Below are 54,452 nucleotides of genomic sequence, written 5' to 3' on the forward strand. Positions count from 1 at the left end.
CCTCAGTCCAACAACCCACTCACCCGCAAGTCCGGATGCCGCCCCCGCACCGCGAACGTGATCTCCCGCGTGGTCCCGGTCAGCCGTGCGGCCAGCCCGTCGATGTCCACGCCGCTGAGCTGCTTCTGGAAGCCGTACAGCGTCAGCACCATCGCCACCCGCTCGTCCGGCCCGAAGACCGGCGCCGCCAGGTGCCCGATGCGGTGGGTGCTGCCGCCGAAGTCGTCCATCAGGTACGAGGTGTGCGACAGTTCCGCGAGCAGCGGCGGTACTGCTTCGTGGTCGTCCAGCGACTGCCCGAGGCGCACCCCGAGGACGTCGGGTTCCAGTCCCACCGAGTACCCCCGCCGCCGCACCGCGCGTACCCCGTTGCGGAAGCGCTCCAGCTCCGGCTCCGTCAGCGGGCTGCCTGCGGCGCGGTGCAGCCAGGTGTCCACCTCGTCGGGCAGTGACCAGGCCATGAACACTGTGCCGATCGGCGGGGCGAGGGGTATCCGTTGGCCGACGCGGACGTGCGGGCCGAATGGGACCACCTCCCCTGCCACCGCTAGGAAGACGATCTCCTCCCCCATCGCCGAGGACACCACGCACTGCAAGCCGGTGGCGGCGGCCAGGGACTGCATCGGCGCGCGGGCGAACTCCACGAGTTCCAGGCGGCGGGCGGCGGCGGCCGAGCCCAGGGCGATCAGTGCCGGGCCCAGGGTGTAGGACTTGTCGCGGGGGTTGCGCAGCAGGAAGCCGGAGTCGGCCAGGGCTGTCAGCATCGCGTGGGCGGTGGCCTTGTTGATGTCCAGCCGGCGGCACATCTCCGACAGTGAGAAGGCCGTGTCGGGGTGCGCGGCGAGCAGGTTCAGCACCGCCACCGTGCGGTCCACGGCCGGGGCCGGACGCGCCATGGTCTCCCGTCCTCTTACTCTCTCGTCACGCGCTCGGCGATGGGATCCCCGAACGCCCGCGCCATGATCCGGTGTCCTTCGTCGCCGGGGTGGATGCCGTCGGCGAGGTGTTCGGCGCGCAGCACGCCGGCGCCGCGGACCAGGTACAGGTCGCGGTCACCGCGCTCGCGGCGGCTGAGGACCACGTCCTCGATCGCCTCGCGCAGATCCTCCAGCGTCGCGCCCAGCTTGTTCCGGGTCTGTTCGGCGTCCGGCCGCAACACCGGCGAGCAGACCACGATCGGCACGCCCGGATGCCCCTCGCGCACCACCCGCAGGAACGCGTCCATCCCGGCCATCATCATGGTGGCGCTGTGCGGGATCCGGGTCCAGCAGTTCGTGCCGTGGTTGACGGAGATGACCGCCGGCGGATCCAGCGCCGCGATCTGCTCGGCCGAGACGATCTCACCGCGGGCCGCGCCGGCGTAGCCGAGGTTGACCACGTCCAGCCCGTGCACCCGGCCGGCGATGGCCGGCCAGGACAGCGCGGGTTCGGAGGCGGACCAGCCCTCGGCGATCGAGTCGCCGTAACAGATCCAGCGCTGCTGCTTGGGCGCCGGGAGCAGTTCGCCTTGCGTGGCGCGCAGGGAGACGATCTCCGGCTTCATGCCCTCGGGCAGGTAGACCGTGACCGGCAGTGACTCGTCGGCCCCGGCCAGGTCCAGCACGGCCATCCCGTCGCCGAGCATCGCGTCGGCGTAGGAGATGAACTTCTCGCCCTGGTAGGCGGCGAAGAACGTGCCCGCCCCGTCGCCGCGGTACCCGAGGTCCGCGGTCTTGGTCCGGTAGGCGATCTGCACCGCCCGCGCCGCCCCGGAGAACTCCAGCCGCACCCCGACCGGGACCGTGGCGGTCCCCCAGGTGTCGATCGGCAGCCGGGAGAAGTCGCGCGGGTCGGCGCGTGGATAAACCGCGCCCTGGCCCGGCGGCCAGGCGCAACCGGCCAGATAGGGCTCCACGGACGCGTGCCGGGAGGTGCCCCCGCGCTGGCTCCGGTCGGCGTTGGACATTTCGGTATGCGCGCTGTCACCCACGCCGTTGTGAGCCGTCATCGATGAGTATCAATCCTCTCCGGGCAAGGAGTATCCGAACTTGGCCGAGACTCCGCCGTCAACGACGATCGTTTGCCCAGTGATATACGACGACAAGCCTGTGCACAAGAACAAGATGACTTCCGCGATGTCCGACGGAAACGCAGATCGGCGCAGCGGAGCGTTGCGAGCGCCGCGTTCCTTCTCCGCCTCGCTGAGGTATCCGGCCACCCGCGGCGTCATGACCAGGCCCGGGGCCACGGCGTTCGCCCGCAACCCCTTGGGCCCCAGCTCGACCGCGGCCGTTCGCACCAGTGACATCAGGGCCGCCTTGTAGGCGCCGTACGCGCCGTGTGAGGGCGCGGACTGCATCCCGGAAACAGAGGCGACGACCGTCAGCACCCCGCCGCCGGTGGCGATCATGCGCGGGGCGCCGAAGCGGATCGCGTTGACCGCGTGCTGGAGCACGATGCCGTGGTGCCACTCCCAGCTGTCCTGGTCGCTGTCCAGCAGCCCGGCGTACTTCGCCATACCGATGATGTCCACGATGCCGTCGATGCGGCCCAGCGCGCTCTCCGCGTCCTGATACAGGCGCTCGGCCGAGGCCTGCTCGATCGCGTCGCCGGCCCACGGGACGCCGCCGACCTCCTTGGCGATGTCGTCGGCCAGCCCGGCGTCCAGATCGACGCAGAACACCTTGGCGCCGACCGCGGCCAGCGCGTGCGTGGCCTGCCGTCCGATGCCCTGCCCGGCGCCGAGCACGATGAAGTTCTTGCCGTCCAGGCTGAGCAGGGAGCGGTAGTCGGGGACCGCGCTGTCATCGGTACGGGTCATGGGAATCAGCCCTCTCGCCCGCGGGTCAGGAGGCCGGAGCCGGCTTGATGGTGGCGTCGACGCCTTCCTTGGCCAGCGCCGGCAGCACTTCCTTACCCAGCAGCTCGATGGTCTTCATGACCGACTCGTGCGGCAGGTAGCCGAACTGCACGTAGCAGATCAGCTGGTCCACGCCGAGCTCCGCGTACTTGAGCATCTTGGCGTAGCACTGCTCCGGGTCGCCGACCACGATCATGTCGTGGTCGCTGAACGACTTCGGGTCGAAGTTCCCGTCCGCCTGCTGCATCAGGTACGGGAACACCTTGTCCCGCTCCTGCTGTGACAGGTGCGGCAGCTCCCACTCGGCGGTGAACTCGGCGATGTTCTTGTACCACCACCAGACCGAGTCCCAGATCCCCGACTCCTCGCACTTGGCCATCGACTCCTCGCAGTGCACGAGGGTGTAGGCGGCCACGCGGTTGGTGGTGACCCGGGTGATCGGCTTCGGCGCCGCGGCCGCGGCCCGGTACAGCCGGATGTGCTCGGCCATCTTGTGGATCGGCTGCAGGATCGAGAACGACAGCAGCCCCAGGCCCTTCTCCCCGGCCACGGCCGACGAACCCTCCGACGTGGCGGCCATCCAGCACGGCGGGTGCGGATCCTGCACCGGCTTGGGCGTCACCATCCGGCGCGGGAAGTCGAGGTACTTGCCATGGAACTCGAAGTACTCCTCCTCCCACATCCCGACGACGGCCTGGATCGCCTCCTCCCACTGCGCCCGCGAGGCCTCACGGTCCACCCCGAACGCGGTCTGCTCCATCGGCGTGGACCGCCCGGTCCCCCACTCGACCCGCCCCCCGGACAGGATGTCGGCGGTGGCGACCTTCTCGGCCACCCGCATCGGCGGCGTGAACGCGTGCGGCATCAACGTGACACCGAACCCGAGCCGGATCTGTTCCGTGCACTGCGAAAGCGCCCCGATGATGACCTCGGGCGCCGGCGAGTGCGACCGCCCCTCCCGGAAGTGGTGCTCCACGTGCCAGGTGGTGTGGAACCCGAGCTTGTCGCCGAGCTTGATCTGCTCCACGGCCTCGCGGTACGCCCGCTGCTCGGCCTCCCGCTGGCCGTAGGGGTGCGGCTTGGCCCAGGGCTTGGGCACGTCGATCTCGTACAGCAGGTCGAGCTTCATCCTCACGCCTCCACGTTCGGCTGCGTCCGCCGGCCCACGTTTGCCGGTACAAACGCGCGGTCCGCTGGTCCGAACGGACCGTATGCCGAATCTGATGGGTCGTCAATAGTCATCTGCGCTGCTGGTCAGGGGGATTCTGCGCAGGTCAGAAGGCTGTGAGGAGGGACGTGGCGGCGTTTGGGAAGACGAACGGGGCCGCCGAACCTCAACGCGGCCGGATTCACCCCCCCGGTACGTCGCTCCCGCAGGAATCGACTGCGGCACAAGGACCCGTAGAACGCCACAGTCGCATCAACTCAGACGGCGCCGGCAGGGACTAAATAAACGGGCTGACCCCTGCGGCAAGCCCGCTCTGCGGCAACCGCTCAGGAGCCGTTCCGACCCGGTTTTTCGGCTAGATCGATCGCCACACCGCGTGTGAATATTTGAGCGAAACGGGCGGCCCCCGGTCCGCCTGTAGACAGGCGGCCTGGGACCACGAAGTCATCAGCGGGAGCCGACCACACCGGCTCGACACAGGGGGAGACCCATGGCCAACAGACCACGTCTTCGACGTTCCCAGCTCACGATCGCGCTGGGAGCGACAGCCGCGTCCATCATCTCGGTGGCACTGCCGACCGCGGCCACAGCGACCACAGCGGCGAGCGCGACCGAGCTCGCCAGCTTCGCCCTGGACGGTACGACGCTCACTGCGAGCGCACCGAACCTTCCCGACGTCTCTCCACAGACGTCCGAAGCCGGATCTCCGATGCAGGAAGCGGTATTCGACCGCCGCTACTCCACGTACAAGGTCACGATCACCGCCGTGCCGGTCGGAGCAGCCGACCCTCTCGACTTCCCGGACCTCGGACCGCACAAAGCCGGCGACATCGGCACATGGTCCGCGTCGCTACGCAGGCAACGCGACGCGCAAGGCGGCGCAAGTCACGCCGGACCCGTGGCTTCGCTGTTCGGGCACACAGTGGTCGGCATCGCCAGCACCCCGATGGTCGCGATCGACGGCGTACACCCGGAGCGGGCCGACCTCGTCGAGTGGGTGACCGAGGCCGGGAACCGCGCCTACGTGATCCAGGCGTTCAAGCGGGCCAGTGAGCCGATAGCGGACTTCGCCAGCGGGGTCAGGGTGTCCGGCACCCACCTCGACGCCGCCACCTCCATCGGCCACGTCACCCCGGCCAGCGAGAAGCTTGCGGAGACCAACGCCGCAGCCGCCCGAGCACGCACCCCCGCGACAACGGCCACCTCGTCGTCGTCCGCACTGTCCTCGCTGTCCGAGCCCAGTTGGTGGAACGGCAAGACGTGCGACTCGGGAAACAGCGCCAGCTACCAGCTCGGCAGTTCAAACGTTCGCGGCATCATCGCGTGTGGACCGACGCCGGCCTACCCGGACTACGCCAAGGACGTGCGCGACATGTCCGGCTTCCCAATATCGTGGAACGAATGGGAGTGCACCGAACTGGCCGGACGCTACATGTACGAAGCCGGATATATCAGTAACAGCTACCAGGCATCCGGCGGGCAGATAGTCGAGAACTACCGCGGCAGCAAACTCACCAAGGTCACCAACGGTCAGGCCAACAACGTCTCACCCGCACCCGGCGACGTGATCAGCATGGCCACGAACGGGGCCGACGGACACGTCGCGCTGGTACTGGCCAACAATGTGAACTCCTCCGGCAATGGCAGCATCACGCTGCTCCAGCAGAACTTCTCCGAGAACGGCCTCGGAACCATGAGCGTCAGCGGCGGCATGGTCGCCTCCGAGGAACCAGGCAACACCGGCTACGGCTACGTCAACGGCGTCGCCTGGCTCCACGACCCAGCAGACGGCGTCAAGACTCCGCCGTCCGACTTCAACGTCACCATCGACGCCAACGGCGCGGCCGCCACCGGCCAAAACGTCTCCAGCACCGTCAACCTCACCGCTATGGCCAGTTCGCAGGGCTACATCAACACCCTCAGCTACACCATCACCGGGCCCGGCGGATACTCCACCACCATCAATGGCGGCAGCGGCAGCACCAACTACGCCCAGGGGTGGAACACCGCCGGTCTGGCCAGCGGAAGGTACAGCATCTCGGTCACCGCCAACGAAACCGACGGCAACAACCACACCTACGGACCCGGCACTGTCAACGTCAACAACGCCCCGGCCGCGCCGAGCGTGGGCATCACCAGCCCGGCCCCTGGTGCCTACGTGTCCGGGACCGTGGCATTGGCCGCCAACGCCGCTGACAGCACGACCGGCGCGGGCATCAGCGTCCAGTACCAGGTGGATGGCGCGAATGTGGGTGGGCCGGCCACCGGTGCGCCCTATCCCGTGCCGTTGGACACGACGGCGCTCACCGTCGGCAGCCACACCTTGACGGCGATCGCGACCGCCTCGGTGAACGGTGCCTCGTCTCCGTCTGTCACGTCGGCTCCCGTGACGTTCAATGTCGCCGGGTCCGTCGCCCAGCTCCACAAGGACGGGACGATCTTCATTCACAGTGGCGCGGCCAATACCAACTGGTCGCAGATCGGGACGAACTCGGCGTCGAAGGAGATCGCCACCAGTAACGGCGGCGCCGATCTCTACGAGCTCGACAACACCGGCGCGATCTGGAAATGGACCAACTCCTCCGGGTGGTCCTCGGCGCCCATCGGCAACAACGTCGCAGCCGTCCACATCGCTGCCAGCCAGAATGCGCTCTACGAGCTCGACAACACCGGGGCGATCTGGAAGTGGACGCAGGCTTCTGGGTGGACCTCGGCCCCGATCGGCAACAACGTCGCGGCCAAGGCGATCGCCGCCGGCAATGACAACAGCCTGTACGAGTTGGACAGCACGGGCACGGTCTGGCAGTACAACGAGGCCACCATCGCCGGGAACCACTGGCTCGAGCTGGACAACAACACCGGCACGGTCGGCATGGCCGCCGGAGACGCGCCCAACTCGGTGTGGGAGCTGCACAACGACGGCTCGATCTGGCAGTACACGGGAACGCCGATGACCGGCTGGACGCAGGTCGGCAACAACGTCGCCGCCACCCGCATCGTCGCGGGGCCGCAGGCGGGCGTCGTCTACGAGCTGGACACCACCGGCACCATTTACGAGTACAACAACGGCACCTGGTCCCAGCCGCTCGATACCAATCCCCTGGCGACCAGCATCCAGGTCGGCGATGACGGAACCTTGTACCAGCTGCACAGCAACGGCGAGATCTACCAGTACACGCCGGGCATCAACAACAACTGGACCCTGCTGGACAACAACACCGCTGCCACCGCCATATCCTCCGGCGCCACGCGCTCCGCGCACCTGTAGTAGACCCATCTGAAGCACTCGCCTCGAACCAGGCATAGACCAGAGCGTCCCGCGGCCCCAGAAAATGGGACCGCGGGACGCCGCGTTCCTGTCGACTGCGCAGAAGCGAGTGCCTACGGTCAAGCAGCTACAAGGAACGCCATGACGTCGCTGGCTACCGCGAACGGATCGCCCACCGCCGTCACCGGATAGGCCTTCCCGCTCCGCGCCCAAGCATCATCCATACCGAACCAATCCGCCTGCGCCCACGTCTTCGCCGTCCCGGCGACCACCGGTTCCAGCGCCGCGAAGTGTCGACGCCAGCGTGGCGCGTAGACGTCCGCGACCAGCCCCGACAGCTCCCGGCCGCCGTAGTCGTGCAGGGACGCGGCCGGGGTGCGGCCGCCCCACGTGGTGATCAGGGAGCGGGCGTCGTAGCCGCCGGAGCGCAGCCAGGTGCCCAGTAGGAAGCGTTCGTCGGTCGCGAGCAGGGTGTCCATCAACCCCATCGCGTCCAGCCAGCGCTTGGTGAGGGTCTGGAAGCCAGGGAGATCGTGGCCGGTGTATGCCGCCTTGATCTTCGGCAGCAGGACGCGGGCGTGGTTGGCCAGTGCCTGGCGTGTGAAGTCGACGATGTCGTAGCGGTAGGCGTCGACGGTGTGCAGTGCTGCGTCGGCTTGCAGGAGCATGCCGACGGCTGACTGGAAGCTCGTGCCGTCGTAGCGCATCTGCGGGCCGCCGGCCACGGCCGAGGTCGCCGACAGGTCTGGCCAGGCGCTGAACAGGCTGTCCTGGGCCTGGCTGTAGGTGCCCGGCGGGAGGGAGTACGCGGTCTGTGCGAAGGTCTGCCAGGCCTGGGTGGCGGCCGCGTCGACGGTGCCGTAGCGGCGTGCGGCGTAGTGGGCGAACCAGTCCGACAGGTCCAGGGGGTCGGGGCGCCAGGCGAGTTCGGCGAACAGTTCGAAGGCGGCCGGGTCGTGGCTGGAGGCTTCGGGGAGCCAGGCGATGCCGGACAGGGCGGTTCCGTTGGCGGCCAAGGCTTTGGGGTAGCGGTCGCTCCACGTCGCGGCGTTGGCGCCGAGCAGCGAGCGGCCGCCGAAGTTGGGGATGGTGCCGAAGGCATAGGCCGTGCCGTCCCAGTCGGCCTCGCGGTCGAGGGTGGCGAACCTGTCCGAGCAGCCGTCGACGATCAGGACCTCGCTTCGCGCGCAGACGGCCGGAGCGCAGTTCCGCAGCGCGTCCAGGACGTCCCGGCGCGGGTTGCCGTCCCAGCCCAGCATCACCCACGTGGCGCCGGGCCGGGCGGTCTGCAGGGCGGTCATCACCGCCACCGCGGCGTCCCCCATCGGCACGCCGCCGCTGTTGCCGCCCTCGTGCAGGAGATCCATCTTGTAGGCGGTGCTGTGGCCGTACAGATCGGCCTGGTGCCGATAGAAGGACTCGGCGATCTGGGCGAAGTGCGGATCGCGGGGATCGAGCCAGTCAGGACGCTGATAGCCGTTCCAGACGCCCTGTGCGAGGACCCGCGCCCCGGCATTGCGTTGCGCGAAACCGGGAGGGACCTCGCCGGGGTAGCCGGGCAGCACCGGCGTCAGCCCGAGCTCGCGCAGGCGGTCGACGGCCTGCTGCACCACCGTGACGCCCGCCTGCCGCACCGCGGGATCCTCCGGCGCGTCGAAGCCTTGCAGGTTCCCCAGCAGCCACCACGGTTGATAGGACGCCGCCGGGATCCACGCGTCGAGCTCGTCGGGCCGGTATCCGAAGTCTGCGAAGACCCGTCGATAGACCTCGTCCTGCCCAGCCGGGATCAGTACTTCGGTGAAGCCGTGCAACGCCAGCACGTCCAATGTGCGTTCCCACTCAGCCCAACTCCGATAGGCCCCGGCGTAGCCGTTCTCTGTGTCGTTCAAGGCGAATCGGTGCTTCACCGCCGCGGCCCCGGAGATCGGCGCCCGCGGCGCGGGCAGCACCGCCGGCAGTTGCCCCAGCGAGTCACCTGGCAAGGAGACAGTGACATCCGCTACGTATTTGAGGTACCAGCCGACGCCAGCCAGGAGTGCGGCATTGCTCGTCCCTTCCACCGTGACAGCGGCGAGAACCGAGGTGCGGATGCGGTAGCGGTCGACGTCGTCAGCCGCGCGGACGGCGAGCAGCTCGATCTGACCGGCGCGTCCGGCCAGCAGCCGCTCCAGGACGCCGCGCGCCGGCGCGGTGTCGAAGGGCGGAGCGGGGGCGGGCTTGGAGACCCGGGTCGGTGAGGCGTCCACCCGACCAGTATCCGGAGGGACCGACCGCGCCACCGACCGCGCCACCAACCCGCTGCCGACCCCGATCGCGCCGAGCGCCCCCGCGATCCCATAGCCCATCACCCGACGGCGTCCGATCATGTGCCGGCCCCATGTTTCCCGTGTGCCCCCTCGCCGGGGCGTCCCTGTAACGCGCTGTCATAGAGAGAAGGAGTGAGAGGGCCTGTCGCGTTGCCAGCGAGATGCTTTCGATACCAAAAACCGGGCCCGGCGCGCCGAAGCGTGCCGAGCCCGGTGGGGGCACTGGGACCAGACCGAGGGGACCGGGGCGATGGGACCTCGCCGCCGAGGCCGGTGTCAGCCGATCAGTTGTCGAAGACCAGCGAGGTCACGACGCCCGGATCCTTCTTGTCCCAGATCGGGTACAGCGTGGTCGCGGTGCCCTGGTGCACGGCGCCGGTCTCGTCCAGAACCGTGAACGTGACGTCCTCGCCCCACTCGCTGACCTGCCGGGACAGGATCTTGACGGTGTCCGAGCGGACCGTCCGGTTCAGCGAGAGGGCTCGGCCGAACGCCTCCTGCCCGGGGCGGTCCAGCTCCAGGGAGTTGATGTGGATGACCGTCGTGCCGTCCTTGTCCCGCGTGCTCCACCCCGGCTGGTCCGCAGCCGTCGGACGGTAGCGCAGAGTGTGGACCCAGTCGAAGGCGTACTGCAACAGGTCGCTGTCCTTGGTCAGACCGGAGGCCTGATCAAAAGCGGCCTTCAGGGTCACCTCCGCGCCCGGCTTCGCCAGCGGCGTGGACGCGTAGGACCCGCCCTGGGCGGCGGCCACCGACGGCGAGGGCGGGGCGGTGGGTGTCGAGCCCCAGGAGCCCGGCAGCGAGACGCCCAGGACCACCGCGAGCACCGCGACGCTGAGGACCAGCTGCGGCTTCCAGCGGTCCGGACGGGGCTGGTCGAAGCCGAGGTAGCGGCCGGGCGCCGTGCGGCCCAGAGCGGCCGCGGGCGAGAACCGCTGCTTCGGCACCGAAGGCACGGAAACGGGAGCAGATGCGGAAGCAGAACCGGAGTCGGACTCGGAGTCATCCCCAGAGCCAGAATCCGCAGCCGCCGCAACGACAGTGGCGGCCTCGGCCGATTCCGCCGCCCCCGCCAAAGCCCGCGCCTTGAAAGGCAGATGTTCGCCCAACAGCAGCTGCACCATCGCCCCCGCCGCCACCGCGGCGGCCGGGAACATCACCATCTCGTAGCGCATGTACTGCGAGAAGCCGATGCCCGCGGTGATGACGTAGGTCGCGGCCGCGGCGCCGAAGAAGACCGCCGCGGCGTCGGACTTGAACCGGACCACCATGCCCACCCCGGCGGTGACCAGGATGCCCAGCAGCACCCGGTCGTTGTGCCACATGTAGGTCATGGCTTCCTGGGTCACGAGCTTCAGGTAGTGCACGAACTCCCGGGCGATGCCCGGATAGGTGGTCTCGCCGTGGCTGATGACGCTGGCAGCGCTGGCCGTGGTCACCATCATCGACACCACCTCGATCACCAAGGTGGTGGCCGCGGTGACGATCAGCGCTCCCAGCCAGCGGTTGCGCCAGTTCCGTTCCCGGATCAGCAGCCACAGCCAGCCCGCCCCGGCCATCGCCGGCGCCAGCACCCCGACCTGGCGGGTCAGCGCGATGAAGATCGAGGCCGCGCCCAGCCAGACCAGGTTCGCCTTGCCGATCCGGCGCTCGATCGGCAGGTTGGCCACGATCACCGCGGCCAGCCCCATCGCCAGGGTGTCGGTACCGGCCCAGCTGAACCCGAAGATCGGCTGGGTGAGGGTGAACAGGATCACCACGATCGCCGCGACGCCCGGGCCGTACAGCCGCTGCAGGACCCGCGCGATGACCCAGAAGAACAGGATGTCGCCGAGCACCGGGACCACTAGCGAGCCGCCGGAAAGGCCCCACATCCAGACGAACGGGATGGACAGCACCGGGTACAGCAGCCGGGTCCGGACCATCTGCCAGGTCGGGTCGTTGTTGGCGAAGTACCAGCCGGACAAGTGCCAGCCCGGGGAGATGTTCTGGTTCATCTGGATCGAGTCGGGCCAGGAGTGGCCCATGTCCCGAGCCATCATCGGCAGGTAGTACCGGCTGTCCGGCGGGTGGTTCCACAGCTGCCGGCTGGTGATCTGCATGGCGATCGAGCAGATGAAGACCGGCAGGATCAGCAGCAGTACGCCGACCCGTACGCCGAGGAAGTCGCGCTGCATCAGCTCGGCGACCAATTGTTCGAACGACTTGCGCGGGCTGCGTTGCTCGCGCGGCGCCGTGGTCTCGGCCGCGTTGACAACGGTGTCCGCACTCATCCAGTCCACTCCGCTCTGCTGGCGTGACGGGGTACAGGCCCGCCTCCTGCCCCCGATAAAACGCCCCCGTTAAAACTGATGCGCGGATACCTCGCCTCGGTTCCAAGGCATGGTATCCGCGCAGCGCGCTCCCCGAGGCAGGGCCCCGGAAATCGTAATGTTTAGACTTCGATACGTTCGCCCGAACTCGCCGAGAACAGGTGGGTCTCGCTGGCGCGCGGCTTCACGTAGAGCGTGTCACCCTTCATCGGCACCGCGCGGGCGTCCACGCGGACGATCAGGTCCACGTCGCCGTCGCCGACGTGCGCCGCGCAGTACGCGAACGCGTCCGCGCCGAGCTCCTCCACCAGGTGCACGCTCGCCGCGATCGCCCCGTCCGGGTCGCCGACCAGGTCGAACGACTCCGGCCGCACGCCCACGGTCAGCGTCGCGGCACCGCCCGCACTGGCCACACCGAGCGCGTCGCGGGAGACCGGGATGGTCAGGCCGTCGAACTTCACGCCCTCCTCGACGATCGGCACCTCGATGAGGTTCATCGCCGGGGAGCCGATGAAGCCCGCGACGAACACGTTCGCCGGCTTCTCGTACATCGCGCGCGGGGTGTCGCACTGCTGGAGCAGACCGTCCTTCAGCACCGCCACCCGGTCGCCCATGGTCATGGCCTCGACCTGGTCGTGGGTGACGTAGACGGTGGTGATGCCCAGCCGGCGCTGGAGCGAGGCGATCTGGGTGCGGGTCTGCACACGCAGCTTCGCGTCCAGGTTCGACAGCGGCTCGTCCATGAGGAAGACCTTGGGCTCCCGGACGATCGCCCGGCCCATCGCGACGCGCTGACGCTGGCCACCGGACAGCGCCTTGGGCTTGCGGCCCAGGTACTCGGTGAGCTCCAGCAGCTTCGCCGCTTCCTCGACCCGCTTGGTGATGGTGGCCTTGTCGATCTTCGCGATCTTCAACGCGAAGCCCATGTTCTCGGCCACGGTCATGTGGGGGTACAGCGCGTAGTTCTGGAACACCATCGCGATGTCCCGGTCCTTCGGCGGAAGGTGCGTGACGTCCCGGTCGCCGATGAAGATGCCGCCGGAGGACACTTCCTCCAGACCGGCGAGCATGCGCAGCGACGTGGACTTACCGCAACCAGAAGGGCCGACGAGGACCAGGAACTCGCCGTCGGCGATCTCCAGGTTCAGCTTGTCGACCGCGGGGCGGTCAGCGCCCGGGTAGACGCAGGACGAGTCCTGGTAAACGACACCAGCCATGGTGCACTCCCTTTCAACCGGCAGGAACGTGCCGGACGATCCGAGTTGGAAAGGTGCCCGGGGCGGTTTCGCCCGGGCCGTGGGTGTGAACGGTACCCCGGTCGGGGCGGATTTGTCACCGGCCCCCAGGGGCCGCGACCGTGCGTGATCAGTCGTATCGCGGTCCGCAGCCTCAGATCCGGACCTTCCCCCCAGGAGGCTCCGGAGAAAAACATCCGAAAACTACAACCGTTTACCCCCGTGCGGGAGTCTCAGTAGACGACAGACGACTGCCCGCTCCAGCCTCGCACGATCATACGAAGCGGAGCACGCCGTCTGTACGATGTATCGGTCGCCTGACCATGGGATGCTCGCGCCACGCGTCTGCCACACCAGTGGTCCCTTTTCTCCTGGAGAGTCCCGCATGAGCGTTGAGGTCGAACGCCCGCCTGCCTTGGCGCGAACCACCGTGGACGGCGTACACCAGCAATTACGGGACACCGCCGCCGACCCGGGGGCGCGACCCAACATCGTCCACCGTGTCCTGCTGGTCATCACCGCGTTCTCCATGTTCTCCACGCTGATGGGGGTCTTCGGGCCGACCGTCCGCTGGCCCGGCGTGGGCATCCTGCTCTTCGTCTCGATGTGCGCGCTGGTGGCCGTGGCCGTCATGGGCTTCACCACACAGACGATGCGCTGGTTCGGACGCGCCGAACTGCTACTGGCGGTGCTGGCCGTGGTCGGCATATCGCTGTGGATGCTCTCGATGATCCTCAGTTTCAACGGCTACCGCAGCGACGAGGAGATCTTCGTCCAGTACTCGGCGGATCTGTTGCGACACGGCCACAATCCGTACACCGCGGACCTGACGCCCGCGTACGCACAGTACCCGTCGCCGTTCCCGACCAAGCTCCTGGACGGCAGCATCACGCACCACCTGGACTACCCGGCGCTGCCCACCTTGCTGACCACGGTCCTGACCATGATGGTCGGCACGTTCCACACCGTCGGCCTGCTGTGCACGCTGTTCCTAGTCGCCACCATCGTGGTGATGTACGTGCTGCTGCCGCGCGGTCTGCGCTCGCTGGCCGCGCTCGTGGTCGCTGGGATACCGGTGCTGGCACAGGGTGCGGTCGGCGGTCTGTTGTTCGCTCTAGTGGTGCCGTTCCTGGCCTTCGCCGCCTACCGCTGGAAGCAGACCGGGGCCGGCGGCCGGCTGTCGAAGCTGGACGTGGCCAAGGCCGTCGCGGTCGGCGCCGCAATCTCCACCACACAGGTCGCCTGGTTCCCGATCCCGTTCCTGTTCCTCGGGATCTTCCTGGTCCGGCGTGGCGAACTCGGCCGGCGCGGGGCGGCGATCGTCACCGCGAAGTACATAGCCGTGTCCGCCGCTACCTTCCTGGTCATCAACGTGCCCTTCATCGTCTGGAGTCCGGGAGGCTGGCTGCGCGGCGCGCTGGCCCCGCTCACCCAGCACGCGGTGCCCGAAGGCGAGGGCCTGATCAACCTGGTGCAGTCGATGTCCACCGGCTCGGGCAACCTGAGCCTGTACACCTACGCCGGTGCCCTGGTGATGATCGGCCTGCTGGTCGCGTACTGGCGACACTTCGACCGGCTGGGCTCGGCCTGCTTCGCACTGCCCATGATCGGATTGCTGTTCCCGACGCGCTCGTACTGGACGTACTTCATCGCCTACGCCGCAGCCTGGGTCGTGGGCCTGCTGACCAACGACCTGGCGCCGGTCGGTGAGAAGGCCGAGGAGGACGAACCGGCGGTCACCGAGCGCGCGCTGCTCACCCCGCGCGTCCCATGGCTCAGCCGCTATGCGGCTATCACGGTCGCGGCATTCGTGCCGGCCGTCGCGGTGTTCGGCGTGGCGGTCGCCTCGCCGGCCCCCATGACCCTCAAGGTCGACAGCTACCTGACCTCGGCCCAGCTGAACACCGTGCAGACGGTCACCGTCACCGCGACCAACCACTCAGACCACACGCTCACCCCGCATTTCATGGCGGTTCACGGCAACGGCATGGTGAGTGCCAGCTGGAACGTGGTTTCCGGGCCGAAGGTCATCAAGGCGCACTCCTGGGCCCAGTACGTCGTCACCGCGCCGAGTACGGACGCCATGCCGCTGATCACCGACGCGCTGAAAATCCAGGCGGTCACCGACTCCCCCGCCACTGTCAGCTACTCCGGATCGGTCAACCCGCAGCCCTACACCACGGTCCTGGTCGCCGACTCGCCGGCGCTGCCGCTGCTGCCGCCGGGAAGTTCGATCGTGCTGAACGCGCGCGTGCAATCACAGTTCGGCACCGAGTTGCACCGTACGGGCATCCGGGTGTGCCTGGGCCAGACCAAGTTCACCAACGCCAGCACCGACTACGACACCGCCTCGGTGACCGCCTCGCCGACCGGCGACCAGGCTTCGTGCGGGTTCACAGACAGCCAGGGCGAAGTCCACTTCACGGTGACCAGCCACGGCACCGACAGCCGGCAGCTTTACTTCCAGAGTTATGGGATGCAGGGCAGCCTCGGCCGGTTCGGGTACTCGACGTTCCTCTCGGCGGCATGGCGGTGAGCGGTGACAGCTCGGCCGCCGGCGCGGTGTCGCCGATGGCCCACGCCCAAGCCGGTCCGGCCGGTCAGACCGGCTTGGGCGCCCGAGAGGCGACCGCGGTCCGACGATGAGCACCCCGACAGACGTGCCCACCCGGCCGACGGCCGGCTCGCGACCACCCCGGCGCGAGCCGGCCAGGTTCGACGGGCCTGCAGATGTCAAAGCCCCGCCGGACCCGCGCGCGCCGCTGTGCCCGGCTACTCGACATCGGCTGGACACGCACTTCGACCTGATCGGCTTCTCGCGGATTCCACTCCGCGTCATCACGCAGGACCCGGTAGTGGCCGGCCGCCCGCACACGTTCGCCGGTCCGTATCCTTCGCTCAAGCTCGCGGCGCTGTTCCTGCCCGACCTTCCCGGCGAACGCTCGCCGTCTTCCTGAGAACGAGGCTTCCCGATGGACACGACCTTGCCGACGACGGTCGCCCAGCCACAGCCGGATCCTGTCGACGAGCAGCCCCCGCTCCGCAGACGGGGGATACCGCGCCCGGTGATCCAGGCCCCGCGAGCCGTATGGATCGCCGCGCTGGTGGCCGCGGCGTGGCTCCTGCCGGTGCTGACGCATCTGCTGCACGCCGACATCGTGCTCCTGCCGGTGATCCTGCTGGCCGTCGCCTCCCTGATGACCGCCGGCCACACGCTGCTGGACCGTCTGATGTTCGCCGTCGCGCTGCTGGCCGGGGTGCTGATCGCGGCCGGGCTGCTGTTCTCGGTCTGGCCGTGGGGGCTGAATCCGGTGCCGGTCACGGGCACGTTACTGACCGGAACGGTGGCGGTCGGCGCCGTCCTGGACCGCCGGCCGCGACTGCCGCGCCGGGTGCTGGCCAGTGACCTCCTGGTGTTGGCCGCGCCGGTGCTGTCCTACCGGGTGTTGGACGATCCGTACGCCGGCAAGAACTTCATCCAGGCGATACCGTTCACCTCCTCGCGGGAGGACCCGTTCAACCACTTCTCGCTGTTCGACGCCATCCGGCACGTCGGCGGGTTCACATTCCTGCACGGCGGGGCGGCCGCCAAGTTCACGATCAGCGGAAATCAGTACTCATACCCGTCCGGCTCGCACTTCCTTTACGCCCTGATCGACGTGTTCCGACGCTCCACGACGAGCCCGGACTCCTCCTACAACGCCTTCGGCCGCTATCACCAGTACGAGATCATCGGGATGGCCTTCACCTGCATGGCCATCGTCTGGGCGGCCCGGTGGATCGCGGGACCGGCGATGACCGGCTGGCGCCGGGTGCTGATCTGCGGAACCGTCGGGGGTCTGGCCGTCTACGGCGACCTGACCACGCTGTACTGGCAGGGCTTCGACAGCGAGGTGCTCTCGCTCGGCCTGCTCGCGCTGGCCACCGCCATCCTGGTCCGGCCGCCACGGCGGGTCCGCGAGCAGATGCTGCTCATCGGCTCGCTAGTGGTCTCGCTCAGCTTCACCTACAGCCTGTATCCCGCGTTCTTGGTCATCGGGATCGTGGTGGCGGTCGCGGTGCACCGGCGGCGGGTGCTGCGGCACTGGGTCTTCGCCCTGGTGGTCGCCGTTGTCGCCGTGCCCATCGCTTACATTCCGTACTGGGAGTCGGCACATCACTCGACGGTCAGCGCCGGCCCGCTGTTCCTGCAGGGCGGCTCCTACTGGGGCTTCTCCCGGGCGGCATCGGTCGGCTTCGCACTGCTCGCGATGTCCGGTCTGGCGACCAGGGCCGGCCGACGCTCGCCGGCGTGGTGGGTGCTCACCGGGTTCGTCGGCCTGTCCTGCCTCGTCGCCGTCTACACCGAGTGGTACGGGCGCTCGCACATCGGCCAGCCGGGGTACTACAGCTCCAAGATGGTGGAGGCAGCCTGGGTGATCACTCTGTGCGGCTTCGGGGCGGTCGGGCTGTTCCTGAAGCCCGGGCAGCAGACCAAGCAGCGGCGGCTGGGCTCGCGGCGGCTGACCGAGCTTCCCGCCGCCGCCGCCGCCCTGGTCGCGGCGCTGATCTTCACCCGCGCGGTGCCGCTGGTCCCGGCCGACTGGCAGTGGGGCCAGACCGTGCCCTCGGGCCTGAGCACGTCAGCGGTCTGGTCGAACAGCCTGGTGATCTCCGGTTGGGCGAAGCCGACCACCCAGTACGCCAAGGCCCTGCCGGTCGGCGACGGCGTCCCGACCGTCACCATCTTCTCCGACACCGCCCACGACAACCGACATCTGACCATGTTCCTTGCCATGCTCAACGGTGACCTGGGCGAGATGGACGTCGACTGGTTGGGCGGCCACGGCATCGACAATCTGGCCTCGGTCAAACTCGACTCGAAGGGACAGATGCCGGCCAAGGACAAGTTGTATCTGTCGCGGCTGGAACAGTACCTCGAAATGCTGCCGACCGGGGTGCGGGTGGTGGTGTCCAACCAGGCGGTCGCGAACTATCTGAGCACGTTCGCCGGACAGAATCCGCAGTTGCGCCTGTCGGTGGTCTACCTCCCGCACTTCAACGGCTGAGCCGGCGGCCTCGGGAAGCCGACGCCAGATGGGTCACGGCATGGCCCCAACCGGCCCGGCGACGCACCCCGATGTCATATTGTGGGCCGACTGACTTCATCGCCCACGCCACCGCAACAGGGGAGCCCATGCCCGAAACCGCACCAAGCGACTTCGTCCACGACGTCGTGGTCATCGGCGGGGCCGGGCACGTCGGCCTCCCGCTGGCGATCGCGCTCGCCGACCGCGGCGCCTCGGTGGTCGTGTACGACGTCAGCGCGGAGGCGGTCGAGGCGGTGAACTCCGCACGGCTGCCGTTCGACGAACCAGGGGCGGCCCCGGTCATCGAGGCGGTGGTGGCCGCCGGCCGGCTGACCGCCTCCACCGACCCGGCGGTGGTGGCCGGGTGCGAGCACGTCATCGTGGTCATCGGCACCCCGGTGGACGAGCACCTGAACCCGGACCAGACCGCGATCCCGCGGGCGCTGGAGACCTGCGCGCCGCACTTCCGGGACGGCCAGTTGTTGATACTGCGCTCGACGGTGTACCCGGGGGTCACCGAGCTGGTCGAGCGGATGATCGCGCGCCTGGGCGTGGACGTCGACGTGGCCTTCTGCCCCGAGCGGATCGCCGAGGGCAAGGCCATGACCGAGCTGTTCGAGCTGCCGCAGATCGTCTCCGGCCGCACGGAGCGGGCGCAGCAGCGGGCGGAGGCGCTGTTCCGCCGGCTCACCGAGAAGATCGTGCACCTGAGCCCGGAAGAGGCCGAGCTGGCCAAGCTGTTCACCAACACCTGGCGCTACATCAAGTTCGCCGCGGTGAACCAGTTCTACATGATGGCCAACGACCGCGGCCTGGACTTCGAGCGGATCCGGGCCGGGCTGACGCAGGACTACCCGCGCGCCGACGACATGCCCGGCGCCGGGTTCGCCGCCGGGCCGTGCCTGTTCAAGGACGCCATGCAGCTGGCCGCGTTCCACAACAACAACTTCACCCTCGGCTACGCGGCGATGACCACCAACGAGGGCCTGCCGCTTTACGTGGTGGACCGGCTGGACTCCCAGTACGACCTGAAGAACATGACGGTCGGGATCCTCGGGATGGCGTTCAAGGGCGGCTCGGACGACACCCGTTCCTCGCTGTCCTACAAGCTCAAGCGGATCCTGAAGTTCAAGGCCGCCGAGGTGCTGTGCACCGACCCCCTGGTCACCACCGACCCCTCGCTGGTGAGCCTGGAGGAGGTGCTGGAGAAGGCGGACCTGTTGATCGTCGGCGCGCCGCACGAGCAGTACCGGGGGCTGAGGGCGCCGGTGCCGGTGGCCGATATCTGGAACGTCTTCGGCGACGGGGTCCGGGTATGACGGCACCGGTCGACGCCTCCCGGCCCAAGGTCTCGGTCATCATCCCGGCGTACAACGAGGGCGAGCACGTGCTCCCGGTCCTGGACCGGATCTTCGAGTCGGTCTCGCTGCCGTGCGAGGTGCTGGTCGTGGTGGACACCCCCGAGGACAGCACGGTGCCGGTGATAGAGAAGTACGCCGTCACCGAGCCCCGGCTCAAAGCACTGGTGAACACCTACGGCCGGGGCCCGGCCAACGCCATCCGGTTCGGCATCGACCACGCGGCCAGCCCGGCCGCGGTGGTCACCATGGCCGACGGCTGCGACGACCCGCGGCAGATCGACGAGCTGGCCCGGCTGGTCGAGCGGGGCGTGGCGGTGGCCGCCGCCTCCCGCTACATGGCCGGCGGCCAGCAGGTCGGCGGGCCGCTGTTCAAGGGCCTGATGTCGCAGACCGCCGGGCGCACGCTGGCCTGGTTCGCCCGGGTCGGCACCCGGGACGCGACCAACTCCTTCAAGGCCTACTCCACCGAGTTCGTCCGGGAGGTCGGCATCGACTCCCGCGACGGCTTCGAGATCGGGATCGAGCTGGCCGCCAAGGCCCGCCGGCTGCGCCGCCCGGTCGCCGAGATCCCGACCATCTGGCTGGACCGCACCCAGGGCGACTCCAACTTCCAGCTGCGCAAGTGGCTGCCGAAGTACCTGCGCTGGTACCGCTTCGCCTTCGGCCCGCCGCTGACCCTGGAGCAGCTGCGGGCCAAGACCGAGCCCCTGACCACCGCCCCCGGCGTGCCCGCCGACGCCCGCACACAGGCTCCCACCGGAGCCCGCGCTGAATCCCGAACAGATGACCGGACCGCGCCGACCGCGCTGCGCAGAAACACAGGAAGCGATACCCATGTCTGAGAAAGTCCTCGTCTCCGGCTCCGCCGGCTTCATCGGCGGCTATGTCGTGGAGGAACTACTCTCGCGCGGCTACACGGTGGTCGGCATCGACAACTACTCCAAGTACGGCAAGATCGTGAAGTCGTACGACGACCACCCGGACTACCAGTTCCACGAGGGCGACGTCCGGGACACCGGCCTGATGGTCGACCTGCTCGGCGACTGCGACCACTTCATCGCCGGCGCGGCGCTGATCGGCGGCATCTCCTACTTCCACACCTACGCCTACGACCTGCTGGCCAGCAACGAGCGGATCATCGCCTCGTCCTGCGACGCCGCGATCAAGGCGCACGACGGCGGTGCGGGCCGGCTGAAGAAGGTCACGTACATGTCCTCCTCGATGGTCTTCGAGTCCACCGAGGTGTGGCCGTCGGTGGAGGGATCGGAGCGCCGGGTGCCGCCGCCGCTGTCCTCCTACGGCTTCCAGAAGCTGGCCGTGGAGTACTTCGCGCGCGCGGCCTGGGACCAGTACAAGCTGCCCTACACGATCGTCCGGCCGTTCAACTGCGTGGGCATCGGCGAGTCCCGGGCGCTGGGCGATGAGGAGATCCTGTCCGGCAACGTCAAACTGGCGATGAGCCACGTGGTGCCGGACCTGGTGCAAAAGATCGTCAAGGGCCAGGACCCGCTGCACATCCTGGGCACCGGCGAGCAGGTGCGGCACTACACCTACGGCGGCGACCTGGCGCGCGGCATCGTGACCGCGATGGCGCACCCGGACGCGCTGAACGACGACTTCAACCTGTCCACCCCGGCCGGGCACTCGGTGCGCCAGCTTTCCGAAGCGATCTGGCGCAAGATCAAGGGCCCTGGGGTCCCGCTGACCCTGGTCTCCGACGACCCGTTCGAGTACGACGTGCAGCGCCGGGTGCCCTCGACCGAGAAGGCGAAGCAGGTCCTGGGGTTCGAGGCCGGCACTTCGCTGGAGGACATGCTCGACGAGGTGATCCCGTGGATCGTCACCGCGGTGGAGAACGGGACGATCTGAGGCGTTTCGGACCTTCTGGATACGCAGGTCGTATTAGCGCCGGTCCGTCATTCGACGTACTGGCGCCGACGTTCACGGAATCTTAAGTAGCATGGGCCGTCGTCTCGTGCGGGTCCGCAGGCGACGTCCCCGATCGGCGCGTCCCCACCCATCCCGCGCCGGCAACCGGTTCCATCCCGGCCAGCGTCCCAGTCCAAGAAGGAGGTGCGCGACGATGACCGACTACGACGATGTGTGGATCGTGATCCCGGTCTACAACGAAGGCGCAGTCATCAGCGACGTCGTCGAGCACACGCGCGAGACGTTCCCGAACATCGTGTGCGTCGACGACGGCAGCCGCGACGACTCCGCAGCCCGGATCGCCCAGACCGGCGCGCACCTGGTCCGGCACCCGGTGAACCTCGGGCAGGGCGCGGCGCTCCAGACCGGCATCGCCTACGCGCTGGCCCAGCCCGGCATGCGCCACCTGGTCACCTTCGACGCCGACGGCCAGCACCGGGTGGAGGACGCCGAGACGATGCTCGCGGTGGCCCGCTCCGGCGAGGCCGACGTGGTCCTGGGCTCACGGTTCCTGGAACAGAACGAGCAGATCCCGCTGCTCAAGCGGATCGTGCTGCGGACCGTGGTGACGCTGAGCCCGACCGCGCGCAAGCTCAAGCTGAGCGACGCCCATAATGGGCTGCGGGTACTCAACCGCGAGGCCGCCTCCGGGCTGAGGATCACCATGAACGGCATGGCGCACGCCTCGGAGATCGTTGGTTTCCTAGCCTCCTCTGGGCTCAAGGTCCGTGAGGTCCCGGTGACCATCCTCTACACCGAATACTCGCGGTCCAAGGGCCAGTCCCTGATCAACGGCGTCAACATACTGTTCGACCTGTCGGTCCGGCAGCGGGGAGCGTGAGCCGTCATGGTGATCCAGATCATCCTCATCGCGACCGCGGTCGTGCTGTTCGTTTTCTTCATCCGCAGCTCACACTCGGTACGGACGCAGGCGTTCAAACGCATCGGGTTCGTCATCTTCCTGTTCCTGAGCCTGGACGCGGTGCTGCGGCCCAACGACACCACCTGGCTGGCCCACAAGGTCGGCGTCGGCCGTGGTGCCGACTTGCTGCTGTACATGCTGGTCGCGGCGTTCGCCTTCTTCGCGGTGAACACTTTCCTGCGCTTCCGTAGCCTTGAGCGCCGGTTCACCGATCTGGCCCGGGCCATCGCTCTGCGTGAGGCCCAGCTGCCGCCCGAGGTGGTGACCGCTCCGGCGCCTCAGGTGCCGGCCCAGGCTGCGGCACGCGACCAGGCGTCCGAACCGGAGTCCACGCTGTCTGGAGGATCCGCCCGATGACCTGGCTCGTGACCGGCGGTGCCGGTTACATCGGCGCGCACGTGGTGCGCGCCCTGCTCGCCGACGGCCACGACGTGGTCGTGTTCGACGACCTGTCGACCGGTTTCAAGGAGCGGGTGCCGGACGGCGTGCCGATAGTGCTGGGCACGGTCCTGGACCGGGCCGCGCTGGACCGGGCGCTGCACGACCACGGCGTCACCGGTGTGGTGCACCTGGCCGGCAAGAAGCGGGTCGGCGAGTCCGTCGCCGAACCGCTGCACTACTTCCACGAGAACGTCGAGGGCCTGCGGATACTGCTGGCCGCGATGGGCGAGCACGGCGTGCGGTCCCTGGTGTTCTCCTCCAGCGCCTCCGCCTACGGCATGCCGGACGTCGAGTTCGTCACCGAGGACACACCGTGTGAACCGGTGAGTCCCTACGGCCTGACGAAGCTGATCGGCGAGCAGCTGATCGCCGCGGTGGCCGTCGCGCAACCCCTGGCCTACGTCAACATCCGCTACTTCAACGTGGCGGGCGCGGCGAGCCCGGAGCTGGCCGACCGGGGCGCGGCCAACCTGATCCCGCTCATCTTCGAGCGCCTCGACGCCGGCCTGCCCCCACGCATCTTCGGCGACGACTACCCGACCCCGGACGGCACCGGCGTCCGCGACTACATCCACGTCGCGGACCTCGCCGAGGCCCACTCCGCCGCGGTCCGCCGACTGACCGCCGATCCGCGGACCGCGCTCACCGTCAACGCCGGCCGCGGTGTGGGCGTGTCGGTGCGCGAGATCATCCAGACGGTCGGCGACGTCGTCGGCCGACCGGACCTGACCGGAGCCGTCGAGGCCCGCCGCCCCGGCGACGTGGCCCGCTCCGTGGCCGCCTCCGACCGGATCCACACCGAGCTCGGGTGGACCGCGCACCTGGGTGTGCGGGAGATGGTGGAATCCGCCTGGGCCGGGTGGCGCCGGTGAGCGACGTGATGAAGGAGTCTGAGATGGGGGCGGCAGCAGCCGGGGGTCCGGAGCCGGGTCAGGCTCCTGAACCGGCCGCCGCCCCGAGTCCGGCCAAGAACCGTCCGCAGCGCCTTTATGCGCTGGACCTGTTGCGTTTCATAGCCGCGCTCCTGGTGGTGTCACGGCACTGGCTGGCAGTCGGCTCGGTCTATCTGGGCAACAACATCCGCGGCTTCGCTTGGGGCGTCGCCCAGCCGATCCACATAGAACCGCCCATCCTCGCGAAGATCGGGTCCTACGGCGACCTCGGTGTCCAGCTCTTCTTCCTGATCAGCGGATTCGTGATCTGCATGAGCAGCTGGGGACGCACCGTCGGCCAGTTCGCAGCCTCGCGCGTCTCGCGCTTGTACCCCGCGTACTGGTTCTCGGTCATCGCCTCGATCGCGGTACTGCTCGCCTTCCCCCGTCTCGGCATGCACAACCGGCCCGGACTGTTCCACGACGTCCTGACGAACCTGACCATGACACAGAGCTTCTACAGCACCGGCGACATCGACCCGGTGTACTGGACGCTCGCCGCGGAGCTGCGCTTCTACCTGCTCTTCGCAATCGTCGTCTTCTTCGGTGTCACCTACCGCCGCGTCATCTACTTCTGCTGGCTGTGGGTGTTCGCGGCGATGTTCACGCACATGACCAACAACGGCACCATGGACGCGTTCCTGCAGCCGCAATACGCGCCGTACTTCATCGCGGGCATCGCCTTCTTCCTGATGTGGCGGTTCGGTCCGACGATGCTGCTGTGGGCCCTGGTCGTGGTCTCGTTCCTGGTCGGCCAGTCGCAGGTGGCACCCGACCCTGCGGCGTACCCGGAGATCGGCTGGCACTATCCGCGCTGGCCGATGTTCCTGGCCCTGGTCGCCTTCTACACGCTGATGGCCTTGGTCGCGCTGCACAAACTCGACTGGATGCGGTGGAAGCCGCTGGCCACCCTCGGGGCCCTGACCTACCCGCTGTACCTGCTGCACCAGGACATCGGCTTCACGCTGATCTCTTACCTGCACGAACATCTGTCGTTCTGGCCGACACTCATCCTGGCCTTCGCGCTCGTCCTCGCGCTGTGCTACCTGGTCCAGCGGTTCATCGAGAAGCCCGGCCAGCGCTGGCTGAGCAAGGGCGTCAAGAAATCCCTGGAAGCCATGCGGCGCGCGGACGCCGAAGGCCCGCCGGCCGGACCGGGGACCGGCGGCCGTCGCAGGCTACTGATCCCGCATCAGGCGCCGACCTCCGCCCCGGCCCCGGAATCGACCCGATGAGCAGTCGGCCGCCCTACCTGACCACCGCCTGTGACCAATTCGTCACCAAGAGCGGCACGGCCTTGATCCTGTCACAGCTTGCCCAGACCAACACACTCGCCCGGGGATCCACCGGGTAATCTCTACTGTCGCGCTCGGCTCGTCACGGCCCATCGCGCGACGCGTCCAAGGCACCAGTCAGCTTCGTTTCAGCGCACGCCACAAAGAGGTTCCCGTGTCAACAGCGAGCCAGGAGAAGGGCGGCCCGGCCGAGGTCCTCACCTCGTCCGCCGCCAGTCCCCGTCGAATAGCGGCGTACCCTTTCCGGCGCCTGTTGGAACCAGTGTCGGTCGCGTTCGGCGCGGCCGTGCTGCTGTTCGCCCGGTTGATGTTCCCGGTGCCGGTCGGCGTGGCGGACAACTACGACGGCAGCCGCCTGCTGTGCCATCTGCACCTGTACACCACGGGCAACTCCGGCCAGATGCGCGCCTGGGTCAACTTCCAGTATGTGATCAAGTCGCCTTCGACTTGGAACTGCTCGAAGACGCCGTACGGAATCACGAACATCGATCTGCCGCAGCCGGCGTACAACTCCAGCCAGCTGATCCTGATGAACATCGCCCACTACGTGACCAAGGCACTGGGGCTGCGGAACAGTCTCGGGCCCACCGCGTTGGACCTGCGCGTACTCGGTGCCGTGGGCTGCGTGTTCATCGGCATCGCGATCGGCCTGCTGTTCGCCGTGATGCGCACCTCGCGCCTGTCCCGCTACCTGGTGTGCGGGGCGCTGCTGGTGATCGTCGCCGACGCCAGCTTCATCGACTTCGCCGCGTCCCCGCTCAGCGAGATCTCGGCCGTCATCGGCGTGCTCTACCTGTTGCCGGCCACCCTGCTGCTGTTCCGCCCGGGCCGCTCTCGATGGGCCGGGCTGGTCCTGACAGCCTTCGGCTTGATGTTCCTGGTCACCTCCAAGGCCCAGGACGCCCCGATGGTGGTGCTGGCGCTGGCGCTACTCGCCTTCCCGGTCACCGTGGGCCCGCTGAAGGGCCGGATCGGCAGCCGGGTGATCCCGGCTGCGCTCGCGGTGGTCCTGGCGCTGTCCGGCAGCGTGCTGACCCCCACGCAAGACACGCACTTCACCTTGCAGACCAAGGCCGACTTCCTGTTCAACGAGCTGCTGTACGTCAGCCCGAACCCGAGTGCCGACATGAAGTCCCTCGGCGTGCCCTTCTACTACAGCTCCCAAGTCGGCAAGCCCGCTTGGTGCGCGCCGTTCATGCCGAGCGTGATGGACACCGGCCAGTACGACCCAAACACCAAGGGCGACAAGTTCGTCGCCCGCGACCACGCGAACGACCCGGCTCTGCAGACCGCCTTGGGCACGGGCAACACCTGGAAGTTCATGCTGACGCACCCGGACCGCATGGTCCGCGTCGCCAACGACGTCGCGAACTCGTTCTTCTACGTGCGCCCGACGTACACCGGTCTGTGCGGTGGCGAGCACTCGGCCCAGGCCAACCCGCTGGGCAACTATGCCAACTACCCCAAGGGCGGCAATACCGTCGACAAGCGGTTCACCCCGGTGACCAGCATCCTGGGGCTGTTCCGCGGCCTGGGCCTGATCCCGTTGCTGCTGCTGTGGATCATCCCGATCTGGGTCGCGATCCGCCGCCTGGCCCGACGGCGGGACCGGGCCACCGGTGAGCGCAAGGCCTTCGCGTGGATAACCCTGATGCTGTCGGCCATCGCCTTGATGCAGTTCGGCGCGGCGGCCTACTTCGACGGGATCGACACCTCGAAGCACCTGAACCTCTCGATCTTCGCCTCAGTGCTGGCCGTGGTGACTGCTGTGGCCACCGCCCGCCTGCGCCCCGAAGCGGCCGGCGTGGGCACAGTCGGGACCGTCCCCGACCAGACCAGAAGGAGCGAAACCGACGTGGAGTCCGCCGCCAAGGCCCTGAGCGTCCTGGTGATCATCCCGACGTACAACGAGTCGGAGAACCTGGAGAAGATCGTCTCCCGCGTCCACGCCGCGAATCCGGACGTGCACGTGCTCGTCGCCGACGACAACTCCCCGGACGGCACCGGCAAGCTCGCCGACAAGCTGGCCGACAAGGACGAGCGGGTCAAGGTCATGCACCGGGCCGGCAAGGAGGGCCTGGGCAAGGCCTACCTTGCCGGCTTCGCCTGGGGCATCGAGCACGACTACGACGTCATCTGCGAGATGGACGCCGACGGCTCGCACCGGCCCGAGGACTTCCCGGCGCTGCTGAAGGCGCTGGTGGAACAGGATGCCGACCTGGTGCTGGGCTCGCGCTACGTCCCCGGCGGCAAGACCGTCGGCTGGCCCAAGCGGCGCGAGGTCCTGTCCAAGGGCGGAAACTCCTGGGTCCGGCTGGTCACCGGCATGCGGCTGGCCGACGCCACCGGCGGCTACCGGCTGTTCCGCCGCGAGACGCTGGAGAAGATAGACCTCGCCTCCGTCGCCAGCGCCGGTTACACCTTCCAGGTCGACCTGGCCTGGCGCACGGTGCGGTCCGGGCTGAAGGTGGTCGAGGTGCCGATCACCTTCGTCGAGCGCGAACTCGGGGCGTCGAAGATGAGCGGCAATATAGTGGCCGAGGCGTTGTGGCGGACCACGGTCTGGGGCACGAAGTATCGGCTCCGCCGCTTGGTCGGCAAAAAGTAGTCCCGCCCCGCGAGGCTTGTTCGACGGCGCGGGGCGGTTGCCACCTCCCCCGCGCCCGGGCCGCCGGGTCCGAACCAGACCGCTATCGAAGGAACACGCCGTGACCACTATCGCCGCGGAACCCGAGGCGGGTCCGCGCAGCGTGAGCCGGATCCGAGTGCCGAACGACCTCTGGTCCCGGGCCCTGCGCACCGCACGCTGGCCGCTGTACGAGGCGGCGGTCGCCCTGGCGGCGGCCGCGTGGATGCTGATCTCCACCAAGACCATCAAGGTCTTCGCCCCGCTGGACCGGGTCAGCCAGGTCAGCGGACTGGCCGCGCTCCAGTTCCGGTTCCTGCTCCCGGCCCTGGCCTGCGTCGTGTTCCTGTTGCTGGCCCGGCGCTCGGAGAAGTACCGGGTGCTGGCCTCGCGCACCGCCTTCGCCGCCCTGCCCGGGTTCACCTCCGGCTTCCTGGCGGCCGGCGTGACGCTCGCGCTGCGCGGGGCGAACCTGCCGCTGAACGGCACCGCGGGCGACGCCGGCGACATGGAGCGCTGGGCGATCATGCTCCAGCACGGCGAGATGACGCACCCCGGCTACCCGCCGCTGTACCCGCGCATCGTCTGGTTCGTCGCGAAGCTCAACCATGACAACGTGTTCGTCGGCCTGAAGTACACCGAGGTCCTCACCACCGCGATCCTCGGCCCGGCGGTGTACCTGGCGTGGCGCTTCGTCGTCTCCCGGCCGTGGGCGTGCGTGCTGGCCCTGGTGTACGTGCCGACGTTGGCCGAGCCGTACAAGGCCTACGAGCCGCTGGTGCTGGCCATCATCATCCCGATCGTCATCGCCTTCATGCGCTACCTCCAGACCAGCCCGAGCAAGGGCCTGATCCACCTGGCGATCGCCGGGCTGGCGTGGGGTCTGCTGGTCGGCGAGATCTTCATCCTGTTCTCCGGCCCCTTCTACTGGGCCGCCTTCGGCGTCGCCCTGGGCGCCGCGGTGCTGTTCCCCTGGCGCACCGGATGGCGTCACGGCGCCACCCTGCTGGGCACGACGGTGGTCGGATTCCTGATCCCCTCCTACCACCTCATCGACGGCCTGCTGCACGAGGCGCCGGACCCGTACTTCTTCTTCGGGACCAGCCAGGACCCCGCCTACACCTTCGTCTACCTGACCGACATGCCCGGCAACGCCATCCGGAACGGCACCTGGCCGCCGACCGGCGAGCTCGGCGGCGTCGGGGTCTTCGGTGTGCTGATCCTGATCCTGACCGGGGTCGCGATCTGGCTCGGCATGCGCCGCACTCCGGTGCTGCTCACCGCCGGCCTGCTGACCGGCGGCTGGGTGATGCGCTTCTACCTGGCCTCGCACGAGTACCGCGACCAGCTGGTCCGGTACTGGCCGCGGACCACGACCTTCTCGCTGTACTGCTTCCTGATCCTCGCGGTGTTCGCCGTGAAGCTGATCGGCGAGCGGGTGCAGGAATTCGTGGCCCAGCACCAGAAGCTGACGGCGACCGTGCGGGCGCAGACGGCGCTGGCGCAGACCACGCTGGCGGCGACGCCCGCCGACCCCGAGGCGCTGGAGGAGTCGGAGGCCGACGAGACCACGCCGAGCCCGGAGAACGCCGCCGAGCGCCCGGCAGCGGGCCGCCGCACCGTCCGCCGGCCCGTGCCGTTCCAGACCGGCATGGTCGGCCTGGCCTTCGCCCTCACGCTGTTCACCGGCATGTCCGCCTCGGCCGCGACCGACAAGATCATGCCAAAGAACGACGGTTCCGAGGGCCAGCTGGCCTGGCACGCGCACCACGACTCCCCCGCGAACCTGGTGCAGGGGGTCACGAAGGTCAACGGCAAGTAGCCGCACGCGACGGGCGCGAAGCCGAGGCCCGGTTAGCAGCGACGGAGGTCGCTGCTAACCGGGCCTTTGCGTGTCGCCTTTGCGTGTCGCCTTGGCGCCCGCCATCGCGCACCAGCCCCGGCGAAGCCCAACCACCGCGCCACCGGTCGCAGAAAAGCCGCAGCGCGCTACCGCACCCCGTGCCGCAGCATCGCCTTGGCCGCCCCGCCGTCCCGCGCCAGTGCCGCGCCGGGCAGCTGGCTCAGGGCGTTCAGGCGGGACAGCAGTCGGCGGCGGGCGGCGCGCTCGGCGGTCTTCCAGCCCAGGGCGGCCAGTTCGATCTGGATGTCCTCGAAGTACTTCCGCTCCTGCTCGAAGCGGCGGCCGCTGCGGGCGAAGGCGCTGGAGTGGCTGGTGCCGTGCCGGCGGTAGCGGAAGGCGACTTCGGTGCCGACCGCTATCTCGCCGCCGGCCATCAGGACGTCCACTATGAACGCCAGGTCGTGGGCGGCGTCGATGTCCGCGCGGTAGTGCACCTTCTGGAGATGCTCGCGGCGGTAGCAGGACGCCGGGGTGTAGAGCCAGTTACTGCGCAACAGGCTCGCCGCGCCTGTGTCGCCCTTGAGGACCACCTCGTCGTGGCCGGGGCGGGTCAGGCGCTTGATCTTGTCCGGGAGCGGGAAGTGCGGCTGGCCGTCCTCGTCGATCACCTCGACCGCGGGCTGGACCATCGCCGCGTTCGGATGCCGGCGGATGAGGTCGGCCACGGCCCGGCCGTAGTTCGGGTTCACCAGGTCGTCGGCGCCGGGCATCGCGAACCAGTCACCCCGCGCGAGCTCGATGCAACGGTAGGTGTTCGCGTTGTTACCGAGGTTCTGCTCGTTGCGCAGGTACCGGATGCGGTCGTCGCCCAGGGCCAGGACGGTGCTCTCGACGGCCGGGCCGTCCGGGAAGGCGTCCTCGACGATCGTCAGCCGCCAGTCGGTGTCTTCCAGTGCCCTGACGCTGGCGATCGTCTGGTGCAGGTATTCCGGGCTTCCGTAATAGGGGACCAGGAATTCGATCACCGCAGCGTCACGACCGGCCATGGCCCCCAACCTTCTCGACATCCTGTCCCCGACGAACCCGCCCGCCGCACACCGGCGATGACGGTCGATACAGGCGAGCCAACATGCTACCCAACCGGCGGGAAGGCCGTGCCGCCCTCACGATTCCCGCGGATCTGGCAGTATCGACGGGTCCCCCTCGCGATCCGCACCACCTGACGCCCCCGGTGATTCCCCGATGACACTGTCCGCGATACGCCGCTTCGCCAAGACGCCCTCGGCGATGATGACGGCTTCGGTGCTCCTGGTCGCGATCGGCGGCTACCTGTTCCTGATCCTGGCCGGCGACATCAAGGACAAGCCCGCGGCGGCCGCGATGGCCTCCATGTACGTGCTGGTCAACCTGATCGGCCAGGGCGTCTTCGCCGGGCTGGAGCTGGAGACCAGCCGTTCGCTGAGCCGCGCGGTCGCGGTCGGCGACGACATCGTCCCGGTGATGCGGCGGGCGGTCCGGCACACCGCCGCGCTGTTCGCCATCTGCTGCCTGTTCGTGGTGGCGGCCTCGCCGATCCTGGTGGCCGGGCCGCTGCACAAGGAGTGGGTGCTGATCCCCCCGGTGTTGATCGGGACGTTCAGCTACTCCCTGTCATACCTTGTACGCGGTCTGCTAGGCGGACAGCAGTTGTTCGCCGGCTATTCGGCGACGCTGGTGGCCGAGGGGATGTCACGCATCGTGCCGTTCCTGGCGATCGCAGTGCTCGGCATCGGGTCGGCCGTCGTCTACTGCGCGGTGTACTCGTGCGGGCTGTTCTTCTCCGCCGGGATCGGCTGGTACTTCTGGCTGCGGCCGCGGTTGGCAGCACAGCGCGCCGAAGCCAGGACGCCAGAACCCGCCGCCGCGGGCTCGCCGAGCACGCCAGGCACCCCCGAGCCGACCGTCGACGCCCACGGATCGGGGCTCCGGTCGTGGCTGTCCACCGGATTGCTGTTCCTGGTCAGCGCGGCGCTGCTGACCCAGCTGGTCGCGAACCTGCCGGCGCTCGGCGCGAGCTCGCGGCTCGGCGCCCACCCGGCCACCGCGACCGCCTTCGTCCAGGCCGCCACCCTGTCCCGGATCCCGCTGCTGTTGGTCGGGCCGGTGACGGCACTGCTGCTGCCGCGGCTGACGGCGGCCGGCGCGATCGGAGACATGCGCGCGGTGCGGACCACGGTGCGGACCGGCTCGATCGGCATGCTGGGCCTGGGCGCGCTGGCCGGGGCCGGGCTCGGGGTGATGGGCCCGTGGGTGCTCAAGAGCTTCTTCAACGCGACCGGGATCTCCGCGCTCTCGCTGGTGCTGATGGCGATCGGGACCGCGGGCCTGATGGCCGTCGGCGTCCTTCAGCCGACGCTGATCGGGCTGGGCCGGCAGCGGCACGTGCCGATCGCCTGGGCGGTCGGCGCGATCGCGATGGGCGTGGCCGTGGTGTGGCCGGGCGACCCGGTCTCGGCGGCCGTCACGGCGTCCTTGGTCGGCCCGGCCGGTGTGGTGCTGGCGATGGCGTTAGGCCTGCGGGGGCTGCGGGCCGCGGACGCTCGGTTCACACCGACCGACGGCGCCCCGTCCGACCCCGTTCTGCCGGCCGCCGAGCCGCAGGCCGCGAGCAATGTGTGACTCGTCTCACCCGATGGTGTGACGCGGCCGACGGGGCGGTATCGCGCCGAGTGGGTCGATCCGTACGATGAACGGCCCTAAACTGACGGGATGCCATCCGCCCCGTCCCGTGCCGTCCTGCGCCTGAAGCCGCGCTCGACCGGGACGAAGGCGTTCCTGTTGGCGTTCGTCGGCTTCTTCCTGCTGGGCTCGGCCTGGTCTATGGCGATGCCGTACGACGGTTCCGCGGATGAGTTCCGTCACGTCGTGCGGGCCTACGGAGTTCTGGACGGACAGATCGCCGCCCGGGCCAACGCCACCATCACGGTGCCCAAGAGCCTGGTGCCGAACGGGATCGCGGACCAGGACCCGCTATCGTGCATGCGCTGGAAGCTCAACGAGACCGCCGCCTGCGTGTCCGCCCCGGCGCCCGGCGACGAGCACAGCATGGTGGTCACCACCAGCGGCGCGGCCAACTACAACCCGATCTATTACGCGGTCACCGGCTGGCCGATCAAATTCTTCCCGAACTACTCCGGGGTGATCGCCGCCCGGCTGCTGACCTGTCTGCTGACCAGCGCGCTGCTCGGCGGCGCGGTGGCGGTCGCGGTCCGGCTGGCGCGCGGCCGCGGACCGCTGGTGCTCGGCGGGGTGCTGCTGGCCATGACCCCGGTCGCGGTGAACCTGACCGGTGCGGTGAACCCGGCCGGGCCGGAGATCGCGGCCGCGGTCGCGGTGTGGACCTCGCTGATCGCGGTCCTGCTGGCCCGCGACGACTCCAAGTGGACGCTCGCGCTGTTCGGCGTTTCCGCCGGCACCCTGGCGGTGCTGCGGGAGCTGGGCATCGGCTGGCTGCTGGCGGCGTTGGTGGTGATCGCGTTCGGGGCGAGCAGGGACCGGCTGCGTGAGCTGGCCCGAAGGCGCTCGGTGCTGCTCTGGGCAACCGTGGTGGTGATCGCGGCGGTGGTCGGCGCGGCCTGGATAATGCTGTCCACGCAGGGTGGTATCCCGGCCTCCGGGCAGCAGACCAACGCGATCCCGCAGGGTGTGAAGCTGGTCATAAAGGAGCTGACGCACCGGGTTCCGATGTACACCAACGGCCTGGTCGGGCTGACGTCGTTCGGCGACGTTGCCATCCCGCTGCCGCTGACCCTGGCCTGGTTCGCCGCGGTCGGGGCGCTGCTGATCACGGCCGCGCGCCGGGGCGGCGGGCGGGCGCTGCTGCAACTGGCCGCGATCGTGGCCGGCGGGTACCTGTTCCTGGTCGCCGCCGACTTGCAGGCCGCGGCCGGCGGCTGGTGGTTCTCGCAGGGCCGCTACGCGCTCCCGCTGCTGGTCGGCGCGCCGATCCTGGCCGGGTTCGTGATCGGCGAGCGGGGCCTGGTGTCGGTCGGCCGGCAGGCCCGGGTGATGCGCTGGGCGGCGTGGATCCTGATCCCGACCCAGGGCGTGGCACTGTGGATCACGATGATCCGGTTCCAGCACGCCTTCGACAGCCTGCACCCGAACCTGGTCTTCCTGTTCGGCCGGACCTCGTCGGTGAACCCGTTCTCCGGCAAGTGGACGCCCCCCGGTTCCGGGGTTCCAGCGGTGCTGCTCGGGATCGCCGGAATCGTGGTGTTGCTCACCCTCGTACTGCGGGCGGCACGCTCCAGGCCGATATCGGACATCGAAACGGTCACAATCCGTGAACGGTACATAAGGATTTCCTAAGCTCCGACGTCCGTTCGCTGAACGGATGGCTAGCATGGATGGACGCCCAAGGCCAGCGGGGGAGCGGCCGGTTTCGTTGCGGGGCGGAACACGGACGAAGGAGTACGACGGATGCGGCATTGGTTGGTTGCGGGCCTGGCGCCCGGCACCTGGACCCCGCGTCGCGTTTGGCTCACCGCGTTCCTGGCGTTCTTCATCCTCTCCGCGGCGTGGGCCCTGGCCTCCCCCCTGACCTCGGTGCCGGACGAGCCCTGGCACATGGTCAAGGCCGCGGCCACGGTCCGGGGCCAACTGCACGGCACCCCGATCACGGTCATCACCCACAACGGCACCGTCACCAACCACGTGCCGATGACCGGCTACCGCCTGCCGACCGCGTATTCGTTCCTGACCAACCTGCACGAGTGCTACTTCAACAACGCCCACGTGCCCGCCTCCTGCGCCCGCAGCCTGTCCGCGCTGCCCGGCACCGCCCTGGCCGGCAGCACCGCCGGGTCCAACAACCCGGTCTACTACCTGGCCGTCGGCTGGCCGAGCCTGCTCTCGCACGGCCCGCTGGGTATGTACGGCATGCGCATGGTCTCCGCCGCGCTGAGCGCCGCGATGCTGGCCAGCGCCATGGTCACGGCCTTCCAGTGGAGCCGCAAGCGCCGCTACCCGATGGCCGCCGTCCTGGCCGCCGCCACCCCGATGGTGCTGTTCCTCAACGGCTCGGTGAACCCGAACTCCCTGGAGGCCACCTCCGCCATCCTGCTGTGGACCGCCGTCCTGAGCCTGCTGACGGACCCGCAGCCGGAACTGGTCCCGCGGCTGCTCGCCCGGGCCGGCATCGCGACCATGGCGCTGCTGTGCGTGCGCCAGCTCGGCCCGGCCTGGGCCGTGGTCATCGTCGTCTGCGCGGCCCTGGCCGCCCAGAGCGGCGCCCTGCGCGACGTGATCCGCCGCCCCGCGGTCTGGCTCTGGACCGGCGCGGTCGGCGTGGTGGCGCTCGGCTCCATCGCCTGGACCGCCAAGTTCAACGTCCTGGGCACCGGCGGCGCCACCACCCACCCGAGCCTGACGTTCGCGGTCGCGGCCAAGCACACCTTCGGCCAGAGCGTCGTCTACCTCCGGCAGATGGTGGGCTACTTCGGCTGGCTGGACGTGCAGCCCCCGTTCCACCTGGCCGAGCTCTGGTTCGTGCCGGTACTGGCGCTGATGGCGGCGGCGGCGCTGGTCGGCAAGCGGCGCGACGTGGCGGCCCTGGCCCTGCTCGCCTTCTCGGTGATCGCCATCCCGGTCCTGGCCCAGGGCAGGCAGGCCGCCAGCCTCGGGTACATCTGGCAGGGGCGGTACCTGCTCGCGGTCGCCGCGGGGCTGCCGCTGCTGGCGGCGGCGATACTGGCCAAGCGCGAGGCGCGGGGCGATCGGCTCAAGCGCGCGGTGCCGCGGCTGCCGGTGGCGGTGACGGGCGTGACGCTGGTGCTCGGGTTGCTGATGTTCTACACGACGCTGCGGCGGTACGCGGCCGGGTCGAGTGGGTCGCTGGTGTTGTGGGGCACGGCCTGGACACCGCCGGGGACGATTGTCGGGGTGGTGGTGCTGTACTTGGTGGGAGCGGGGCTGGCCGCTTTGGTGGTGCTGAAGAGTTGGGCGCCTTATCCGGGGGCGGGCGTCGGTGGAGGCGATGGGGTCGCCGAGGGCGCGCCGACTGCGGGCGATGCGGCTGCTAGCGCGACGGTGGCGATGGTGGCGGCGCAGGCGTTGCACGATCGCGCGGCTGTTGTGGGTGAAGGTGCCAACGGATCGGCTGGACCGGCTTCGGTCGTCGGCGAGGAGACCAGCGACGAGGACCGTGGGGCGGCGGCGGTTGCTTCCGGGACGCCGTTGTAACAGCCCTAAAGCACAGCTCCCGGCGGCAAATACCGCCGATCCACCCTCCCCCGAGCCCCATCCCGAAATCCCCGCGCCATCGCCAGCGCCCGCGCCCCGCGCGGTGCCTCGATCGCGGTCCGCAGCGCGAACCACCAGACCAGGTACGCCGCCGTGTTCCGGGTCCATACCGGGGCGTCCTTGCGGTGCTCGCGCATCAGGACCGTGCCGTTCCGGGCGATCCAGTACAGGCGCCACGTCGGGTGCCGCGAGGACGACACCGACGCCACGCCCGGCAGCTTGTGCTGGTTGCGCTGACCGAGGCTGTGGGCCAGCTTCTGGCGCTTGTCGCGCACGATGCGGTAGCCCGCGGCGCGGACGCGGAGGCAGAAGTCGTTGTCGACGTGGTCGACGAAGAACTCGGTGCGGAAGGGGCCGACCTTGGTGAGGACTTCGCGGCGGACCAGCATTCCGGAGGTGATGACCGTGTCCCGGTCGGCGATGTCTGGGCCGTTCTCCGTGCCCGGCTCGTAGTAGCGCCCCTGCTGTTCGTCCCAAGCCGCTGGGGCCGCGATGCCGACCGTGGCGTCGGTTGTCAGGTGCTGAGCCAGGGCGAGCACCATGTCTTCGCCGAGGACTGAGTCTTGGTCCAGGAACAGGAACAGATCCGGCTGCGCACTGTCCGTATCGCCAGTGCCGACCTGGCCACCGTTGTCGCTAGTACCGGCCTGGCCATCGTTCCCGGCCAGCAGCGTGTCCACGCCGCTGTTGAGCGCTCCCGCCAGTCCCCGGTTGCCCCCGTCGCGCAGCACCGTCACCCCGTCGCGGTCGCGCAGCGTGTCGGTGAGGAACGGGCCGTCGCCGGGGGTGTTGTCAACGACCACCACCCGTTCGCAGCTCTTCAGCGCCGCCTCCACGACCGCCGTCAGGCGTTCGTCGGGGTGGAAGGCGGTGGCGACCGCGGCGATCGTCGGCATCGTTTCATCGTAGTGGACCGGCGGCAGCGGCCTGTGTGCCTGGGGTAGCCTCAGACGGTCGAGATCCAGGTGTACCCAAGGTGAGGAAACGGGGGCGGCAGCCTTGGCGACAGGCGTCGCGCAGGATACCCGCGCAGCTGTCCCTTTCGAGGGCGGCGACGGCGACGTCCGGACCGCGCACAGCCCCGGAGGGTGGCTGCCATATCTGGGTGCGGCGCTGCTGCTGGGTGTCTTCATCCCGCTCGCCTACGCGGCCCTGAGCGGCAATCTGGGTATCCCGCACAACGACACCTGGGCCTTCGGCCGCTCGGCGCAGGACTTCGTCCACACCGGCCAGGTGCGTATGTACAACTGGAACATGATGGGCCTGGCCGGCCTGGTGGTGCTGGCCTGGCCGGTCGGGGCGTCGCTGGCGGCGCAGTCGGTGTTCATCGCCGGGATCGCGGTGGTCGGCCTGCTGGCGTGCTACGACGCGCTGATCGGCGTCCTGGGCCCGGACGGCCGGCGCCGGGCCGCGCTGGGCACGCTGGCCGTGGCGCTGTGGCCGGGCTTCGCGCTGCTGTCGACGTCGTTCATGACCGACATCCCGGCCTTCGCGGCGATCGCCGGGACGCTGGCGCTGGGCCGGCGGGCGCTGGACCGCGCCTCGCTGCCCTGGCTGGCCGGGGCCTGCGCGGTCGGCCTGTGGGGCGCGACGGTGCGCGAGCAGGTCATCGCGGCGCCCGGAGCGGTGCTCATCGTCGCGCTGTTCCGGGCCCGGTACCGGGCCGATCGCGGGCCGGTGTTCCGGATCCCGGTGGTCCTCGGTGTGGGCGTGCTGGTGCTGGCCGTGCTGGGCACGTTCGAGCTGTGGCGCCGCAAGGTGCCGGGCGGCAGCGCGCCGGACTTCACCGTCCGCCACGTGACGGCCGAACTGGTGTCGACCGAGATGATCCAGGGCCTGCTGATCGTCGCCCTCACCGTGAGCCCCGTGGTGTTCGCCGTGGTGCGGCCGCGAGGGTGGTCATGGCGCGGCTGGAGCGCGGCCGGCGTGACACTCGTCGCCTCGGCGCTGGTGGGCTGGGACAAAGGCGCGTTCCTCGGGAACTACGTGACCCACGTCGGCGCCTACCCGTCGGCCAGCTCCCCCGGACGGCCGATACTGCTCGGCAGCGGGTGGTGGATGGTCCTGGCGTGGGTGGCCTACGTCGCGGCGGCGCTGCTGGTCGGCTCGGTCGTGGAGCGCGTGCGGACAGACGGCTGGACGCTGGGCATCCGGCCCGAGATGACGCTGTTCGCCGCGGCCACAGTCCTCGGCACGCTGATGGAGGTCGGCCAGGGACGCGACATCTATGACCGGTACCTGATCCCGATGGCGATCCCCGCGCTGGCGCTCCTGATGTCGGGGCGCGGCACCGATGGGGTCTCCGGCCCCGCATCGGTCGCGGGCCCGGCGTCGACGTCGGCGCTCGGGTCGCTGTGGGCGCCGAAGCGGATCGTGCCGGTCGTGCTGGCCGCCGGGATGGTGACGGTCACCAGCGCGACGCTGATGGCCAATGCCTTCAGCTACGACAAGGCGGTGTGGAACACCGCGACGCGCATCGTCGCGAGCGGCGCGGCGGATGCCCGGCACGTCGATGCCGGGCTGGTCTGGGACGGCTACCACTCCCCCACCGCGATGACCGACCACCCGGACCGCTCGGTGGGGCTCGATGTGTTCGGGGGCCTGCGGTATCTGCCGAACCACTTCGTCTGCTACATGGTCACGCCTTCGTCGCACCCCGGGCTGGGCTGGGAGCTGGTTTCGGAGGAGCAGTACAAGACGTATGGCGTGGTGGGGGATTCGCGGCTCTATGTGTGGCGGGTGACCGAGACTCAGACGTGTTCGTCGTAGGCTGCTAAGCCCGCCGTCCCTGCTCGGTGTCGACCGTCAGCTCCGCGCCCTCAGGCAGATAACGCAAGCTGTACTTCTGCGTCACCCCGTCGCGCACCCCACGCAGTACCGCTCCGGCATGCGCGCGCCGGTCGTCCTCGAACAGCACCGCGTGCACCGCGGCACGTCCTAGGTACAGCACCGCGGTCACCGCCCACGCCGGCGAGAACCGGCCTTGCTCCCGCACCGTGATCAGCCCGTTCCGGAGCTGCCAGTAGTCCCGCCAGGCAGCCTTGTGCGTGACCGGAATACGCATCCCGAAGAAGCTGTGGGTGCGGCGCTCCCCGATCGAGTGCGGCAGCCTCAGCCGCTTGTCCTGGATGATGCGCGCGCCGGTCCGGCGGACACGCAGCGAGTACTCCAAGTCCGCGTAGTCGACGAAGAACCCCTCGCGGAACTCGCCGACGCGCGCCAGCAGGTCGCGGCGGATCAGCATCCCGGAGGTGATGGAGATGGCCCGGTCGGCGACGTCCTCGTGGCGGCCGGAGAAGGTCTCGTAGAAGCGCTCGTGGACCGGGTCCCAGGGCGCCGGTGTCGCGATGCCGATACTGCGGTCCTCGAAGTGCTCGGCCAGGCGCGGCACCACATCGGGTGCCAAGACAGAGTCCTGATCCAGGAAGATGACCGCTTCGATTCCCGCCGACAGCCGCGAGACGCCGAGGTTCAGCGCGTGCGCCAGGCCCCGGTTCACACCGGAGCGCAGGACGGTGATCGCGTCCGTGTCCTCGATCTTGTCCGCCATGGAGGCCGCGCCCTCAGGCGTGTTGTCCACGACCACTATCTCGGCGCACGATTCGTGGACGGAGTCGACCACGGCCAGCAGTCGTTCGTCGGGATGGTAGGCGGTCACGACCGCGGCGATTCTCACTGGTGTCCCCTCAGACTGCCGGTGCCTGCCGTCGGCACCGGTCACCGCTTCGACTCGCTCGGCGTCCGCCCCGGCCGCCCCGGCCGCGGCGCGGGCAGGAAGGCGTGGCGCGCCAGGTTCTTCATGCCGGGCACCGAGCGGGCCTTGAGCGCGGACGGGAACAGCGTCACCGCGTGCAGGCGGGACGCCGTGTAACGCCGCGCCGCCTTGGCCGCCTTGGGCCAGCCGAGCGCGTCCATCTGCGCGGCGGCGCCGACGAAGTAGCGGCGGGCCTCGGCGAAGCGCTTGCCGGCCATGGCCTCGGCCGAGCTGACGCTGCCCTCGTGGCGCCGGTAGTGGAAGGCCAGCTCGTCGGACAGGGCCATGGTCTCGCCGGCCTCGATCAGGTCGATGACGATCGCCAGGTCCTGGATGATGTCCAGGTCCGGCCGGAACGCCGCCTTCTTGATGGCCGCGGAGCGCCAGCACAGCGACGGGAAGTAGAACCAGCAGCCGCGCAGCAGGCTGGCGGCCAGTTCCTCGCCGCCCATCAGCACCGTGCCGCTGAAGCGCGGCAGATAGATGCGGGCCTTGGCCTGGTCGGCGATGGTGTTCACGACCTGGCCGGCGCCGTCGATGACCTGCACGCCGGGCTGGATGATGCCGACGCCGGGGTGTTCCCCGGCGATGCGGCGGATCTCGGCGACATAGTTGGGCAGCATGACGTCGTCGGTGCCCATCATCACCATGTAGTCGGCCTCGACCAGGTCCAGGCACTTGTTGAAGTTGCCGGTGACGCCGAGGTTGCGCTCGTTGCGCTGGTAGCGGACGCGCGGGTCGGCCAGAGCCGCGAACCACGCCGGGACGCCGGGTTCCCGGCCGTCGTCGACGACGGTCAGGCGCCAGTCGGGATCGGACTGCGCCAGGACGCTGCGCACCGCGGTCTGCATCAGGGCCACGTCGCCGTAGTACGGCAGCATGATGTCGATGGTGGTCATGGGTATCTGTGACGGCCTCGTCGTCCGGGGTTCGGTGGGTGGCAGCGGGTCGGTCATCGGCGGTTGACGGCCAGCAGCAGCGTGATCAGCGCCCGGCCGAGGTAGACCGCCGCCTTGACCGGCGAGTTGCTGGGCACGCCGCCGGCCCGCGGGCGCATCGCCACCGGGACCTGGCCGACCGGGTGTCCGAGCCGGATCACCCGGACCAGGGTCTCCACGGTGTCGCCCAGGTACTCGACCGGATACCACTGCGCGAACAGCCGGATGATCTCGCGGTCGCAGGCCCGGAAGCCCGAGGTGGTGTCGTCCAGCTTGGTCTTGGCCATCCGGGACATCACCCCGGACAGCAGGGTCATGGCCCAGCGGCGCGGGCCGCGCACCTGGTACTCGCCCTCGCCGGCGAAGCGGGCGCCGAGGACCAGGCGGGCGTCGGCCAGGCCGTCGATGAGCTTGGGGACGTAGCGGGGGTCGTGCTGGCCGTCGGCGTCGAGCTGGATCGCCACGTCGTAGTCGTTCTCGTCGGCGTAGCGGTAGCCCAGGCGCATGGCGCCGCCGACGCCGAGGTTGTAGGGCAGCGAGACGACGCGGGCGCCGCAGGCCAGGGCCACGCGCTCGGTGGCGTCGGTGGAGCCGTCGTTGACCACCAGGACGTCGTAGGCCGGGAGCTCGCCGCGGACCTCGGAGATGACGTCCGCTATCGAGTCAGCCTCGTTCCAGGCCGGGATGATGATCAGGACGCGCTTGTCAGCGTTCACCGACGACCGCCTTCCCGTCCCGCTGGGTCACGATCCCGACGGTGTGACCGTTGGCGGTGCCGTTCGCCGCGCCGTTCTCCTGCGCCGCGCGGACCTGCTCGACCTCGGCCTCCAACGCGCTGTGCCGCTCGTTCACCTCGCGCAGCTCGGCCCGGATCAGCGCGACCTCCTCGGCCAGCGACCGGGTCTCGTCCTCCAGCCGGGAGGCCTCCCAGCTCAGGTGGATGCACACGATCAGCAGGAAGACCACCGCCAGGAACAGCACCAGGCTGGCGCCGCTGGCCACGCCCAGCCAGCTGGAAACGTTGTCCAGGCTCCAGGGGATGAACCCCAGCGGCAGCGTGACGAGCCCGACGACCAGCCACAGCACCGCGTACTTCTCCCGCAGCTGACGGCGGCGCAACAGCTCGAAGATCAGTGCCAGCAGCAGGAGCGCCACGACACCGGTCATTATGGCCAGTTTCATGCGGATCCACTCCCGGAGTGATGGCGCGTCCCGGAGTGCTGGCGCGCAAAGCCGCGCCCCGGCGCGTCGGTAGTCGGCTGATCCCGATGGGTGAACCCGGGCAGTCTATCTGGTTCCATTCCGGGATCGCGGCGCTCTGGACCATCCCGCCAGGGCATAGCGCTCATCGGCGCACTCCTTCCGCGACCGGCGCGGCCGTGGCGCCGGCCTCCGCGACGGCCTCCGCGACGACCGGCGCCACGGCCTCGACCGGCGTCTCGACCGGCGCCTCGACCGGGGCCGGACCTCCGCCGGAGGAGTCGGCGGCGGGCTTGATCACGCTCGGCACCGACCGCGTCACCAACATCACATCGCCGGCCGCGATCACCGTCACGACGAGCGGCCCGAGGATCCCGGCCCACGCCGCGGCCGTGAGCGGAGCCAGCGGCAGCACGAAGACCACGGCCATCGCGGCCAGCCCGGCCAGCCACGAGGCGAAGACCACCCGGTGCCGGTTCAGCGCGACCTGCGCGGATTGCAGGACGAAGGCGGTCATGAGGAACGCGGTGCTCAGGGCGAGGGCTGCGAGGAAGATTTCCGACAACCGGTAGCTGGAACCGAAATACGTCCGCAGCAGCCACGGACCGACCGCGGCCACGACGATCACCCCGAGGGCGCCGGCGCCGAGGCAGGCCGCCACCAGGAACCCGACCTTGCGGCGCACCTCGCGGAAGTCGTGGCGGACCGCGGCGGCGGCGAGGAGCGGCAGCAGTGGGGCCTGAAGTGGGAACAGGCACAGCAACGCCAGCCGGGACATGCCCATCGAGGAGCCGAGCGACTTGGCCACCTCGGGCCGCACCTGGTGGTCGATGATCAGCGGGACCGCGTTGATCAGCAGCTGGCTGACGAGGGTGGCGAGGGTGAGCAGGATCAGCTTCTCGCGGGCACTGCCGCCGGGTTCGTCGGCGGCTTCGGGCGCGGCCGGGGTCGGCATGGCCTCGGCGCCGTCGCCGGTGGCGACGACTTCCTCCGCGAAGATCATTCCTGCGGTCGACGCGGCCGACTCGGACGGCCCGGCCGACCCGATCGGTCCGGCCTGCTCTGCCGGTTCAGCAAGCCCGGTCGCTTCGGCGGCCTCGGCCGCCCCGGCCGGTTCCGGCTGCGGGACGGCACCCGCGCCGGCCGCACCGCCGATAGCCCGCCAAGACCGCCGCGCCGTCGGCGAAGCCAGCCCGCTGATCGCCGAGACCAGCGGCGCGAGCGCGAAGACGAAGGCGTAGCCGACCATGTGGCCGGACCACGCCAGCGCCAGCAGCGAGCTCGGCACGATCGTCGCCACACCCTGCACGACCAGCGTCAGGCTGTAGAAACGGAAGTCCTGGCAGCCGGCCAGCACCCCGCGCACCAGGAACGCCGCCCACGTCGAGGCCAGCCCCGCCAGCAGCGCCAGCCCCATCAGCCAACTGTGGCCCAGCCAGTGCGAGAGCAGCAGCGGCGAGGCGGCGGCCAGCACCACGACCGTGACGGCCGCGAGCCCGGCGGCCTGCCGCAGCTGGCCCCGCACCGCCGCGCCGACCGGGCGGCCCACCGCGTGCGCCCGGGCGACGGTGCGCGTCATCTCCTGTTCCAGGCCCGCCAGCACCCCGGTGCCGATCGTCCCGACCAGGAAGTAGAAGGAGAGCAGGACCGTCGCGGACTGCGGGCTCAGCGAGTGGTTGAATGTCGCGATCCACAGCGACCCGGCGACCGTCGTCGCCCCCAGCCCGATCGCCAACAGCGGGCCGGGCGTGGTCAAGCGGCTCAGAACGGAGCGCACGACGCGGTGAGGGGACACAAGATTCGATGGTAGTCGATGCCAATCGGCACAATATACGCTTGTAGATTCCGTCACTGAAAGGTGGGTTTCCCGCCATGCGCGTCGCCGCCGTCTTCACCGCCTACCACCCCGACGAACGCCTCGCCGCGGCCGTCGAGGCGGCGCTGCGCGGCTGTGCTTCGGTCATCGTGGTGGACAACACCCCGGGCGCGGCCGACGGCTCCGACCCGGTCTCCTCGGCTCCCGCGCTGGCCGGGCCGCGGGTCACGGTCATCGCGCACGGCCGCAACGTGGGCCTGGGCGCCGCGCTCAACATCGCGGTGCGCGAGCTGCCGCCGGAGATCGAGGCCGTCCTGTTCCTGGACCAGGACTCCGAGCTGCCGCCGGAGATCGTCCCGGGCCTGGCCGCCGACCTCGACGACGCGGCGGTCGGGATCGCGGCGCCGAGCCCCTGGGACCCGAAGCACCAGCGCTACTACTGTTCCGACGCGCGGCGCACCGACGGCGTTTCCGATGAGGAGGCGGTCATCACCTCCGGGATGCTGGTGCGGCGCGAGGTGCTGGAGAAGGTGCGGTTCAACGAGGACATGTTCCTGGACTGGGTGGACATCGCCTTCTGCCTGGACGTCCGGCGGGCGGGCTGGGGCATCGTCATCGACTGGCGGCTGCGGCTGCCGCACGAGATCGGTGCCTGCGAGGTGCACACCAAGTTCGGCCGCACCGTCCACTACAGCCACTACCCCGCCTGGCGCCTGTACTGGATCGGCCGCAACGTCTCGATCCTGCACCGCGGCCACTTCGCCAGCCGGCCCCGCGCCCTGGCCTCCAGCTTCGTCTTCCTCGGCGAGCGCCTCACCAACACGCTGCTGTTCGAGCCGCGCCGCCGCACCCACGTCCCGGCCCTGCTGCGCGGATTCCGCGACGGCTTCCGGGAACGCGTCGACCCCCGCTATCTCCCAGCGGGGGCCGAGCATCCGGCGGTGCGGCGCTGACGCGCGCCCGTCTAGACGGTCGCGTGCCTGCCCGACCCGGACCTGGAATCGGCCGCTCCCCGTACCTTCCCGCGCAGCGTGAAGGCGTGGATCACCTCGATCAGGCCGATCGCGATCAGCCAGATCCCGGTGAAGACCGCCAGGGTGAAGATGGAGCCGATGGGCCAGGAGATGACGATGATCCCGCCCAGCATGGTCATGAAGCCGGCGAACATGCCCCAGCCCCGGCCGACCACTCCGGCCGGCGCCGAGGCGCTGGTCGCGATGGTCGCGATGCCCCACATCAGGAACCCGATGCCGATCCACAGGCTGAGCAGCAGCACCGAGTTGCGCAGCGAGTTCCGGAAGCAGAACAGGCCCAGCAGGATGGACAGCGCGCCGACGATCACGTTCAGTACCCGCATCCCGGCGCTGATGTGGTCGCCGAACGCCGCGATGATCTCCATGACCCCGCTGATCAGCAGGTAGATCCCGAACAGCACGCCGAGGACCAGCAGCGTGCGGCCGGGCCAGACGACCGCGCACACGCCGATGGCGATCGCCGCCAGCCCCATCACCATCAGCGCCTGCCACGCGGCCTGCCCGAGGATCCGGAGCGGGTTCTCGGCCTCGACGCGATCTGCGCGGTCGAATCCGCGGTCCCCGCGATCGGGCCCGCGATCGCGCATGCCGCCCTCGCGGTCACGGAGACCCTCGCTGTAAGCGGACCCGCGGTCGCGCATTTCCTCGGCCCTACCGGTTCCGCGGTCGCCACCGTCATACATGTCGGTCATGGGGTCGTTATGTCCGACAATCCGACCGGTAATGCCTCTTGCCGGCCTTGATCCGGCCCGAAGTCGTCCAAATGGTCGAGCCGGGGTCGAACCGGGGTCGAACCGGGGTCGGGCCGGCGAATCCGGCCTCAGCCGAGCTGACCTGCGGCGGCCACCCCGCTGGCGGTCAGCATCGCGCGCCAGTCCGCCATCTCCGGGATCCCGGCCTCGGCCCAGCGGTCGTGCCCGAGCACGCTGTACTTCGGGCGCTCCGCGGGCCGCACGTACTTGTCCGAGGTGGTCGGCCGGACCCGCTCGGGGTCCAGCCCGGCCTCCTCGAACACCGCGCGGGCCAGCCCGAACCAGGTCGTCTGGCCGGCGGCGGTGCCGTGGTAGATCCCGGCCGGGGCCCCCGACGCCAGTCCCAGCGCGATCAGCTGCCCGGCCAGGGCGCCGGTCCAGGTCGGCTGCCCGGCCTGGTCGTCGACCACGTCCAGGGTCTCCCGCTCGCCGGCCAGCCGGAGCATCGTGCGCACGAAGTTCGCGCCGTGCGCACCGTAGAGCCAGGCGGTCCGGACCACGTAGCCGGTCTCCGGCAGCACCGCGAGCACGGCCTGCTCGCCGACCAGCTTGGAGCGGCCGTAGGCGTTGATCGGGTCGGTCGGCGCGTATTCGGCGTAGGGGGCGGTGCCCTTGCCGTCGAAGACGTAGTCGGTCGAGACGGTGATGAGCCGGGCCCCGCCGGCCGCGCAGGCCGAGGCCAGGCTGCTGACGCCGCCGCCGTTGACCGCCGTGGCCTGGGCCTCGTGGGTCTCGGCACCGTCGACGTCGGTCCAGGCCGCGGCGTTCACCACGATGTCGTGGCCGTCGACCGCGGCGGTCACCGCGGCGGCGTCGGTGACGTCCAGCTCGGCCCGGGTCAGCGCGGTCACCTGCGCGGCCGGCTCGGCCTTCAGCAGGGCCACCAGGTCCGCGCCGAGCTGGCCGCCGGCCCCGGTCACCAGCCAGCGCCGCGGCGCCTCGCGCCCCGGCACGATGACGATCGGGCGGCTCACCGGGCCGCGCTCCCCGACTCCGACCCCGACGCCGTCCCCGACGCCGCGTTCCCAGCCGCCGCGTTCCCAGCCGCCGAGTTCGCAGCCGCCGCGTCCTGCCCGGCGCTCTCCAAAGCCGCCTTCGCCTTCAACGGCTCCCACCACGCGCGGTTGTTCTTGTACCAGTCGATGGTCTGCGCGATGCCCTCGTCGAAACTCACCCGCGGCTCGTAGCCGAGCTCGGCCCGGATCTTGTCGATGGACAGCGAATAACGCCGGTCGTGGCCCTTGCGGTCCTCGACCGTGCGCACCGAGGACCAGTCCTTGCCGGTGGCGTCCAGCATCAGCTGCACCAGGTCCTTGTTGCTCAGCTCGGTGCCGCCGCCGATGTTGTAGACCTCGCCGGCCCGGCCCTGGCGCAGCGCCAGGTCGATGCCGCGGCAGTGGTCGGAGACGTGCAGCCAGTCGCGGATGTTGGCGCCGTCGCCGTAGAGCGCGACGGTGCCGCCGTCGATCAGGTTGGTCACCGACAGCGGGATCATCTTCTCCGGGAACTGGTAGTGCCCGTAGTTGTTGGAGCAGCGGGTGACGACCACGTCCATCTTGTGCGTGCGGTGGTAGGCCAGCACCAGCAGGTCCGAGCCGGCCTTGGAGGCCGAGTACGCCGAGTTCGGCGCCAGCGGCCATTCCTCGGTCCAGGAGCCCTCATCGATGGAGCCGTAGACCTCGTCGGTGGAGACGTGCACGAACCGGCCCACGTTGTGCTTGCGCGCGGCGTCCAGCAGCACCTGCGTGCCGACCACGTTGGTGGTCACGAACGGGCCGGCGCCCAGGATCGAGCGGTCCACGTGCGACTCGGCGGCGAAGTGCACGACGGCGTCGTGCCCGGCCATGACGGCGTCCACGACCTCCGCGTCCCGGATGTCGCCGCGCCGGAAGGCGAAGCGTGGATCGTCGCGTACGGGCTCGAGGTTGGCCTCGACCCCCGAATAGGTCAGCGCGTCCAGCACCGTCACCGAATCGGCGGAGCCGGGCCGGGACAGGAGCTGGCGGACATACTCAGAGCCGATGAACCCGGCACCGCCGGTGACAAGAATCCTCACCTGCGCGATGCTACCGGCCGTTCCTCAATCCCACTTCCCAGCAGCTGGCCGAACCGGCGACCAGAGCGGCGACCAGAGGAAGCGCCGTTAGAGTAGCCAGCATGCGTGGGATCATCCTGGCCGGCGGGACCGGCTCACGGCTGTGGCCGATCACCAAGGGCGTGTCCAAACAGCTCATGCCGGTCTTCGACAAGCCGATGATCTACTACCCGCTCTCCACGCTGGTGATGGCGGGCATCTACGAGATCCTGGTGATCACCACCCCCGAGGACCAGGTGCAGTTCCAGCGGCTGCTCGGCGACGGCTCCCAGTGGGGCCTGGATCTGAGCTACGTCGCCCAGGAACGCCCCGACGGCCTGGCCCAGGCCTTCATCCTCGGCGAGGAGTTCATCGACGGCGACTCGGTGGCCCTGGTGCTCGGCGACAACATCTTCCACGGCGTGGGCCTGGGCCGGCAGCTGCGCACCCTCACCGAGCCGGCCGGCGGTGTGGTCTTCGCCTACCAGGTGGCCAACCCGCGCGAGTACGGCGTGGTGGAGTTCGACGAGACCGGCCACGCCGTCTCGATCGAGGAGAAGCCGGACAAGCCCAAGTCCCGCTTCGCGATCCCGGGTCTGTACTTCTACGACAACCAGGTCGTGGAGATCGCCCGGCACCTCAAGCCCAGCGCCCGCGGCGAGCTGGAGATCACCGGCGTCAACGTCGAGTACCTGAACCGCGGCCAGTTGCAGGTGCAGGTGCTGGAGCGGGGCACCGCCTGGCTCGACACCGGCACCTTCGACTCCCTCGTCCAGGCCGCCGAATACGTGCGCGTCATAGAACAACGACAGGGGTACAAGGTCGGCTGCGTCGAGGAAGTGGCGTGGCGCTCGGGTTTCATCGACGACCGGCAGCTGGCGGCGCTGGCCGAGCCGCTGTGCAAGAGCGGCTATGGCGAGTATCTGCAACACCTGCTCGACCCCGCGATCTGACCCGCGCACGTCATTTCCCCGAGCACGTCATTTCGTCGGCGCGGACCTTCACCGGCACCCGCGCCGACCTCCTCTGGCCGACCTCCTCTGACCGACCCTGCCTGACCGACATCCTCCGACCGACTCCTACCGGAAACGAGAGCGCACCCCGCATGGACGTCGCCCCCCTGTCGATCGCCGGCGCCTGGGAGATCACCCCGCAGCTCCACGGCGACCCCCGCGGCCTGTTCACCGAGTGGTACCGCTTCGACCAGCTCGCCGAAGCCGTCGGCCACCCCCTGGACCTGAGGCAGGGCAACCTGTCGGTGTCGGCGGCCGGCGTCGTGCGCGGCGTCCACTTCGCCGACGTCCCCCCGGGCCAGGCGAAGTACGTCACCTGCACCCGCGGCGCGGTCCTGGACGTGATCGCCGACATCCGCGTCGGCTCCCCGACCTTCGGCCAGTGGCAGGGCGTCCGCCTCGACGAGCAGACCCGCAGGGCCGTCTACATCGCCGAAGGCCTGGGCCACGGCTTCGCGGCCCTCACCGACGACGCGACCCTGACGTACCTGTGCTCGGCGACGTACAGCCCCGGCCACGAACACGGGGTGTACCCGCTGGACGCGGAGCTCGGCATCGACTGGCAGGTCGAGGTACCGCAGCTGTCGGAGCGGGACACGAAGTCGCCCTCGCTGTCGGAGGCCCGGGACAGCGGCCTGCTGCCGGACTACGCGGCATGCGTGGGATACACGGAGAGCCTGCGGCAGCGCGGTTAGCCGCTAGCCCAGGGCGGCGACAACCACGCCGCCGATGACGATCGCCAAGAAGACGCCGCCGAAGACGGCCAGCAAAGCCTTGTTCGACATGGACCCGTGCCCCGGAACCACCCCGGGGCGCAGGTTGTAGACGGGCAACGGCTCCGCCTTGTGCTGCGCCACCAGATACGCGTGCGGCGTCATCTTGGCACCCAGCTTCTTGCCGATCTTCTCGGCCGCCGCGACGTCATCAGCATCGTGCTGATAGCCACCGCGGTTCAGGATGATGGCGAGCAGCGCGTCGACTTCATCAGCCTGCGCATCCCCGCCCGCGGCCCACGCGGCAAGCTGCGCGACCGGATAGCCCCAGTCCTCCAGCTTCCCGCGCTTGGCGCCGCCGAGGTTCTTGAGGCGTCGCAGGACCTCGCCGCCGGTGGCCTCCGGCCGAGTCGGGTTCAACGCTCTGCTCCTGCTCTCAACCCAGCGAAACGGGCCCCTCCAAAAGGAGAGGCCCGCCGGACGCTCACACCCGACCCGCCGTGCGGGCCGAGCGGAGGGTCACTTGCCCTTGATCGCCTGGGCCAGCGAGGTGTCGGTGTGCTCCAGCTGGTCGGCAGCCTGGTTCAGGTAGTTGACCATGCCGGTCATACCGCTGATCATCTGCGTCGCGCCCTTGGTGAAGTCGGAGTACGACGCGTCGAAGGCCTTCGACGCCTGGTCGGTGACGAAGCCGGACTGCACCAGGTTGGAGACCAGAGCCTGCGCCTGGCGCAGGGTGTCTTCCAGCTGCTGCTCGAAGTGCGTCAGCTGACCGGCAACGGTGTGCATCTCGCCATAGGTGACATTCAAGTTCGCCATATCGGGCTCCCCTAAGTTTCGTGCGTCCGCCTGCCGGACGCGTCCCCAGCCGGTCAGCGATTGCTTCCAGCCCCGTGTGAACACCTCAGAGACTGCCAGCCCCGGCCACCGGTTGGCAACCACCCTTAAGGCCCTCACCAGCGGTTTCCCTGAAATTACGCCCCGTTATGCCGGAATTGCCACACCATCTGTAACCGGTTCCGGGGAGCCCTCCCCATGCCCGTTGAGCTGGGAAGAGAGCCGTTCGCGGTCCAATGCGTCCTCCCAGCCGGCGATGACGATGGTGCCGACGGCCGTTCCGCACAGGTTTGTCAGGGCTCTGCACTCGCTCATGAACTTGTCGATGCCGAAGATCAGCATGATCCCGGCGACCGGGATGGTGCCGACCGTGGACAGCGTCGCGGCCAGCACGATGAACCCGCTGCCGGTGACGCCGGCCGCGCCCTTCGAGGTCAGGAGCAGGACGCCGAGGATCGTCACCTGCTGGGCCAGCGACAGGTGCACGTCCAGCGCCTGCGCGACGTACAGCGCGCCGAGCGTCAGGTAGATGCAGGTGCCGTCCAGGTTGAACGAGTACCCGGCCGGCACGGTCAGCCCGACCACGTCCCGCCGCACCCCGGCCTGCTCCAACTTGTCCATGATCCGCGGCAGCACGGTCTCGCTGGAGGAGGTGCCGAGCACCACCAGCAGCTCCGGCGCGATGTAGCGCACCAGCTTGAAGATGTTGACCTGCTGGGTCAGGCCGACCGCGCCGAGCACCACGATGACGAACAGCGCCGAGGTCCCGTAGAACACCGCCATCAGCTTGCCCAGGCTGGTCAGCGTGTGCAGCCCGTACTTCCCGACGGTGAACGACATCGCGCCGAACGCGCCGACGGGGGCGGCGTACATGACGATCCCCAGCACCTTGAACAGCACCTTGCCGACCACCTCGATGCCGCGGGCCACCGGCTCGGCCGGCGCGCCGACCAGCTTGATCGCCACCGCCACCAGCACCGCGATCACCAGCACCTGCAACACGCTGCCGGTGCTGAACGCGCCGACGATGCTGTTCGGCACCATGTCGGTCAGGTAGTGCCAGGCGGACTGGGTCTGCCCGGTCTTGATGTAGTCCGCGGCCGCGCCGGTGGCCTTGGGCACCTTGGCGTGCACCCCGGCCCCGGGCCGCAGCACGTCCATCACCAGCAGCCCGATCGCCAGCGCGACCGTGGACAGCACCTCGAAGTAGATCAGGGACTTGATCCCGACCCGGCCCACCTCGCGCAGTTTGCCGACGCCGGCGATCCCGGTCACCACGGTCACGAACACCACCGGGGTGATGACCATCCGGATCAGGTTCACGAAGCTGTCGCCGAGCGGCTGGAGCTGGGTGGCCACCCCGGGCGCGGCGGCGCCGAGCCCGATGCCGGCGGCGATCCCGACCAGGACCCAGAAGTAGAGCTGCCGGTACCAGCGGCTGCGGGTCGGCGGCGGTGAGGTTTCGGACATGGGTCGCTCCCCTGAACACGGCTGTGAACGGCCGGGGCGGATGACGGACGCCGTTCACTGTGGGGCAGGTCACAGATCACGTTCGCGGTTACGCGCATTACGCGCATGCGAAACACGCGTTGCCCGATCCGCACCTCGGCGCGGCGCTCACCTTGGACGATCACGGATCGTCGGGGACACTGCGGGGCATGCGTCGCCTCCGGAGCCGGTTCAGCATCGCCACCCAGGTACTGCTCATGCAGTGCGTCCTGGTGCTGCTCCTGACCGGCGCCGGATCCGTCGCCGCGGTGCTCCAGGCCCGCGCCACCGAGCACGACGGCGCCCGGCGCCAGGTCCTGTCCACCGCCGAAGCGGTCGCCGGCGCGCCGTCCACCGTCGCGGCGCTGCACACGGCCGATCCGACCGGCCCGCTGCTGCCGGTGACCACCGCGCTGGAGAAGCAGGCCGGCGTCGACTTCGTCGTGGTGATGACCACCGCCGGTATCCGCTTCACGCATCCGAACCCGGCGCTGATCGGCAAGACCTTCGTCGGGCACATCGCGCCGGCGGTGGCCGGCAAGGCGTTCACCGAGAACTACCGGGGCTCGCTGGGCCCGTCGGTGCGCTCGGTGGTGCCGATCCGCGACCCGCTGGCCGGGAACCGCGTCATCGGCCTGGTCTCGGTCGGCATCACCCAGCACCGGCTCAGCGCGTTGTTCGCCCGCCAGCTGCCGATGGTGGTCGGGATATCGGCGGCGGCCTTGGCGCTGGCGGTCCTCGGGGCGTACGCGGTCGGCCGCCGAGTCCGGCGCCAGACCCGCGGCCTGGGCCCGGTCGCGCTGGCCGAGCTCTACGAGCACCACGACGCCGTCATGCACGCGATGCGCGAGGGCCTGCTGCTGTTGGACCCGGCCGGGAAACTGATACTGGCCAACGACGAAGCGGTCCGACTGCTGGACCTGCCCGCGGCCCGCGCCGGCCGGACCGCCGCCGAACTCGGCGTCGACGGCTCGCTCGGCGCGGTCCTGGCCGGCGGCGCCGACGAGACCGACGGCATCCACCTCACTGACAACCGGGTGCTGACGGTCAACCAGTCCACGGCCCGGCGCGCGGGACGCGACCTCGGCACCGTGGTGACCTTGCGCGACCGCACGGAACTGCAAGCGCTGACCGACGAACTGGCCTCGGTCCGCGGCTTCGCCGAGGCCCTGCGCGCCTCCAACCACGAGGCCGCGAACCGGCTGCACACCGTCGTGACGCTGATCGAGCTGGACCGGGCCCGCGAGGCCGTACGCTTCGCGACCGGCGAGCTGGCGGCCCAGCAACAGCTGGTCGACCGGCTGCTGACCGAGGTCGAGGAACCGGTTCTGGCCGCGCTGGTACTCGGTAAGGTCGCCCAGGCCCGGGAGCGCGGGATCGAGTTGGGCGTCGGGGAGGTGAGCGCGGTGCGCGAGCTGCCGCTACCGGTGACCGACGCCGTGACGCTGGTCGGCAACCTGATCGACAACGCGGTGGAGGCGGTCGCCGGACCCGAGGGCCACAGGCCCAAACGGGTCTGGATCGAGCTCTCCGACGACGCCTCGGGCCTGACCGTCCGCGTCGCCGACACCGGCCCCGGCATCCCGCCGGAGCTGCGCGAGGAGGTGTTCGTGCGCGGATTCACCACCAAGGCCGAGGCCGGGCGCGGGCTGGGGCTGGCGCTGGTCGCGCAGATCGTGAACCGGCACCACGGCAGCGTCGCGGTGTCCGCGGCGGACGGCGGCGGCGCGGTGTTCGACGTGCACATCCCGAGGGACAGCCACATTCCGATCGACGTACGCACTGCGGGGGCAGTACGCACTCCGAGGCGGGCCGGCCAGTGATCCGCACCCTGGTCGTCGAAGACGATCCGGTCCTCGCCGAGGCGCACCGGGTCTACGTGGAACGCGTGCCCGGCTTCGAGGTCGCCGACGTCGCGCGCACCGGCGCGGACGCGCTGCGGGTGCTGGCCGCGCGGGAGGTGGACCTGGTGCTGCTGGACGTCTACCTGCCGGACATGACCGGCATCGAGCTGTGCCGCACGCTGCGGGCCCGGGGCGAGGCCACCGACGTGATCGCCGTGACCTCGGCCCGGGATCTGGCGACGGTTCGGGCCGCGGTGTCGTTGGGGATCGTGCAGTACCTGATCAAGCCGTTCCAGTTCTCGACGTTCCGGGCCCGGCTGGAGACCTACGCCGAGTTCCGGCGGGCCGCGGAGTCCGCCGACGCCAACTCCGGCGCGCTGCAACAGGACGAGCTGGACCGGATGCTCGACGGGCTGCGTTCACCGCGCCCGGCCCAGTTGCCCAAGGGGCTCTCGGACAGCACCCTGGCCGCACTCGTCGGGATCCTGAAGGCGGCCTCGCCGCTGACGGCCGCGGAACTGGCCGACCGGGCCGGGGTGAGCGCGCCGACCACTCGCCGCTATCTCGAATACCTGACAGCTCGGCGGCTGGTCTCCGGACAGCTCCGCTATGGTGGGCCCGGGCGACCGGAAACCGTGTACCAATGGTCGGGCTGACGGTGCCGCTCCAGGGGTGTGAACGTTCCCACAGGGTACTCGTCAGCATCTATTCAAGGGCCACCACACCCCCGTTGACAAGCCCGTCTATCCGACGTTGAGCAAATGGTGAGCCCGGCGGCGGACAGTATGGGTATGCGAGTTCTCATCACCGGATTGGGTCGGCGGCGCAGCCGGACACTCAGCAGCGGTCTGACCGCGCTGGGGTTCGACGTGCTGGACGCCTCCGACGTCACCGGGGCCGGGCCGCTGCGGCGGCTCCCGGACGTGGTGCTGCTGGAATGCGGCATCGTCGACCGCGAAGTGCTGGCGTTCTGCCGCCGGCTGCGCACCGAGCTGCAGGCCCCGATCATCGCCGTCACCCATCGCGTCGACATGGGCGCGTGGCTGCGCGGTCACGACAACGGCATCGACGACTACGTCGTCCAGCCGTTCGGACTTCAGGAACTGGCCGCACGTCTGCGCCTGGCCGTGGCCCCACCACGACCGCCGCTGACCCCCGGCC

43 protein-coding genes and 1 pseudogene are annotated in these 54,452 nt (G+C 69.6%); 24 read left to right on the top strand and 20 right to left on the bottom strand.

The features are described 5' to 3' along the window. Nucleotides 1-2 precede the first annotated feature (2 nt). The 4 genes from IZR01_RS16370 to IZR01_RS16385 are packed head-to-tail and all read right to left on the bottom strand — an operon-like array spanning nt 3 to nt 3,968. A complete protein-coding gene (locus IZR01_RS16370) occupies nt 3-896 on the bottom strand; it encodes an IclR family transcriptional regulator (protein ID WP_194891645.1) in 894 nt (297 codons plus the stop codon). A 14-nt stretch (nt 897-910) separates the two neighbouring features. Next, nucleotides 911-1,987, bottom strand: coding sequence for a GDSL-type esterase/lipase family protein (locus tag IZR01_RS16375; protein ID WP_194891646.1), 1,077 nt, complete (start codon nt 1,985-1,987; stop codon nt 911-913). Between the two features lie 9 nt (nt 1,988-1,996). Beyond that, the gene (locus tag IZR01_RS16380; RefSeq protein WP_194891647.1) at nt 1,997-2,800 is read right to left on the bottom strand and encodes an SDR family NAD(P)-dependent oxidoreductase; all 804 of its coding nucleotides are present in this window, start codon (nt 2,798-2,800) and stop codon (nt 1,997-1,999) included. Nucleotides 2,801-2,825: 25 nt separating this feature from the next. Continuing rightward, on the bottom strand, nt 2,826-3,968 hold the full coding sequence (locus IZR01_RS16385; protein ID WP_194891703.1) for an LLM class flavin-dependent oxidoreductase: 1,143 nt from the start codon (nt 3,966-3,968) through the stop codon (nt 2,826-2,828). Nucleotides 3,969-4,497: 529 nt separating this feature from the next. Here IZR01_RS16385 and IZR01_RS16390 point away from each other — a divergent pair. Further along, entirely contained in the window at nt 4,498-7,275 is a 2,778-nt protein-coding gene (locus IZR01_RS16390) for an Ig-like domain-containing protein (protein WP_194891648.1), read from the top strand. A 119-nt stretch (nt 7,276-7,394) separates the two neighbouring features. Here the strand turns inward: IZR01_RS16390 and IZR01_RS16395 are convergent, their stop codons facing one another. The 3 genes from IZR01_RS16395 to IZR01_RS16405 form a co-directional block, all read right to left on the bottom strand. Next, nucleotides 7,395-9,641 (bottom strand): alpha-N-acetylglucosaminidase, encoded by a 2,247-nt coding sequence (locus tag IZR01_RS16395; RefSeq protein ID WP_228553846.1) that lies wholly within the window; start codon nt 9,639-9,641, stop codon nt 7,395-7,397. Nucleotides 9,642-9,865: 224 nt separating this feature from the next. Then, nucleotides 9,866-11,854, bottom strand: a complete 1,989-nt coding sequence (locus IZR01_RS16400; RefSeq protein ID WP_194924351.1) for a hypothetical protein — start codon at nt 11,852-11,854, stop codon at nt 9,866-9,868. 161 nt (nt 11,855-12,015) lie between these two features. Continuing rightward, entirely contained in the window at nt 12,016-13,110 is a 1,095-nt protein-coding gene (locus IZR01_RS16405) for an ABC transporter ATP-binding protein (protein ID WP_194924352.1), read from the bottom strand. A 403-nt stretch (nt 13,111-13,513) separates the two neighbouring features. Between IZR01_RS16405 and IZR01_RS16410 the strand changes: the two genes are divergently transcribed. The 13 genes and pseudogenes from IZR01_RS16410 to IZR01_RS16465 all read left to right on the top strand — a co-directional run bounded on the left by IZR01_RS16410 (nt 13,514) and on the right by IZR01_RS16465 (nt 29,525). Further along, a complete protein-coding gene (locus tag IZR01_RS16410; RefSeq protein WP_194924353.1) occupies nt 13,514-15,664 on the top strand; it encodes a glycosyltransferase family protein in 2,151 nt (716 codons plus the stop codon). A 106-nt stretch (nt 15,665-15,770) separates the two neighbouring features. Beyond that, nucleotides 15,771-16,085: a hypothetical protein gene (locus IZR01_RS16415; protein WP_194924354.1), complete on the top strand. Its 315-nt coding sequence runs from the start codon at nt 15,771-15,773 to the stop codon at nt 16,083-16,085. Between the two features lie 15 nt (nt 16,086-16,100). Further along, nucleotides 16,101-18,176 (top strand): hypothetical protein, encoded by a 2,076-nt coding sequence (locus tag IZR01_RS16420; RefSeq protein WP_194924355.1) that lies wholly within the window; start codon nt 16,101-16,103, stop codon nt 18,174-18,176. A gap of 128 nt (nt 18,177-18,304) precedes the next feature. Further along, complete coding sequence (locus IZR01_RS16425; protein ID WP_194924356.1) at nt 18,305-19,516, top strand: nucleotide sugar dehydrogenase; 1,212 nt, start codon at nt 18,305-18,307, stop codon at nt 19,514-19,516. Further along, nucleotides 19,513-20,400, top strand: a complete 888-nt coding sequence (locus IZR01_RS16430; RefSeq protein WP_228559607.1) for a glycosyltransferase family 2 protein — start codon at nt 19,513-19,515, stop codon at nt 20,398-20,400. Before IZR01_RS16425 ends, IZR01_RS16430 begins: the two co-directional genes overlap by 4 nt. Continuing rightward, nucleotides 20,393-21,427 (top strand): NAD-dependent epimerase/dehydratase family protein, encoded by a 1,035-nt coding sequence (locus IZR01_RS16435; RefSeq protein WP_194924357.1) that lies wholly within the window; start codon nt 20,393-20,395, stop codon nt 21,425-21,427. Before IZR01_RS16430 ends, IZR01_RS16435 begins: the two co-directional genes overlap by 8 nt. A gap of 214 nt (nt 21,428-21,641) precedes the next feature. Then, nucleotides 21,642-22,328, top strand: a complete 687-nt coding sequence (locus IZR01_RS16440) for a glycosyltransferase family 2 protein (RefSeq protein WP_194924358.1) — start codon at nt 21,642-21,644, stop codon at nt 22,326-22,328. A 6-nt stretch (nt 22,329-22,334) separates the two neighbouring features. Then, on the top strand, nt 22,335-22,766 hold the full coding sequence (locus IZR01_RS16445; protein ID WP_194924359.1) for a DUF2304 domain-containing protein: 432 nt from the start codon (nt 22,335-22,337) through the stop codon (nt 22,764-22,766). Further along, on the top strand, nt 22,763-23,722 hold the full coding sequence (galE, locus tag IZR01_RS16450) for a UDP-glucose 4-epimerase GalE (protein WP_194924360.1): 960 nt from the start codon (nt 22,763-22,765) through the stop codon (nt 23,720-23,722). The genes IZR01_RS16445 and galE overlap by 4 nt, the downstream gene beginning before the upstream one ends. A 23-nt stretch (nt 23,723-23,745) precedes the next feature. Then, a complete protein-coding gene (locus IZR01_RS16455) occupies nt 23,746-25,017 on the top strand; it encodes an acyltransferase family protein (RefSeq protein WP_194924361.1) in 1,272 nt (423 codons plus the stop codon). Nucleotides 25,018-25,339: 322 nt separating this feature from the next. Continuing rightward, nucleotides 25,340-26,839 (top strand): annotated as a pseudogene (gene wsfD / locus IZR01_RS54785) (glycan biosynthesis hexose transferase WsfD); the annotation flags it as partial. A 93-nt stretch (nt 26,840-26,932) separates the two neighbouring features. After that, a complete protein-coding gene (locus IZR01_RS54790) occupies nt 26,933-27,685 on the top strand; it encodes a polyprenol monophosphomannose synthase (RefSeq protein ID WP_438939611.1) in 753 nt (250 codons plus the stop codon). Between the two features lie 100 nt (nt 27,686-27,785). Further along, on the top strand, nt 27,786-29,525 hold the full coding sequence (locus IZR01_RS16465) for a hypothetical protein (protein ID WP_194924362.1): 1,740 nt from the start codon (nt 27,786-27,788) through the stop codon (nt 29,523-29,525). A gap of 167 nt (nt 29,526-29,692) precedes the next feature. On the opposite strand, the gene IZR01_RS16470 is transcribed toward IZR01_RS16465, so the two are convergent. Beyond that, a complete protein-coding gene (locus tag IZR01_RS16470) occupies nt 29,693-30,592 on the bottom strand; it encodes a glycosyltransferase (protein ID WP_194924363.1) in 900 nt (299 codons plus the stop codon). 196 nt (nt 30,593-30,788) lie between these two features. Here IZR01_RS16470 and IZR01_RS16475 point away from each other — a divergent pair, with 196 nt between their 5' ends. The 3 genes from IZR01_RS16475 to IZR01_RS16485 all read left to right on the top strand — a co-directional run bounded on the left by IZR01_RS16475 (nt 30,789) and on the right by IZR01_RS16485 (nt 35,768). Continuing rightward, on the top strand, nt 30,789-32,204 hold the full coding sequence (locus IZR01_RS16475; RefSeq protein WP_194924364.1) for a hypothetical protein: 1,416 nt from the start codon (nt 30,789-30,791) through the stop codon (nt 32,202-32,204). Between the two features lie 90 nt (nt 32,205-32,294). Continuing rightward, nucleotides 32,295-33,896 carry a DUF2142 domain-containing protein gene (locus IZR01_RS16480; protein WP_194924365.1) on the top strand — a complete coding sequence of 534 codons (1,602 nt, stop codon included), beginning with the start codon at nt 32,295-32,297 and terminating at the stop codon, nt 33,894-33,896. 111 nt (nt 33,897-34,007) lie between these two features. Next, nucleotides 34,008-35,768, top strand: a complete 1,761-nt coding sequence (locus tag IZR01_RS16485; RefSeq protein WP_194924366.1) for a DUF2142 domain-containing protein — start codon at nt 34,008-34,010, stop codon at nt 35,766-35,768. Nucleotides 35,769-35,773: 5 nt separating this feature from the next. Here IZR01_RS16485 and IZR01_RS16490 read toward each other — a convergent pair whose 3' ends face one another. Then, entirely contained in the window at nt 35,774-36,724 is a 951-nt protein-coding gene (locus tag IZR01_RS16490) for a glycosyltransferase family protein (protein WP_194924367.1), read from the bottom strand. A gap of 103 nt (nt 36,725-36,827) precedes the next feature. On the opposite strand from IZR01_RS16490, the gene IZR01_RS16495 reads away from it, so the two are divergent. Beyond that, entirely contained in the window at nt 36,828-38,597 is a 1,770-nt protein-coding gene (locus tag IZR01_RS16495; RefSeq protein WP_194924368.1) for a hypothetical protein, read from the top strand. A gap of 4 nt (nt 38,598-38,601) precedes the next feature. Here IZR01_RS16495 and IZR01_RS16500 read toward each other — a convergent pair whose 3' ends face one another. The 5 genes from IZR01_RS16500 to IZR01_RS16520 form a co-directional block, all read right to left on the bottom strand. Continuing rightward, the gene (locus IZR01_RS16500) at nt 38,602-39,504 is read right to left on the bottom strand and encodes a glycosyltransferase (RefSeq protein ID WP_194891667.1); all 903 of its coding nucleotides are present in this window, start codon (nt 39,502-39,504) and stop codon (nt 38,602-38,604) included. A gap of 41 nt (nt 39,505-39,545) precedes the next feature. Then, nucleotides 39,546-40,481, bottom strand: coding sequence for a glycosyltransferase family 2 protein (locus tag IZR01_RS16505; RefSeq protein WP_194924369.1), 936 nt, complete (start codon nt 40,479-40,481; stop codon nt 39,546-39,548). 53 nt (nt 40,482-40,534) lie between these two features. Beyond that, complete coding sequence (locus IZR01_RS16510) at nt 40,535-41,236, bottom strand: glycosyltransferase family 2 protein (RefSeq protein WP_194924370.1); 702 nt, start codon at nt 41,234-41,236, stop codon at nt 40,535-40,537. Continuing rightward, nucleotides 41,226-41,702: a DUF2304 domain-containing protein gene (locus IZR01_RS16515; protein WP_194891670.1), complete on the bottom strand. Its 477-nt coding sequence runs from the start codon at nt 41,700-41,702 to the stop codon at nt 41,226-41,228. The genes IZR01_RS16510 and IZR01_RS16515 overlap by 11 nt, the downstream gene beginning before the upstream one ends. A gap of 163 nt (nt 41,703-41,865) precedes the next feature. After that, nucleotides 41,866-43,515 (bottom strand): lipopolysaccharide biosynthesis protein, encoded by a 1,650-nt coding sequence (locus IZR01_RS16520; RefSeq protein WP_194924371.1) that lies wholly within the window; start codon nt 43,513-43,515, stop codon nt 41,866-41,868. Nucleotides 43,516-43,592: 77 nt separating this feature from the next. Here IZR01_RS16520 and IZR01_RS16525 point away from each other — a divergent pair, with 77 nt between their 5' ends. Continuing rightward, nucleotides 43,593-44,489: a glycosyltransferase gene (locus IZR01_RS16525; RefSeq protein ID WP_194924372.1), complete on the top strand. Its 897-nt coding sequence runs from the start codon at nt 43,593-43,595 to the stop codon at nt 44,487-44,489. A gap of 11 nt (nt 44,490-44,500) precedes the next feature. Here the strand turns inward: IZR01_RS16525 and IZR01_RS16530 are convergent, their stop codons facing one another. The 3 genes from IZR01_RS16530 to rfbB all read right to left on the bottom strand — a co-directional run bounded on the left by IZR01_RS16530 (nt 44,501) and on the right by rfbB (nt 47,378). Then, nucleotides 44,501-45,262, bottom strand: a complete 762-nt coding sequence (locus IZR01_RS16530) for a DUF308 domain-containing protein (RefSeq protein ID WP_228553848.1) — start codon at nt 45,260-45,262, stop codon at nt 44,501-44,503. A gap of 128 nt (nt 45,263-45,390) precedes the next feature. Beyond that, nucleotides 45,391-46,296, bottom strand: coding sequence for a dTDP-4-dehydrorhamnose reductase (rfbD, locus tag IZR01_RS16535; protein WP_194891673.1), 906 nt, complete (start codon nt 46,294-46,296; stop codon nt 45,391-45,393). After that, nucleotides 46,293-47,378, bottom strand: coding sequence for a dTDP-glucose 4,6-dehydratase (rfbB, locus tag IZR01_RS16540; RefSeq protein ID WP_323747025.1), 1,086 nt, complete (start codon nt 47,376-47,378; stop codon nt 46,293-46,295). Before rfbB ends, rfbD begins: the two co-directional genes overlap by 4 nt. A gap of 101 nt (nt 47,379-47,479) precedes the next feature. Here rfbB and rfbA point away from each other — a divergent pair, with 101 nt between their 5' ends. Further along, nucleotides 47,480-48,349 carry a glucose-1-phosphate thymidylyltransferase RfbA gene (gene rfbA / locus IZR01_RS16545; RefSeq protein ID WP_194891674.1) on the top strand — a complete coding sequence of 290 codons (870 nt, stop codon included), beginning with the start codon at nt 47,480-47,482 and terminating at the stop codon, nt 48,347-48,349. A 152-nt stretch (nt 48,350-48,501) separates the two neighbouring features. Then, nucleotides 48,502-49,104: a dTDP-4-dehydrorhamnose 3,5-epimerase family protein gene (locus tag IZR01_RS16550; RefSeq protein WP_194924373.1), complete on the top strand. Its 603-nt coding sequence runs from the start codon at nt 48,502-48,504 to the stop codon at nt 49,102-49,104. Between the two features lie 3 nt (nt 49,105-49,107). On the opposite strand, the gene IZR01_RS16555 is transcribed toward IZR01_RS16550, so the two are convergent. The 3 genes from IZR01_RS16555 to dctA all read right to left on the bottom strand — a co-directional run bounded on the left by IZR01_RS16555 (nt 49,108) and on the right by dctA (nt 51,429). Then, on the bottom strand, nt 49,108-49,542 hold the full coding sequence (locus IZR01_RS16555; protein ID WP_194891676.1) for a hypothetical protein: 435 nt from the start codon (nt 49,540-49,542) through the stop codon (nt 49,108-49,110). A 99-nt stretch (nt 49,543-49,641) separates the two neighbouring features. Continuing rightward, nucleotides 49,642-49,941, bottom strand: a complete 300-nt coding sequence (locus tag IZR01_RS16560; RefSeq protein ID WP_194891677.1) for a WXG100 family type VII secretion target — start codon at nt 49,939-49,941, stop codon at nt 49,642-49,644. A gap of 165 nt (nt 49,942-50,106) precedes the next feature. Continuing rightward, nucleotides 50,107-51,429, bottom strand: a complete 1,323-nt coding sequence (gene dctA, locus IZR01_RS16565; RefSeq protein ID WP_194924374.1) for a C4-dicarboxylate transporter DctA — start codon at nt 51,427-51,429, stop codon at nt 50,107-50,109. A 188-nt stretch (nt 51,430-51,617) separates the two neighbouring features. Here dctA and IZR01_RS16570 point away from each other — a divergent pair, with 188 nt between their 5' ends. From IZR01_RS16570 to IZR01_RS16580, 3 genes are all read left to right on the top strand, one after another. Continuing rightward, entirely contained in the window at nt 51,618-53,270 is a 1,653-nt protein-coding gene (locus tag IZR01_RS16570) for a sensor histidine kinase (protein ID WP_194924375.1), read from the top strand. Continuing rightward, nucleotides 53,267-53,947 carry a response regulator gene (locus IZR01_RS16575; protein ID WP_194891680.1) on the top strand — a complete coding sequence of 227 codons (681 nt, stop codon included), beginning with the start codon at nt 53,267-53,269 and terminating at the stop codon, nt 53,945-53,947. The genes IZR01_RS16570 and IZR01_RS16575 overlap by 4 nt, the downstream gene beginning before the upstream one ends. Nucleotides 53,948-54,082: 135 nt before the next feature. Then, nucleotides 54,083-54,452, top strand: a 370-nt coding sequence (locus IZR01_RS16580) for a response regulator transcription factor (RefSeq protein WP_194924376.1), incomplete at its 3' end; no start/stop codon positions are given.

Source organism: Catenulispora pinisilvae, from assembly GCF_015356865.1.
GTDB classification, from domain to species: domain Bacteria; phylum Actinomycetota; class Actinomycetes; order Streptomycetales; family Catenulisporaceae; genus Catenulispora; species Catenulispora pinisilvae.

Coding starts and splice junctions, on each gene's coding strand:
- IZR01_RS16385 (WP_194891703.1), bottom strand. CDS start 3,968: ATGAAGCTCGACCTGCTGTACGAGATCGACGTGCCCAAGCCCTGGGCC.
- galE (WP_194924360.1), top strand. CDS start 22,763: ATGACCTGGCTCGTGACCGGCGGTGCCGGTTACATCGGCGCGCACGTG.
- IZR01_RS16560 (WP_194891677.1), bottom strand. CDS start 49,941: ATGGCGAACTTGAATGTCACCTATGGCGAGATGCACACCGTTGCCGGT.
- IZR01_RS16475 (WP_194924364.1), top strand. CDS start 30,789: ATGACACTGTCCGCGATACGCCGCTTCGCCAAGACGCCCTCGGCGATG.
- IZR01_RS16400 (WP_194924351.1), bottom strand. CDS start 11,854: ATGAGTGCGGACACCGTTGTCAACGCGGCCGAGACCACGGCGCCGCGC.
- rfbA (WP_194891674.1), top strand. CDS start 47,480: ATGCGTGGGATCATCCTGGCCGGCGGGACCGGCTCACGGCTGTGGCCG.
- IZR01_RS16435 (WP_194924357.1), top strand. CDS start 20,393: ATGTCTGAGAAAGTCCTCGTCTCCGGCTCCGCCGGCTTCATCGGCGGC.
- IZR01_RS16490 (WP_194924367.1), bottom strand. CDS start 36,724: ATGCCGACGATCGCCGCGGTCGCCACCGCCTTCCACCCCGACGAACGC.
- IZR01_RS16470 (WP_194924363.1), bottom strand. CDS start 30,592: ATGGCCGGTCGTGACGCTGCGGTGATCGAATTCCTGGTCCCCTATTAC.
- IZR01_RS16430 (WP_228559607.1), top strand. CDS start 19,513: ATGACGGCACCGGTCGACGCCTCCCGGCCCAAGGTCTCGGTCATCATC.
- IZR01_RS16415 (WP_194924354.1), top strand. CDS start 15,771: ATGAGCACCCCGACAGACGTGCCCACCCGGCCGACGGCCGGCTCGCGA.
- IZR01_RS16550 (WP_194924373.1), top strand. CDS start 48,502: ATGGACGTCGCCCCCCTGTCGATCGCCGGCGCCTGGGAGATCACCCCG.
- IZR01_RS16445 (WP_194924359.1), top strand. CDS start 22,335: ATGGTGATCCAGATCATCCTCATCGCGACCGCGGTCGTGCTGTTCGTT.
- IZR01_RS16525 (WP_194924372.1), top strand. CDS start 43,593: ATGCGCGTCGCCGCCGTCTTCACCGCCTACCACCCCGACGAACGCCTC.
- IZR01_RS16375 (WP_194891646.1), bottom strand. CDS start 1,987: ATGACGGCTCACAACGGCGTGGGTGACAGCGCGCATACCGAAATGTCC.
- IZR01_RS16395 (WP_228553846.1), bottom strand. CDS start 9,641: ATGATCGGACGCCGTCGGGTGATGGGCTATGGGATCGCGGGGGCGCTC.
- IZR01_RS16420 (WP_194924355.1), top strand. CDS start 16,101: ATGGACACGACCTTGCCGACGACGGTCGCCCAGCCACAGCCGGATCCT.
- IZR01_RS16485 (WP_194924366.1), top strand. CDS start 34,008: ATGCGGCATTGGTTGGTTGCGGGCCTGGCGCCCGGCACCTGGACCCCG.
- IZR01_RS16425 (WP_194924356.1), top strand. CDS start 18,305: ATGCCCGAAACCGCACCAAGCGACTTCGTCCACGACGTCGTGGTCATC.
- IZR01_RS16370 (WP_194891645.1), bottom strand. CDS start 896: ATGGCGCGTCCGGCCCCGGCCGTGGACCGCACGGTGGCGGTGCTGAAC.
- IZR01_RS16530 (WP_228553848.1), bottom strand. CDS start 45,262: ATGACCGACATGTATGACGGTGGCGACCGCGGAACCGGTAGGGCCGAG.
- IZR01_RS16570 (WP_194924375.1), top strand. CDS start 51,618: ATGCGTCGCCTCCGGAGCCGGTTCAGCATCGCCACCCAGGTACTGCTC.
- dctA (WP_194924374.1), bottom strand. CDS start 51,429: ATGTCCGAAACCTCACCGCCGCCGACCCGCAGCCGCTGGTACCGGCAG.
- IZR01_RS16480 (WP_194924365.1), top strand. CDS start 32,295: ATGCCATCCGCCCCGTCCCGTGCCGTCCTGCGCCTGAAGCCGCGCTCG.
- IZR01_RS16390 (WP_194891648.1), top strand. CDS start 4,498: ATGGCCAACAGACCACGTCTTCGACGTTCCCAGCTCACGATCGCGCTG.
- IZR01_RS16505 (WP_194924369.1), bottom strand. CDS start 40,481: ATGACCACCATCGACATCATGCTGCCGTACTACGGCGACGTGGCCCTG.
- IZR01_RS16440 (WP_194924358.1), top strand. CDS start 21,642: ATGACCGACTACGACGATGTGTGGATCGTGATCCCGGTCTACAACGAA.
- IZR01_RS16455 (WP_194924361.1), top strand. CDS start 23,746: ATGGGGGCGGCAGCAGCCGGGGGTCCGGAGCCGGGTCAGGCTCCTGAA.
- IZR01_RS16515 (WP_194891670.1), bottom strand. CDS start 41,702: ATGAAACTGGCCATAATGACCGGTGTCGTGGCGCTCCTGCTGCTGGCA.
- IZR01_RS16405 (WP_194924352.1), bottom strand. CDS start 13,110: ATGGCTGGTGTCGTTTACCAGGACTCGTCCTGCGTCTACCCGGGCGCT.
- IZR01_RS16410 (WP_194924353.1), top strand. CDS start 13,514: ATGAGCGTTGAGGTCGAACGCCCGCCTGCCTTGGCGCGAACCACCGTG.
- IZR01_RS16380 (WP_194891647.1), bottom strand. CDS start 2,800: ATGACCCGTACCGATGACAGCGCGGTCCCCGACTACCGCTCCCTGCTC.